Annotated in this window: 40 protein-coding genes (2 of these 40 cut by a window edge); 10 read left to right on the top strand and 30 right to left on the bottom strand. The window is 70.0% G+C overall.

The window, feature by feature from the left end:
* Positions 1-654, bottom strand: partial view of an ArsB/NhaD family transporter gene (locus tag CLV68_RS19800; protein ID WP_211346654.1) — the 5' portion only. It extends 558 nt beyond the left edge of the window; the window shows 654 of its 1,212 coding nt (coding positions 1-654); it begins with the start codon at positions 652-654; its stop codon lies beyond the left edge, outside the window.
* Between the two features lie 181 nt (positions 655-835).
* Between CLV68_RS19800 and CLV68_RS19795 the strand changes: the two genes are divergently transcribed.
* Positions 836-1,606: a hypothetical protein gene (locus CLV68_RS19795; RefSeq protein ID WP_121392269.1), complete on the top strand. Its 771-nt coding sequence runs from the start codon at positions 836-838 to the stop codon at positions 1,604-1,606.
* Positions 1,607-1,691: 85 nt separating this feature from the next.
* Positions 1,692-7,625 (top strand): WD40 domain-containing protein, encoded by a 5,934-nt coding sequence (locus tag CLV68_RS19790; protein ID WP_211346653.1) that lies wholly within the window; start codon positions 1,692-1,694, stop codon positions 7,623-7,625.
* A 16-nt stretch (positions 7,626-7,641) separates the two neighbouring features.
* Here CLV68_RS19790 and CLV68_RS19785 read toward each other — a convergent pair whose 3' ends face one another.
* A complete protein-coding gene (locus tag CLV68_RS19785) occupies positions 7,642-8,343 on the bottom strand; it encodes a class I SAM-dependent methyltransferase (RefSeq protein WP_211346651.1) in 702 nt (233 codons plus the stop codon).
* Between the two features lie 38 nt (positions 8,344-8,381).
* Between CLV68_RS19785 and CLV68_RS34055 the strand changes: the two genes are divergently transcribed.
* Positions 8,382-9,044 (top strand): HAD family hydrolase, encoded by a 663-nt coding sequence (locus CLV68_RS34055; RefSeq protein WP_170224373.1) that lies wholly within the window; start codon positions 8,382-8,384, stop codon positions 9,042-9,044.
* A gap of 733 nt (positions 9,045-9,777) precedes the next feature.
* Here the strand turns inward: CLV68_RS34055 and CLV68_RS19780 are convergent.
* Both CLV68_RS19780 and CLV68_RS19775 read right to left on the bottom strand, forming a co-directional pair.
* The gene (locus tag CLV68_RS19780) at positions 9,778-10,899 is read right to left on the bottom strand and encodes an NAD(P)/FAD-dependent oxidoreductase (protein ID WP_121392267.1); all 1,122 of its coding nucleotides are present in this window, start codon (positions 10,897-10,899) and stop codon (positions 9,778-9,780) included.
* Positions 10,900-10,998: 99 nt separating this feature from the next.
* A complete protein-coding gene (locus CLV68_RS19775; protein WP_121392266.1) occupies positions 10,999-11,775 on the bottom strand; it encodes a class I SAM-dependent methyltransferase in 777 nt (258 codons plus the stop codon).
* A gap of 174 nt (positions 11,776-11,949) precedes the next feature.
* Between CLV68_RS19775 and CLV68_RS19770 the strand changes: the two genes are divergently transcribed.
* Together CLV68_RS19770 and CLV68_RS19765 are read left to right on the top strand one after the other, a co-directional pair.
* Positions 11,950-12,480: an HD domain-containing protein gene (locus tag CLV68_RS19770; RefSeq protein WP_121392265.1), complete on the top strand. Its 531-nt coding sequence runs from the start codon at positions 11,950-11,952 to the stop codon at positions 12,478-12,480.
* Positions 12,481-12,650: 170 nt separating this feature from the next.
* On the top strand, positions 12,651-13,745 hold the full coding sequence (locus tag CLV68_RS19765; protein ID WP_342772787.1) for a macrolide family glycosyltransferase: 1,095 nt from the start codon (positions 12,651-12,653) through the stop codon (positions 13,743-13,745).
* 1 nt (position 13,746) lies between these two features.
* Here CLV68_RS19765 and CLV68_RS19760 read toward each other — a convergent pair whose 3' ends face one another.
* Positions 13,747-14,226, bottom strand: a complete 480-nt coding sequence (locus CLV68_RS19760) for a DUF4383 domain-containing protein (protein ID WP_121392427.1) — start codon at positions 14,224-14,226, stop codon at positions 13,747-13,749.
* Between the two features lie 124 nt (positions 14,227-14,350).
* Between CLV68_RS19760 and CLV68_RS19755 the strand changes: the two genes are divergently transcribed.
* Complete coding sequence (locus tag CLV68_RS19755) at positions 14,351-16,255, top strand: ATP-binding protein (RefSeq protein WP_170224455.1); 1,905 nt, start codon at positions 14,351-14,353, stop codon at positions 16,253-16,255.
* Between the two features lie 1,410 nt (positions 16,256-17,665).
* Here the strand turns inward: CLV68_RS19755 and CLV68_RS19750 are convergent.
* Positions 17,666-19,759 (bottom strand): GAF domain-containing sensor histidine kinase, encoded by a 2,094-nt coding sequence (locus tag CLV68_RS19750; RefSeq protein WP_170224454.1) that lies wholly within the window; start codon positions 19,757-19,759, stop codon positions 17,666-17,668.
* A gap of 229 nt (positions 19,760-19,988) precedes the next feature.
* Here CLV68_RS19750 and CLV68_RS19745 point away from each other — a divergent pair, with 229 nt between their 5' ends.
* Positions 19,989-21,326, top strand: coding sequence for an alpha/beta hydrolase (locus tag CLV68_RS19745; protein WP_121392261.1), 1,338 nt, complete (start codon positions 19,989-19,991; stop codon positions 21,324-21,326).
* A gap of 50 nt (positions 21,327-21,376) precedes the next feature.
* On the opposite strand, the gene CLV68_RS19740 is transcribed toward CLV68_RS19745, so the two are convergent.
* The 5 genes from CLV68_RS19740 to CLV68_RS19720 form a co-directional block, all read right to left on the bottom strand.
* Positions 21,377-21,637: a hypothetical protein gene (locus tag CLV68_RS19740; protein ID WP_147460072.1), complete on the bottom strand. Its 261-nt coding sequence runs from the start codon at positions 21,635-21,637 to the stop codon at positions 21,377-21,379.
* 33 nt (positions 21,638-21,670) lie between these two features.
* Entirely contained in the window at positions 21,671-22,432 is a 762-nt protein-coding gene (locus CLV68_RS19735) for a DUF2306 domain-containing protein (RefSeq protein WP_246009983.1), read from the bottom strand.
* Between the two features lie 72 nt (positions 22,433-22,504).
* On the bottom strand, positions 22,505-23,140 hold the full coding sequence (locus CLV68_RS19730; protein ID WP_121392258.1) for a response regulator: 636 nt from the start codon (positions 23,138-23,140) through the stop codon (positions 22,505-22,507).
* Positions 23,141-23,387: 247 nt separating this feature from the next.
* Positions 23,388-24,488 carry a sensor histidine kinase gene (locus CLV68_RS19725; protein ID WP_121392257.1) on the bottom strand — a complete coding sequence of 367 codons (1,101 nt, stop codon included), beginning with the start codon at positions 24,486-24,488 and terminating at the stop codon, positions 23,388-23,390.
* A 251-nt stretch (positions 24,489-24,739) separates the two neighbouring features.
* Positions 24,740-26,311, bottom strand: coding sequence for a S8 family serine peptidase (locus CLV68_RS19720; protein WP_121392256.1), 1,572 nt, complete (start codon positions 26,309-26,311; stop codon positions 24,740-24,742).
* A gap of 221 nt (positions 26,312-26,532) precedes the next feature.
* Here CLV68_RS19720 and CLV68_RS19715 point away from each other — a divergent pair, with 221 nt between their 5' ends.
* Positions 26,533-29,379 carry a helix-turn-helix transcriptional regulator gene (locus CLV68_RS19715; protein ID WP_170224453.1) on the top strand — a complete coding sequence of 949 codons (2,847 nt, stop codon included), beginning with the start codon at positions 26,533-26,535 and terminating at the stop codon, positions 29,377-29,379.
* 593 nt (positions 29,380-29,972) lie between these two features.
* Here CLV68_RS19715 and CLV68_RS19710 read toward each other — a convergent pair.
* Together CLV68_RS19710 and CLV68_RS19705 are read right to left on the bottom strand one after the other, a co-directional pair.
* Positions 29,973-31,790, bottom strand: coding sequence for a trypsin-like serine protease (locus CLV68_RS19710; protein ID WP_121392254.1), 1,818 nt, complete (start codon positions 31,788-31,790; stop codon positions 29,973-29,975).
* On the bottom strand, positions 31,787-33,361 hold the full coding sequence (locus CLV68_RS19705) for a S8 family peptidase (protein WP_121392253.1): 1,575 nt from the start codon (positions 33,359-33,361) through the stop codon (positions 31,787-31,789). The genes CLV68_RS19710 and CLV68_RS19705 overlap by 4 nt, the downstream gene beginning before the upstream one ends.
* A gap of 218 nt (positions 33,362-33,579) precedes the next feature.
* Between CLV68_RS19705 and CLV68_RS19700 the strand changes: the two genes are divergently transcribed.
* The gene (locus tag CLV68_RS19700; RefSeq protein ID WP_121392252.1) at positions 33,580-36,177 is read left to right on the top strand and encodes a helix-turn-helix transcriptional regulator; all 2,598 of its coding nucleotides are present in this window, start codon (positions 33,580-33,582) and stop codon (positions 36,175-36,177) included.
* Positions 36,178-36,447: 270 nt separating this feature from the next.
* Here the strand turns inward: CLV68_RS19700 and lexA are convergent, their stop codons facing one another.
* The 3 genes from lexA to CLV68_RS19685 all read right to left on the bottom strand — a co-directional run bounded on the left by lexA (position 36,448) and on the right by CLV68_RS19685 (position 39,996).
* Positions 36,448-37,092 (bottom strand): transcriptional repressor LexA, encoded by a 645-nt coding sequence (gene lexA / locus CLV68_RS19695; RefSeq protein ID WP_121392251.1) that lies wholly within the window; start codon positions 37,090-37,092, stop codon positions 36,448-36,450.
* A 21-nt stretch (positions 37,093-37,113) separates the two neighbouring features.
* Positions 37,114-38,952 (bottom strand): S8 family serine peptidase, encoded by a 1,839-nt coding sequence (locus CLV68_RS19690; RefSeq protein WP_246009982.1) that lies wholly within the window; start codon positions 38,950-38,952, stop codon positions 37,114-37,116.
* A 102-nt stretch (positions 38,953-39,054) separates the two neighbouring features.
* Positions 39,055-39,996 carry an Acg family FMN-binding oxidoreductase gene (locus CLV68_RS19685; protein ID WP_121392250.1) on the bottom strand — a complete coding sequence of 314 codons (942 nt, stop codon included), beginning with the start codon at positions 39,994-39,996 and terminating at the stop codon, positions 39,055-39,057.
* Positions 39,997-40,189: 193 nt separating this feature from the next.
* Between CLV68_RS19685 and CLV68_RS19680 the strand changes: the two genes are divergently transcribed.
* A complete protein-coding gene (locus CLV68_RS19680; RefSeq protein ID WP_121392249.1) occupies positions 40,190-40,789 on the top strand; it encodes a CBS domain-containing protein in 600 nt (199 codons plus the stop codon).
* Here the strand turns inward: CLV68_RS19680 and CLV68_RS36075 are convergent.
* From CLV68_RS36075 to CLV68_RS33440, 14 genes are all read right to left on the bottom strand, one after another.
* Positions 40,779-40,940, bottom strand: coding sequence for a flavin reductase family protein (locus tag CLV68_RS36075; protein ID WP_246009981.1), 162 nt, complete (start codon positions 40,938-40,940; stop codon positions 40,779-40,781). The genes CLV68_RS19680 and CLV68_RS36075 overlap by 11 nt on opposite strands.
* Positions 40,937-41,113, bottom strand: a complete 177-nt coding sequence (locus tag CLV68_RS36070; protein WP_483902891.1) for a flavin reductase — start codon at positions 41,111-41,113, stop codon at positions 40,937-40,939. The genes CLV68_RS36075 and CLV68_RS36070 overlap by 4 nt, the downstream gene beginning before the upstream one ends.
* A gap of 324 nt (positions 41,114-41,437) precedes the next feature.
* Positions 41,438-42,859, bottom strand: coding sequence for a SagB family peptide dehydrogenase (locus CLV68_RS19670; RefSeq protein WP_121392248.1), 1,422 nt, complete (start codon positions 42,857-42,859; stop codon positions 41,438-41,440).
* Positions 42,860-42,863: 4 nt separating this feature from the next.
* A complete protein-coding gene (locus CLV68_RS19665; protein ID WP_170224452.1) occupies positions 42,864-43,949 on the bottom strand; it encodes a thiopeptide maturation pyridine synthase in 1,086 nt (361 codons plus the stop codon).
* Complete coding sequence (locus CLV68_RS19660; RefSeq protein ID WP_121392247.1) at positions 43,946-44,923, bottom strand: lantibiotic dehydratase C-terminal domain-containing protein; 978 nt, start codon at positions 44,921-44,923, stop codon at positions 43,946-43,948. The genes CLV68_RS19665 and CLV68_RS19660 overlap by 4 nt, the downstream gene beginning before the upstream one ends.
* Positions 44,916-47,564, bottom strand: a complete 2,649-nt coding sequence (locus CLV68_RS19655) for a lantibiotic dehydratase (RefSeq protein ID WP_170224451.1) — start codon at positions 47,562-47,564, stop codon at positions 44,916-44,918. The genes CLV68_RS19660 and CLV68_RS19655 overlap by 8 nt, the downstream gene beginning before the upstream one ends.
* A 111-nt stretch (positions 47,565-47,675) precedes the next feature.
* A complete protein-coding gene (locus CLV68_RS19650) occupies positions 47,676-47,855 on the bottom strand; it encodes a thiomuracin/GE37468 family thiazolyl RiPP peptide (protein ID WP_121392245.1) in 180 nt (59 codons plus the stop codon).
* Positions 47,856-47,896: 41 nt separating this feature from the next.
* Complete coding sequence (locus CLV68_RS19645) at positions 47,897-48,946, bottom strand: ArsR/SmtB family transcription factor (protein WP_121392244.1); 1,050 nt, start codon at positions 48,944-48,946, stop codon at positions 47,897-47,899.
* A gap of 23 nt (positions 48,947-48,969) precedes the next feature.
* Positions 48,970-50,808 carry a TOMM precursor leader peptide-binding protein gene (locus CLV68_RS19640; RefSeq protein ID WP_121392243.1) on the bottom strand — a complete coding sequence of 613 codons (1,839 nt, stop codon included), beginning with the start codon at positions 50,806-50,808 and terminating at the stop codon, positions 48,970-48,972.
* Positions 50,805-51,617, bottom strand: a complete 813-nt coding sequence (locus CLV68_RS19635) for a cytochrome P450 (protein WP_342772786.1) — start codon at positions 51,615-51,617, stop codon at positions 50,805-50,807. Before CLV68_RS19635 ends, CLV68_RS19640 begins: the two co-directional genes overlap by 4 nt.
* Positions 51,618-51,994: 377 nt before the next feature.
* Positions 51,995-53,914, bottom strand: a complete 1,920-nt coding sequence (locus tag CLV68_RS19630; protein ID WP_121392241.1) for a TOMM precursor leader peptide-binding protein — start codon at positions 53,912-53,914, stop codon at positions 51,995-51,997.
* 22 nt (positions 53,915-53,936) lie between these two features.
* Complete coding sequence (locus CLV68_RS19625; protein ID WP_121392240.1) at positions 53,937-54,272, bottom strand: hypothetical protein; 336 nt, start codon at positions 54,270-54,272, stop codon at positions 53,937-53,939.
* A 7-nt stretch (positions 54,273-54,279) separates the two neighbouring features.
* Positions 54,280-56,235, bottom strand: coding sequence for a TOMM precursor leader peptide-binding protein (locus CLV68_RS19620; RefSeq protein ID WP_121392239.1), 1,956 nt, complete (start codon positions 56,233-56,235; stop codon positions 54,280-54,282).
* Positions 56,225-57,671, bottom strand: partial view of a YcaO-like family protein gene (locus CLV68_RS33440; protein WP_147460070.1) — the 3' portion only. The gene runs 458 nt beyond the window's last position; only the last 1,447 of its 1,905 coding nucleotides appear in the window; the start codon falls outside the window, past its right edge; its stop codon occupies positions 56,225-56,227. Before CLV68_RS33440 ends, CLV68_RS19620 begins: the two co-directional genes overlap by 11 nt.

The raw sequence follows: 57,671 nt of genomic DNA, 5'->3' as shown, positions 1-57,671 counted from the left end.
CCGGAACAGCACCCCGTCCCGAGGCTGGTGACGCTCCGGAACCGTGTAGCCCGAACGGTTTGCCGTGCCCCGCCAGTAGAACACCCACAGGAACACCGCTGTCACCACGATCGCGGCGAGTTGCGGTGCCCACATCCGGGCCGCGAACTCCGCGGGCGCCAACGCCACCCGGTCCGCGGCGAGCAGGTTGGTCAGGTTCGACACCGGCAGCAGCAGGCTCGCCGTGTTCGCCAGCCACACCGTCGTCATCGCCAGCGGCAGGGCCGCGACGCCCAGTTTCGCCGCCAGGGCCAGCAAGACCGGGGTCAGCAGGACCGCCGTCGTGTCGAGGTTGAGGCCCATGGTCGTCACGGCCGCGAGGGCGACGCACAGCAGGAACAGCAGCACGTACCGGCCGCGCGCCAGGATCGAGAGCCGGGTCGCCACCACGTCGAACACCTCGGCCACCGCCGTCAGCTCGGCCAGGATGATCACCGAGCCGAGGAACAGCAGCAACGGCACCAAACGGGTGACGGTCGCGCGGGCGTCGGCAGCCGGGAGGGCGCCGAGCAGCACGCACAGGCAGCCCGCCAGCAGCAGCCCGAGCGCGACCCAGTCGAGCACGTGGAGCTTGGGCAGCCGGCGCGTCGCGCCATCCAGCCGCTTGTCTGGCATGCGCGACATGCTGCCACACCGGCGGCCGGGTCCCCGGAATGGGCTATCCATTCCCCCGAACGCGGCAACAAAACGGGAAAACGGCGATGCGGACTTTTCCGGAACCGCTGTCGCCGCGCTCCCCGGCGGCACTACCCTGGCCGCGCGAAGCCCGCGATTCCCATTCGGAGGAGACCCGCCGATGGAGACGGTCGACATCGTGGCGGTTCTGCCACGGCACCTCGACGACACCGCCACGACCCTCAGCGACCGGCTCACCGCCCGGATGCGGGACGGCGGCAGCCCGTCCTGGTTCCGGCTCGGCGACCCGTTCGACCACGCCGGTCCGTGCGCCCCGCACGTGTCGCTGTTCATGCTCGCCGTCGAGCTGGCCGAGGTGCCCGGGGTGGTCACCGCGACCCGCGCGCTGGCCGCCGGGATGTCCGCGCTCGTCGCCGAGGGCGAGTTCTACCGCCACAACCCGGTCGGCGCGCCGGAGCTGTACTTCCGCAAGACCGCGGAGTGGATCGAGTTGCAGCGTGCCGTGGTCGAGGCCGTGGAACCGTTGCGGCGCGGCCGGTTGCGCGACACCGACCCGGCAGGCGAGAGCGTGGCGGGCATCATCGGCGACCCGGGCCAGGACCCGGTGCGCCGCGAGCAGCTGACCCGGTTCGGCTACGACGAGATCACCGAGGTGTGGGACGGCGGCGCGACCGACCGGTTCAACCCGCACGTGACCCTCGCCTGGCCGGTCGACCCCGGGTTCCGCATCGACCTGACCGACCTGCCGCCCGCCGCCGGGTTCAGCGGCGTGCTGCCCGGGCTCGCCGTTTACGGGATGAGCCGCTACGGCACCTGCACCACATTGTTCGGTGCCGCCCCTTTCGCCATGTCCCCGATCGGGGGATCCGGTGGCGGAAATACGACGGGTAGGCTCGATATCCATTCCGGGCGGCGGCCGAGCGGAGAATAACGGGCAGGGCGGCTGACGTCCTCGCCCGCCGTCCGGCCGAACCGGTGTCGGCCGGACGGGGTCCACCGAGCTGTGGGAGGCACGGGTGAGCCGAGTCGAGTCGGAGTTCGCCACGCGCGTCGCCGGGGCCAGGCGGCGGCGGGGCTGGTCGCCGGGCAGGCTGGCCGCCGAGTGCGCCGGGCTGGGGTCCGACGCGCTCGACGCCACCGCCATCACCGCGATCGAGACCGGCGCCAGGGGGGTCACCGCGGCCGAGGTGTCGCTGCTCGCGCTGGCGCTCGGCGTGCCGGTGGCGGACCTGGTGCCGACACCGCTGCCCGGTCCGCGACCGCCGGTGCGCGGCCCCCGCCCGCCCCGTTCGGGCCCGGTCGACTTCTTCATCAGCTACTCGCTGCTCGACGACGCGTGGGCCACCTGGATCGCCCACGAGCTCGAGTCGGCTGGCTACGAGGTGATGATCCAGGCGTGGGACTTCGTGCCGGGCACGCACTTCCTCGACTTCATCGACCGCGGCATCCGCGAGTCGTCCGCGGTCATCGCCGTGCTGTCGAGCAACTACCTCGCCTCCCAGTACGGCAGGCTGGAGTGGATGGCGGCCATGCAGGCCGCGCACGACCGGCCGGACCAGAAGTTGCTGCTGCCGGTGCGGATCCAGAACATCTTCCCCGACGGCCTGCTCGGCCAGGTCACCTTCGTCGACCTGGTCGGCATCGACGAGCCGGGCCTGGCCAGGGCACGCCTGCTCGACCGGCTCGAACACGCGCTGACCGGTCGCGCTAAGCCAGGTGAACACCCGCGCTTCCCCGGTGCCGCGGTCGTCAGGGAGAGCATCCCCGCCCCGCGCGCGAGCCAGAAGGACGAGCACGCCGCTGCCGAGTTCCCACCCACGACAAAACCGACCGGCAGCCCCCGTCACGAACTGGGGATCTTGCACGTACCCGGTCCGCGGTTCGGGAGGGACTCAGGTAGCCCTGTCGACCGGCTAGCCGCGTTGGACGCAGGTCTGGGCCGTCTGACGGAGGCAGGACTACCCACGCCCGAACTCGTTGTCGTCAGCGGCAGCCTCACCGACTCCGGTAGCCGCGAGCAGTTCGACCAAGTACGCAGCTTCCTCACCGGTTTGCGCTCACTGCTGGGTATCGACGCGGGCAGGCTGGTTGTCGTACCTGGCGGCGGCGACATCACCGCGGCCGCGTGCGAGGCGTACTTCGCGCACTGCCGCGCCGAGAGCCTCAACCCCGAACCGCCGTACTTCAGCAAGTGGTTGCACTACGAGCGCCTCCACCGCGAGCTCTACCCCAGCGGCAACGGCACGGTGTTCGACGCGAACCAGCCGTGGTCGCTGGTCGAGATCGCCGACCTGCGCGTGGTCGTGGCCGCGTTCAACTCCACGGTCCCGCACACCCACCAGAACCTCGACCAGCCCGGACGCCTCGGCGCAGACCAGCTCGCCTGGTTCGGCTCCGCGCTCGCGCCCTTCGTCGAGTCCGGGCACCTGCGGCTCGGCGTGGTCGGCCACACCCCCGGCGCCGAGGGCAGTGCCGCGCTCGCCGACGCCGCCGCGCTCGACACCGCGCTCGGCTCCCGGCTCAACCTCCTGCTCAGCGGCGACGGCCCCGGCTCGGCCGAGGTCGGCGCGCTGGCGGGCGGCCTCACCTTCGTCCCACCGGCTGGCGGGCCCCGGCTGCTGCACCTGACCCGCGACGGCGTGGACACCTGGTCCCTTGTGGACAGTCCGCGCCGCGTCGGTCGCGCCCGAGGACCCTGGCACGCCGCCGCGCAGACGTTCACCCCGCCCGCGGGCACCGGGCCCAGGGTGCGCCAGAACCGGGTCCGCCCGGCCGAGGAGGAGCCCTCCGAGCAGCCCGTCGACCAGCTGCTGCGCCGGATCACCGAGGTGCTGGCGGTCCGCCACCCCGGCGCCGCGGTGCGCAGGCTGCCCGGTAGGCCGCCGGTCCTGCGGGTCAGCTACCCCGACGGCGACCTGGTGCCCCAGTTCCTCATCGCCGCGCACATCGGCGAGCCGACCGCGGCTGATGTGGCGGCGTTGGCCACCGTGCGCAGGCGCAACGCCGAGGACCTGACCTCCGAGCTGGTCTACCAGGGCCCCAACCCCGGGGTGACCCTGCGCGCGGCCGCGCTGCGCGACGGGATCCGGCTGCGCAGCTTCATCGAGTTCCAGGGGCTGCTCGACCTGCGCGGCTACGTCAAGGCGCAGACCGAGCGGCTGCTGCAGGACCGCGTGTACCCGCCCGAGTTGTACGTCCCGCAACGGTTCCGCGAGACCGAGGGCGCCGCGGCGTCCGACGCGGGCGTGCGCGAGGACGTGGTCGGTGAGCTCGTCGACCTGCTCGCCGCCGACGAGGGCCGGTTCGTGCTGCTGATGGGCGACTTCGGCCGCGGCAAGACCTTCGCCATGCGCACCCTGGCGATGACGCTGCCCACCAGGCTGCCCGGCGTCTCGCCGATCCTGATCGAGCTGCACGCGCTGGACAAGGCGCACAACGTCGACGGCCTGGTCGCCGCGCACCTGGCCAACCACGGCGAGTCCCGCATCGACCTGCGCGCCTTCCGCTACCTGCTGCGCCAGGGCCGGGTCGTGCTGCTCTTCGACGGGTTCGACGAGCTGGCCAGCCGGGTCAGCTACGACCGCGCCGCCGAGCACCTCACCACCCTGCTCGCCGCGGCCGAGGACCGCGCCAAGATCGTCGTCACCAGCCGCACCCAGCACTTCCAGAACGACGACCAGGTCCGCACCGCGCTCGGCCAGCAGGTCGGGGCGCTGGCCCAGCGCCGCATCCTGCTGCTGGAGGACTTCACCGACCAGCAGGTCGACGCCTACGTGACCAACCGCTACGGCGCGGACGAGGAGGTGGCCAGGGAGCGCATCGAGCTGATCAACCGGGTCGACGACCTCGGCGGCCTCTCGCGCAACCCGCGGATGCTCAGCTTCGTCCTCGGTCTCGACGCCGAACGCCTCGCCGCCGTGGCCGCCCGCGACACCATCAGTGCCGCGAGCCTCTATGAAGAGATCCTGACGTCCTGGCTCACGCACGAGCACGACCGCGCTAACCCGCCCGGCTCACAGGCAGGGCTGACTCTCACCGAGATGTGGTCCGCGGTCACCACGCTCGCGTTGCGCGTGTGGGAGTCCAACGACGTGCTGCTGCGCCTCGACGACGTCGCCGAGGTCGCGGAGGCGTTGGCCGGGCTCGCCGAGGCACCGCTGTCGCCGCAGCAGGCCACGCACGCCGTCGGCGCGGGCAGCCTGCTGGTGCGCACCGAGGACGGCCTGTTCGGCTTCATCCACAGCTCGGTCGCCGAGTACCTGCTGGCCAGGGAGATCGCGGGCCAACTGGCCACCGGCGACGGTCGGCCCGCGCTGCTCGGCCGCCGCAAGCTCTCCCAGCCGACCGTGGACTTCCTGTGCGACCTGGCCGAACCGAGGCGGCTGCTGCTGTGGGCCGCGCGCCCCGGCGGCGACCCGGTCACCGCCGCCAACGCGCTCAAGATCAGCAAACGGCTCAGCGCCCCGGCCAAGACCGACATGCGCGAGGCCGTGCTGCGCGGCGAGGACCTGTCCCAGCGCGACCTGTCCGGCGTCGACCTCACCGGCGCGGACCTGACCGACGCGCTGCTCATCGGCACCAAGTTGTCCAGGGCCGTGCTGCGCGGCGCGCGGCTGCACCGCGCCCGGCTCGACCAGGCGGTGCTGCGCGACGCCGACCTGACCGACGCGGACCTGACCGGGGCGCGGCTGGTCGAGACCGACCTGCGCGGCGCCGTCGTCACCGGCAGCACCTGGGCCAGGGCCGCGTTGATCAACGTCGACGCCGACCGCGAGCTGTGGGCGGCGCCCGAGCTGCGGGCCGCGGCCGTGGCGCCGGGGCAGCCGGTGCTGACCGGGTTGCGGCCCGCCAGCGTCGGCGTCCAGTTCGGCTTCGAGGACGGCAGGCTGCCCAGCCCGCTGGCCTACAGCCCGGACGGGTCGCTGCTCGCGGTCGGCAGCGGCGACGGCGGGGTGCTGCTGTGCGACACCGAGAAGGGCCTGCCGCTGCGCACCCTCAACGGTCACCTCGACCGGGTCTACGCGGTCGACTTCGGCCCGCCTGGCAGCGCGCTGGTCACCGCGGCCGCCGACGGGACGGTGCGGTTCTGGGACCCGGCCACGGGGGAGCCGACCAAGGTCGTCGCCGACGGCGTCGAGCACACCGCGCCGATCTGGCCGCTGCTGATCTCACCGGACGGCGGGCTGGTCGCCTACGGGGACAACGCGGGCACCGTCGTGGTCCGCACCGTGCCCGCCGGTGATGTCGTGCACCGGCTCGGCGGGCACGTGGAACGGGTGTGGGCGCTGGCGTTCCACCCGACCGCACCGGTCCTGGCGACCGCGGACGAGTCCGGCGCGGTGCGGCTCTGGGACCTCGACACCGGCGCCGAGCGGCACGTCCTGGCCAGCCCGGGGTCGGCGGTGTACACGCTGTCGTTCAACGCCGACGGCAGGTTGCTCGCCGCCGCCGGTCAGCACGCGTACCTGCGTGTGTGGGACGTCGAGTCCGGCACCGAGGCGCACCGGCTCGACGGGCACACCGAGCACGTCTACGCGGCCGTGTTCCACCCCGAGCACGACGTGCTGGCCAGCGGCGACACCGCCGGGTCGGTGCGGCTGTGGACGGTGCCGCGGCACGGGCGGGTCACCGGGGTGGCGCTGCAGCACCGGCACGCCACCGCCGTCTACCACCTGGCGTTCAGCCCCGACGGCCGCACGCTGGCCAGCGGCGACAGCGACGGCACGCTGCGGGTGTGGGACACCGCCTCCGGGCAGGAGACCCACGAGGTGCTCGCGCACAGGGGAGCGGTGTGGCCGCTGGCGTTCCGCGCCGACTCCGCGCAACTGGCCACGACCGGGCGCGACGGCGCCATCCGGCTGTGGGACCCGGCCGCCGGCAGGCAGCGCCACGAGCTGCACGGCCACGGCAGGCGGGTCGTCCAGGTCCACTTCAACCGCGACGGCGACCTCCTCGCGGCTGCGGGCAACGACGGCGTCGTGCGGGTGTGGGACCCGAGCACCGGCAGGCAGTTGCGGGTGCTGACCGGCCGCGACGACCAGCTCACCGGCGCCGTGTTCAACCCGGTGCGGCCGCTGCTGGCCACCCCGAGCAACGACGGCGGCGTGCACCTGTGGCACCTGAGCACCTGGCGCGCCGACCAGGAGCTGGACGTGGAGACCGAGTACGTGTGGGCCAGCGCGTTCGCCCCGGACGGGGAGGTGCTGGCGACGGCGAACGACGACGACACGGTGCGGCTGTGGTGGCAGGCGACCGGCCGGGAGGTCCTGGCCCTGCTCGAGCACCGCGGCCGGGTCCGCTCGATCGTCTTCAGCCCGGACGGGTCCCTGGTGGCCACCGGCTGCGACGACACCAAGGTCCGCTTGTTCGACCGCGAGACCGGCGCCTGCCTGGCCACCCTCGACGGCCACACCGACCGCGTCTACGACGTCCGCTTCACCGCCGACGGCCGACTCCTCGCCAGCGCAGGCAACGACGGCACCGCGGTCCTGTGGCGCGTCGCCGACCACGCCCGCCTCTGCGTGCTGCCCGCCCAACGCGGCAAGCTCTGGTGCTGCGCCTTCAGCCCCGACGGCCGCGTCCTCGCCGCCGCCGGTGACGACGCCGCCATCTACCTGTGGGACACCGAGACCGGCGCCTCCCTGGCCAGGATGGCAGGCCACAGCCGCCGCGTCCTCTCCCTCGCCTTCAGCCCCGACGGCACCACCCTCGCCAGCGGCTCGGCCGACGGCACCACCCGCCTCTGGAACATCCCCCAGCGCGCGCTGCACCTCACGATGATCGGCCTCCCCGAGGCGTGGGCGTCGGTGACCCCGGACGGCCGCTACAAGGTGGACGGCCCCCCGAGCGGCGAGTTCTGGCACGCGGTCGGGTTGTGCCGGTTCGAGGTGGGGGAGTTGGACACGGTCCTGCGCGAGGTCCGCGCCGTACCCCTCACCGAACCCTTCTGACATGCCCGCACCAGGCTCAGCGGCCCCGGACGCCCGCGACGATGAGGGAGCCGCCGAGGGTGGGCCAGTGGCGGGCGGCCCAGGTGGAGCGGTACTCGCGGTGGCGGGTGCGCCAGACGACCTGGTTCGAGCGCGGCGGCGACGGGGTGAACCCGGCCTGGCGGAGTCCGGTGGCCAGCAGCGGGTAGGTGAACGGGCGGATGTGCAGGTGCAGGTACTCGTGGAACGGGTCCACCTGGCGGGGCGCGCGGCCGAGCAGGAAGCGCAGGCGGTCCTGCGCGGGGGCCAGGTTCGGCGTGGTCAGCACCAGGATCCCGCCGGGGCGCAGCACCCGGTGGCACTCGCGCAGCAGCAGCGCCGGGTCGTAGACGTGCTCGATGATCTCCCCGGCGAGCACCCCGTCGAGCGATCCGGAGCGCAACGGCAGCACCTCGCCGACGTCGAGCCGCACGGCAGGGCACCCGGCGGCCCGGCACGCGTCGTGGACGACGTCGCAGGCGATCGGGCGCAGACCGGCCCCGGCGATCAGCGCGGTGACCTCGCCGCCGCCCGCGCCGAGGTCGGCGACCAGGGCGCCGGGGTCGAGGTGGCCGGTGAGCAGGTCGAGCGCGTGGTCGAGGCGCAGCCGGTGGTAGGGGTCGCGCAGGTAGCCCGCGACCTCGTCCCCGGAGTAGCCGCGCTGGTTGGCCGCCGTTGCCCTCGACTGCGCTCGCCGCACCCCGCCATGATCGCAGACCGAGCGCGCGGAGGGCGGCCATGCGGGTAGACCACATCGTCTGGGACTGGAACGGAACCCTCTTCGACGACGGCGACGCCCTGGTACGGGCCACGATCGAGGCATTCTCCCGCAGCGGCCTCCCCGAGGTCACGGTCACGGGCTACCAGGAGCACTTCACCCGCCCTATCACCGCCTTCTACGACCGCCTGGCAGGCAAGGCCCTGACACCGCAAGAGCAAACCGACGTAGACAAACACTTCCAGTTCTCTTACGCCAACCTGATGGGCCAAGCCGCAGTGCACTCCCAGACGGTGACAGCGTTAACGGCTTGGCGCGACGCAGGTAGGACTCAGTCCCTGCTGTCGATGTACCCACACGACCAACTGGTTGACCTACCGCAGTTCCGCGCCATAGCCCACTTCTTCGACAGAGTGGACGGCCTCCGCTCCGACGAACAACACCACAAAGAACCCCACCTCCGCAGACACCTGAAAGCCGTGAGAGAGCCCAACGTCCTCGTAGTGGGCGACAGCGACGACGACGTCCACGCGGCCAAAGCCTGCGGAATCCCTTGCCTGCTCTACCACCCATCCAACGGCGCACTGGTGAGCCAAACCCGCGTAGCCGGCCTCCAAGTACCCGTAGTACGAGAACTCCCCGACGCAGTCCGCTGGGCTCTAGCCCCCACCGGCGGCAGATAGCACTCACCCGGATCCCGCCTCCCCACAGAACGCTCAACCCGACCGGCCTCGCGCTCCGCTCGGTCCGTTGTCCGGTCACGCAGGTTGTCGGTTTGCTTTCGGTTCGACTGGCCTTGCGCTCCGCTCGGTCCGCTGTTCGACCACGCCGCCTGTCGACCAGTCCCCGGTCCGACCGGCCCCGCGCCCCGCCTGGCCTCTTGTTCAACCACACCTGACTCAGCCCCGTCCACCAGTTCACTCCACACAAGTCACAGAGCCCGCGCCCACCCGCAGGCGCGCTCACCCGGCTTTCGACGTGGTCATCACCCAGCCACCAACCCACCTTGTCCCCAACCCCGCCAACCATCCACAGCCCTTTCCGCGCCCCTATTGACAACTCGCCGAACGCGATAGGTTCAGGAATGGGCCCCCGGCCCCCGGGAGGGAGGGCCCCGGGAGCGGAGTGGATCTTGGTCGCCGGAGGGTCGGGTGGCGGCTCGGGATGGTCGCGGGGCCCGGGTTCGCGTTGGGCGAACGCTGGTGTGGTGCCGGCACGGAGAGATCGGCGCGCTCCGGCCGGTCGTGCCCGCTCGACCTCGGCAGGCACGCCGGCGTGGTCACCGCCGTCGCGGCCAGCACCAGGCTCAACTGAGGCGTCGGCGCCGAGCCGTACTTGTCACCGCCGCGGGCAGGCACCGGCGCCAGGCCCACCTAGTCACCTCCGCGCGCTTGCCGACAACGCGCCGGTACCGAGTCAGGAAGCGCTGAGGGCGGGCAGGAACCGTTCGTAGCGGAAGGGGCCGAGGGTGTCGTCGTGGTTCTCGCCCAGGACCTCGGCGGCGACGAGGTCGCCCGCGTGGACGCTGAGGGTGGCGCCGCTGTGGGAGACGGCGAAGTGGAAGGCGGGGAGGTCGGCGACGCGGCCGAGGACCGGGAGGCCGTCGGCGGGGATGGGGCGCTCGCCGACGCGGACGCTCTCGACCGTGGCGTCGCGCAGGCCCGGGTACAGGTCGCGGCCCGCGGTCAGCACGGCGTCGACGGCGCCCTGGTCGACCTGCGTCCGCCCCCTGCTGACCGTCGCGGCCGCGTCGACCTCGCTGGTGTGCAGCAACAACCGGCCACCGCCGTCCGGCCGCAGGTGGACGTCCGGGGCGTGCACGACGCGCGAGACGCTCACCGGCACCGGCGAGGTGTAGATCAGCACACCGAGCGTGTTGCGCATCGGCAGGTCCAGCCCGGCCAGTGCGGCGATCCGGGTGGCGTGTGGCCCGGCGCAGTTGACCACCGCGTCGGCCGCCAGCCGCTTGCCGGAGGTGAGCCGAAGGGTTGCCGTCTGGTCGATGTCCAGGTCGACCACCGCGTCGTCGCGCAACAATCGGGCGCCCCGCGACAGCGCCGTCGCCAGCAGGTGCCCGACCAGCCGGGTCGGCTCGACCCAGCCCTCGCGCGGGAAGTACGCGACCTCGTCGGCGGGCAGCGCGGCCGGGTCGAGGTCCGGTTCGAGGGCGAGCACCTCGGCCCGCGTCAGCCAGCGCGCCGCGTACCCGTACTCCAGGACCGTGGCGACCTTGCGCCGCAACCGGTCCACGCCGCCCGCGGTCGCGGCCCACTCCAGGTTGCCGCCCTCGTGGTACCAATCGCCGTGCGGGACGCGGGCGGCCAGCCGCCGGTGCGCGAGCATGCCCGCGACGCTCAGGTCGTGGTAGCTGCGGGGTTGCTTGCCGCACGAGTTGGTCCACGAGAAGGTCGCGCTGGACGTGCCGCCCGCCGGTGCGCCCGCCTCGACAACGGTGACCAACGCGCCCCGACTGGCCAGCCCGGCGGCGACGGCGGCCCCGTAGACCCCGGCCCCGATGACGACCACGTGTCCGACCATGGCGATCTACCCCAACTGCGACGACAGCGGTGGAACACATTGGTACCGGCGCGGCCCGCCGGGGGTCAACCGCCAGCAGGGGGCGGCCCGCTCAGCCGATCAGGTGCCGGTGACCCTGCCGATGAGCGTTGTCACCCGGACCTCTTCCGTGAACGTGGCCTGGCCCTGGAATGCCCTATCGATCCTGCATTCGAGAAACTTGCGATTCTCCTGGGAAGGCAAGCGGTGCACGGGTAAGGCCGAGTAGATGCCGCCAACGATCTCAGGTAGCGTCAACTCGCCGGTATAGGTGACAGTGGACTTGTCGACGGTAAGCCCAGCCGCGGTCATTGCGGTCAGGTAGCGCTCTTGGCTGGCGTCGTCAGTCCCGCAGGTGGCGACCAGCCTGGTGGTGAACCACTGTTCGAGCACCTCGCGCAACGTCTGAGACCAGTCAGAGTCCTGTAACCACAACGGAGTGCCGTTAGTGACGATCGCGATGCCGCCTCCCACGCGGACCGTTGACGCTATCTCGCCGAAGAGAAGTTCGTGGTCCATCCAGTGCAGCGCCTGGCCGACCGTGACAGCCGCTACCGGGCCGGTAGCGGCGCGCAGGGCAGGTAAGTCGATGTCCTTGCCGACGACCCACGTGGCGTTCTTGGCACCGTGCGCGGCTGCGTGCGCCAACATGTCCGGCTCCGGGTCAACGCCGACGACAGCTTTGACCCTGGCGGCAAGGGGAACGGCGAGTTGGCCCGTACCGCAACCGAGGTCGACCACCACGTCATCACCGGTCAGCGCGAACGCGTCGACGACACCGTCGACCACCTCGGTCGGGTACCCGCGTCGGTACCGGTCGTAGAAGTCGGCTACCTCACCGCCAAATCCCAGCTCCATGCGGCCAGGTTGCCACCGCGGGAGTCGGGCCGACGTCGGATTTCGCTCAGGGCTTGGCCGACCGCCCGGTCAGGCGACAACGGCCCACTGACGTCACGCACGGTTCACGGGCGCGGCCACCGAGGTTCATGATCACGCTGCCGTGCGGTCCGGCGTGCTGGGCACTCTGGGGCCGTGCAGGCGCTGGTGGTCCACGCGGTCGAACTCGCCTCGACCCTGTTGTCCCCCTTGGGCGACCGCTGGAAGCACACCATCGGCGTCGCCCACCGCGCCGAGCAGTTGGCGACCACGGTGCCCGCCGCGGACCGGGAGACCCTGGTCGCCGCGGCCTGGCTGCACGACATCGGCTACGCGGTCATCGACACCGGCTTCCACCCCGTCGACGGCGCCCGCCACCTCGACGCCCACCACTGGCCACCCCGCCTCACCGCCTTGGTCGCCCACCACTCCGGCGCCCGCTTCACCGCGCAAGCTCTCGGTCTAGGGCACCTCGTGGACCCTTACCCGCACGAGGACACCCCTCTGTCCGACGCCCTCACCTACGCCGACCAAACCACGGACCCCCGCGGCACCCAGGTCTCCCTCTCCACCCGCCTCACCGAAATGCTATCCCGCCACGGCCCCGCCTCAGCCAACGCCAAAGCCCACCACCTCCGCGGCCCCTACCTCCACGCCACCGCTACCCGCGTCGAATCCCGCCTCTAGGAGCCGTCTTGGAACCGGATCTGGGCCGGAGTGGTGGATGCGGCTGGTAATCGGGTGGTCCGCGGTCGGCGGGTGGTCAAACATGGGGGTGCCGACGGAAGCTGTGGCGAACGGGCGGTTGGTTGTTGGGGTAGCAGGGGAAGCTGAGGGGGCTGGGGTTGTCGAGGCGCGTGTTGTTTGTGACGTTGTCGGGGGCTGGGCACATCAATCCGACGCTGGGGGTGGTGGCGGAGCTTCAGGCGCGTGGGCATCAGGTGCGGTACGCGTCGGGGGAGGACGTGGCTGGGGTTGAGCGGGTGGCGTTGCCGCAGTTGCCGCCGTTCGTGCCGCGTGTCGGGGAGTTCGTCGACATCCTCGGGGCCTGGTACCTGCACTACTTCGGCGCAACGGCCGCCGCGTACCCGGTGCTGCGCGCGCACATCGCAGCCGATCCGCCCGACATCGTGTGCTACGACGCGACCAACTGGCCTGCGAGGCTTATCGCCGCCGAGTTCGGTATCCCGGCAGTGCGCACTGTCCCGCACCTCGCCTCTAACGCCCACTACCAACTCGACCGCGGTCTGCCCGACGACCACCCAGCGGCGTTAGCGCTAGCGGACCAGTGCGCGCGCTTCGCGGCCGACAACGCCGTCGACCTCAACCCCGCCAGCCTGTTCGACGCGGTAGAGGACCTGAACCTTGTCTTCGTCCCACGTGAGTTCCAACCCGCGGGTGACACCTTCGACGACCGTTTCCGGTTCGTCGGCCCAACAGCGCGTCAGCCCCAGGAGTCGTGGGAGCCGCCCTCCGACAAGGTGCTCTATGTCGCTCTAGGGTCGATCCTGACCGATGTCTCCTTCTACCGCCGGTGCATCGCCGCGTTCGCGCACTCCGACTGGCACGTCGCCATGACCATCGGTGACGTAGACCCCGCCGAGCTCGGTGAGATCGCGCCCAACTTCGATATCCGCCCGCACTTCCCCCAGGTCGCCGTCCTCCGCCACGCCGCCGCGTTCCTCACCCACGCCGGCATGAACTCGACCATGGAGGCGCTCTACCAGGGCGTCCCCCTGATCACCTCGCCCCGCGTCCCGGAGCAAGCGGCCAACGCGGCCAGGATCCACGAACTCGGCCTCGGCATCCCCCTGCCCGATCAAGGGTTACGCGAGACGGTGGTCGCTTTTGCCGCCGACCCTGCGATCCGTGCGAACCTGGATCGCATGCAGCAGGTCATGCGCAACACCGGCGGCGCCGCCCAAGCCGCAGACGAGATCGAGGCCAGGTAGCTCAGGACATCGGCCCGAGCGGCGTCCGCTCTACCTTCACACCGAACAGCAGCGCCGTGGCAATCATCGCGACGCCAAGCCCAAGGTGCAGCCAGTTGTCGGCAGCGTTAACCGGCACGAAGTTCGCACGACTGTCGTAGTCGACAACCAACCCATAGGCCCACAGCACCAGATAGATGAGCCCACCGAGCAAGAGGAACTCCCGCGCCCCCTTACTGCTACGCGCCATGGCCATACCCGCGGCACCGAACGCCAAGTGGACGAGGTTGTGCAGCACTGAGACCTCGAACGCCCCCAACAGCATCGCCCCGGAGTGATGCCCCGCGAAGGTGATGTCGGAGAGGTCCCGCGTCACGCCCGGTACGAATCCCAACACGCCCGCGACCGCGAATACACCAGCCACGATGACCGCGGCTGAGCGAACCGGTTGCAACACGGTTGTATCGGATTGCCGGTGCGGCAAGTGATGTGCGGTCGACATGGTCGCCTCCTCCAAGTCCCACCGGATGGCTACCACGCGCGGTCGGCCGCAAACCCGGCGTCACGAACTCCACCCGGCTGTGCGACGGCCTCATCCGCCTGCGCGTCGTGTCGATAGCGAGGACGTGACCACGGATGGTTTGCAGGGTGCGGAGGACCGCTCGGGTCCCCGCGCGCCCTCAGCCAGGTGGTGGACGCTGGGGCGTCTGCTGGCCGTGGGACCCACGCTCGCCGTGCTCGTGCTGCTGGTTGTCGGCGCGGGAGCGGCGGCCCTGTTCGGGCCGACCGCCACCGTTGGTGTCGCCTGGGTGTGCCTGGTCGGGGTCGTCGTGGTGACCGTCGGTACCTGGTGGACGGTCCGCCAGGTCAGTACCGGTGTGCGCGCGGTGACCGAGGCCGCGGCCCGCATCGGCGCGGGTGACCCGGACGTCCGGGTGCCCGTCGTGGCCGTCCCCGCGGAACTGGCCAGGATGGCCGACGCGCTGGACGCGTCCGCGACCGCCCTGCGCACCTCCAGTGCCGCCAGGTCGACCTTCCTGGCCACGATGAGCCACGAGATCCGGACCCCGATGAACGCGGTGGTCGGCCTGACCGGCGTGCTGCTGGACACCGACCTGACCCACGAGCAACGCGACCTCGTGCAGACCGTGCGCGACAGCGGCGCCGACCTGCTGGGCGTAATCAACAACATCCTCGACTTCGCCAAGCTCGAGTCCGGGCAGTGGGGGCTAGAGCAGGTCAGCTTCGGACTACGGGACTTGGTCGATAGCGCTACCGAGCTGGTTGCCGACGAGGCTCGCCGCAAGGGCTTGAGTACGGACGTCGTGGTCACCGGCGGTGACCGGATGCGGTTGGTCGGCGACCTCGCCCGGTTGCGGCAGGTCCTCGTGAACCTGCTCGACAACGCCGTGAAGTTCACCGAGAGCGGCCGGATCCTCACGACCGTCGAACTGCGCCCGGCGCCTGGTGGGCGCACGTGGCTGCGGATCGCGGTGAACGACACCGGGTGCGGTGTCCCCGAGGACAAGATGGCCGTGCTGTTCGCGCCATTCCGCCAGGTCGACAGCTCCACCACGCGCACGCAGGGCGGCAGCGGCCTCGGTCTGGCCATCGGCAGGCGGCTCGCGGTCGCGATGGGCGGTGACCTCACGGTGCGCAGCACGCCGGGCACCGGGTCGACGTTCACCTTCAGCGCCCTGCTGGACGTGGCCGGTGACCAGGCCACCGACCCGCGCACGCCGCCGCTCACGCAGACCGGTCCGTTGCGGGTCCTGGTCGCCGAGGACAACCACATCAACCAGAAGGTCGCCCGCCTCATGCTTGCGGGCCTCGGCCACCACGTCGACACCGTTGCGAATGGACACGAGGCTGTGCAGGCGATGCACGCCGTGCCCTATGACGTTGTCCTGATGGACGTGCGCATGCCGGTCATGGACGGCCTCGACGCAACCCGCGCGATCCGTGCGCAACTGCCCGCGGAGCGCCAGCCGTTGATCGTCGCGTTGACGGCGAGCGCACTGGTGGAGGACCGGGCCGCGTGCCTGGCCGCGGGCATGGACGACCACCTGGCCAAGCCGGTGCGCGTGCCCGACCTGGTCGCCGCCCTCGCCGCGGCCACCGGTGCCTCGCCGCCGTCGGCGCCCGTCGCCGTGCTCGACCGGGAGTCGCTCGACCGCGAGTCCCGGATCCGGGCCCGCATGCTGGAGATCAGCGGCTCGAACCCGCCGCAGGAGGAGCTGGACTTCCTGGCCCACCTGCTCACCTCGTACACCACCAAGACCCCCGCCGCCCTCAACGCCCTGAAAGCGGCCATCGCGATCCGCGACACCCACTCGACCGTCGTCCAGGCCCACACCCTCAAGGGCTCCGCCGCCAACATCGGCGCGACCGCCCTGGCCGCCCTCTTCGCCACCATCGAGCAAGACGCGAAGACCGGCACCCTCCCCACCTCCCTCACCGACGTCCGCGCCGAGTTCGCCCACGTAACGACAGCCTGCACCGCCATAGCCACCAACTTCCTCCAGCGCTGACCTCGCTTGTATCCACTATGGACACTCAGCCTCTGTGATCACCCAATCCCGATCACTTCCCACACGACTTACCCCCGCTCAACACCCCAACCGCGCCGCCGCACTCCCGACCAGGCGTTCTCCTCGCCGCCAACCCTCGGCTTTCACCCGTTCCAGCGACAGAAGTTATCCACATCTGGATCTTGCGGACCCCTATTTCAAGATCGCCTGTCGGGGGGTGCCGATAGACTGGCACTGGGACGCCCCCCGGAGAGGGTGGGGGCTGGGGCAGGACTGGCGTGCGCGCGCGAAGCGGGTGGGGCGGCGTAAGAGTTCTGGTGCGGTGTAAGAGATCCGGTCTGGGTGCGAGGTTCAGCCTGGGCCAAGAGTGTCAGCCCGGGATAAGCGCTTTTGGCCGAGACTCTTGCGTCGGGTGGGAAGTCCGGCGGGCTGGCAACTGCACGTCGGCAGCTGGGCGCGGCGGCGATCCGAGTGTGGGAGCCTCGTAAGTGAGTCCATTGTGGACGCTTGGGCGGGTCTGCCGTCGCTCAACGATCACCTTTCGCCCGACTTGCCCCGAGCTGACGCTCCGATCGCGCCGTCACGCCTCTGACCAGGCATTCTTCTTGCCGCCAACGTTCGACTTTCACCTGTTCCAGCGACAGAAGTTATCCACATCCCGATCTTCAGCGCCCTGTATGAAGATCGACTGTCGGTGCCTCCCGATAGACTGGCACTGGGACGCCCCCCGGAGTGGGTGGGGGCTGGGGCAGGACTGGCGTGCGCGCGCGAGGCTGGCATTCCGGTGCCGGTCTGGCGGCCCTCCGTTGGCCGCGTAGCAGCACGCTTACGCCGGGCAGCACGAGTATCCGGGCAGCGTGAGCGCCTCCGGGCGCCTTGGGCTGCGCGAGCATCCTGGACAGTGCGAGCATCCTGGGACAGTGCGAACAACGTCCGGACAGCGCGAACATCCCGGACAGCGCGAACGTCCGGACAGCGCGAACCTCGCAGGCAATGCGAGCACCCGGACAGCGCGGCACCCCGGACGATGTGAGCTCCCGGATAGCGCAGGCACGCCGGATGGTGCAAGCACCCCGCACAGTGCGAGAACCCGCACCGAGCGAGCACCCCGGCTGGCGCGAGCAGCACGACAGCGGTGCCGGAGGCGGCAGGGCGGTGCAGCGGGGCGGGGCGGCAGGACAGCGCGGCAGGACAGCGGGGCAGGACAGCGGGGCAGGACAGCGGGGCAGGGCGGTGCAGCGGGGCGGGGCAGCGCGGCAGGACAGCGGGGCGGGGCAGCGCAGCGGGGCAGCGCAGCGGGGCGGGGCAGCGCGGCAGGGCGGTGCAGCAGGGCGGGGCGGGGGGCGGTAGGTGGTCAGTCCTGGTGGAGTCGCAGGTAGCAGCCCCCAGCAACAGAACGGACGAGGGTGCTCAGCGGTGGTGGGTCGCCTGGTCTGGGTGCCAAGTGTGGGAGTGGGAGTCGGTTCGTTGGGGTGGGGCGGTTTGGCCTACCAGGGGGATGGTGAAGCGGACCCGTGTCCCCCCGCCCACCCCAGGCTCGATCCAGATCGTCCCGCCGTGGCGTTCGACGATGCGGCGGCAGGTGCTCAGGCCGATGCCGGTGCCCTGGTAGCCGGAGCCGACCTCGGCGCGGTCGTAGAGGGTGAAGACGCGTTCGCGGGCGTCGGTGGGGATTCCGATGCCGTTGTCGGTGGTGGTGATGGTGACCGCGTGGTCGGTCCACTCGGCGTCGACGTGGACGCGGGGTTGGACGCCGGGGTCGACGTACTTGACGGCGTTGCCCAGGAGGTTGGCCATCACCTGGCGCAGCAGGGTCGGGTGGCCGGGGACGGCCGGGAGCGGGGCGCGGGTGATCTCGACGGGGCGGCTGCCCGCGCTGAGCTCGGTGGCGAGGTCGTCGACGATGCCGTCCAGGTCGACCTCGCGCAGGCCGAGGGGCTCGTGCGACGCGCGGGCGTGCGCCAGCAGGTCGTCGATCATGACGGCCATCCGGTCCGCGGCGCGGGAGATCGCCGACAGGGCCTGGTGGGCGCCGCGGTCGTGGACCATGTCGGTGACGACCTCGGTGTAGGCGGTGATCGCGGTCAGCGGGCTCTTCAGGTCGTGGGCGACGGTCGCGGTGAACCGGTCCAGTTCGTCGTTGGCGGCGGCGAGTTCGCTGTTGGCCAACGCCAGGCGCTCGCGGGCGGCCTCGCGCTCGGTGACGTCGCGCAGGAACGAGTGGAACCGCCGCTCGCCCTGCCAGGTGAACGACGCCAGGCTCAGCTCGACCAGCAGGCCGCTGCCGTCCCGACGGCGCGCCGGGACCTGCACGACCCCGTCGTGCAGCCGCGACTGCCCGGTGCGGGAACGGTCGGCGTAGCCGCGGTTGTGGGCGTCGGCCAGTCCCTTCGGGATGATCAGCTCGTCGAGCCTGCGCCCGATGGCCTGCGCGCCGGTCCAGCCGAACATCGCCTCGGCCGCCGGGTTCCACGCGGTGACCGCGCCGCGGGCGTCGGCGACGATGACCGCGTCCGGCGCGGTCTCCAGGATGGTGGCCAGCAGCCGCTCGCGGTCGGCGAGTTCCCGGCGCTGGGCGCGTTCGACGGTCACGTCCCGCATGGACACGACGGCGCCGAGCGGGGTCCCGTCGGCGCGGTGCAGCGCGCGACCGGCGCACACCACCCGGACCGGCTCCCGGCCCTCGGCGGCGATGACCATCTCCACGTCGGCGACCGAGCCGTCGCGCAGCGCGACCCGCAGCGGCACCTGCTCGGCGGCCAACGGGGTCACACCGTCCTCGGCGTAGAGCGAGTAGTGGGTCGGCCACTGCGCCGGGTCGAGGCCCGCGTCGGCCTCCATGCCGTGCCAGTCCCGGGCGGCGCGGTTGAACAGGGTGAGGCGGCCGTTCTCGTCGCACGCGACGATGGCCACGTCGATGGACTCGTGCACCGCGTTGGTCAGCTCCTGGCGGGCTTCCAGCTCGTTGGCGTAGTCCTCGGCCAGCGACCGCGCCGACTCCGCCTCGGCCGCCAGCGCCGCGGTGGCCCTGCCCTGCCTGCGCCGCTCGAACAGCGCCAGCACGACAACGGCGAGGTCCTCCAGCGCGGTGATCTGGGTCTCGGTGAACTGCTTGGGCTCGGTGTCGAACGCGCACAGCGTGCCGAGGACGTGGCCGTCGGGGGTGATGAGCGGCACGGAGGCGTAGGCGCGGACAGCGGCGAGCTCACCGGTCACCCACGGGCTGGCGGCGAACCGGGTGTCCCGGCTGGCGTCGGCGACGTGCACGGCGGCACCGGTGGCGACGACGACCTCGCACATCGAGTCCTCGCGCGCGGAATCGGCGCCCACGAAGCCGACCGTGGTCAGCTGGCACTGCCGGTGCTCGTCGAGCAGGTTGAGGGTGGCCGTGGGAACGCCCGCCACGTGCGCGGCCACGCGCACGACCGCGGCCAGTTCGGCGTCGGCGGGTGCGTCGAGGACGGCGTACTCGTGCAAGGCGGCCAACCGCGCGGTCTCGCTCACCGCCGTCCCTCCAGTCACCTAATCGGGGTTCGCTGCGGCCTTGTCATCGACCGAGAGTGACCCCCACCTGAAGGTAATCCGTGTCTCCCGACCGGCCGGGCGCGGCAACCCGACCGCACCCGAACCGGACCCGAATCCCACCTATACCGCGGTATCGGCGACCCCTAGTGCGGCGGATCATCCTGTGGACGGACGCCGGGTCACGCGGGCCGGACCCAGGATTCCCGCCATGTGGAGAAAATGGACGGTCGCGGTCATTCCCGTCGCGGTGGTCGGCGCGCTGCTGACGACGGGAACGGCTCAGGCCAAGGCAAAACCGATCGACTGGCGGACCTGCGGGACCGGCGCGGAGTGCGCCGACCTCGAGGTACCCCTGGACTGGGCCCGCCCCGGTGGGCCGAAGATCACCCTGGCGGTGACCAGGGTCAGGGCGACCGATCCGGCCAGGCGGGTCGGCGTCCTGTTGTTCAACCCGGGCGGACCCGGTGGTCCTGGCACGCCGGTCGTGCGCGACCACGCGGCCGAGGTGTTCCCGGCCGACCTGCGGGCCAGGTTCGACCTCATCGGGTTCGACCCGCGCGGTGTCGGCGAGAGCAGGCCCGCGATCACCTGCCCGGTACCGCCGACGGACCCGGCGGTGACCCAGTTTCCCAGCACCAGCGCGGAGTTCGACAAGCTGGTCGCCTACAACCGGCGCGTGGCAAGGGCTTGCCGGGAGGCGACCGGGCCGCTGATCGACCACGTGGACACGGTGAGCGCAGCGCGCGACATCGAGGTCCTGCGGCAGGCGCTCGGCGAGTCGCGGGTCAACTGGCTCGGGCTGTCGTACGGCACGCTGCTGGGGGCGACCTACGCGGGCATGTACCCGGACCGGGTCCGCGCCGCGGTGCTGGACGGTGCCATGGACCACACGATCGGGACCAGGCGACTGGCGTTCGACGAGATCAGGTCCACAGAGGACGTTTTCGACCACTTCGTCGCCTGGTGCGCGGCGGACACCTCGTGCGCGCTGCACGGCAGGGACGTCGCCGCGGAGTACCGGTTGCTTCTGGACAGCGGCGTGCCCGGGATGACCCCGGAACAGGTCGGGTTCGCCGCGTACACCTTCCTGAACCTGCAGGAGTACTGGCCGTACCTGGCCACCGCGATCCGCGACCGCGCCGGGTTCGAGGGCGAGTCGAGCTCCGCGGCCTACCGGGTCATCGGCTGCCACGACTTCCCCAGTGACGTCCGCACGTTCGGCGACCTGCGGTCCCGGATCACCGCCGCCCGCGCGATCGCCCCGAACACCAGGGGCTACGTCGAGGGCTGGGACATCCAGGCCGGGTGCGCCGGGTGGCCGATCCCGGCGGCGAACCCGTGGGGCCCGACCCCGGTCCGCGGCGCGCCGCCGATCCTGGTCGTCAGCGGCGAGCACGACCCGGCGACCCCGCACGTGTGGGGCATCGGTCTGGCCCGCCAGATCGCCTGCTCCCGCCTGCTCGCGTGGACGGGCGTCGGTCACACCGCGTTCCTCAACGACCCGCCGACCCGGCAGCGCGCGATCGACTACCTGATCTCCCCCTGATCGCCGGGGTACCCGCTCACCCGGCTCCGCGCCGGGTGAGCGGGTACCGCCTAGCGGATGTCCACGCGGTTCCAGAAGTACCAACCGGGTCCGCGACCCTGGTTGCCGGGATCGCCCGTGTAGTAGTAGCAGTCGTAGGAGTACCAGTAGGGCGGGTCCCAGAGGTTGTCCGAGTCCTCGTCGCAGACCGTCTGGCTGGTGTAGGCACCGATGTAGTACCTCGCCCAGTAGTCAGCGCTGGCCGGGGTCACCCCGGTCACCGCCGCGCCCAGGGCGATCACCGCGGCGGCCACCGCTGTCGCTTTCCTCATGCGCTCCTCCGTTCGGGTCGGATGAGCGAACGATCACACGTCCCCAGGTCGCGCGGAATCCCCGTCACCCCAACGAACCAGCGCGGTCCCGGGTGTCGTCGACCGCTCGGCCGCGCCCACTCGTGCGTCTGGTCGACCGTCCACAGTGCTCGCGCCGTCCGGTGTGGAACCGCGCCGCTGTGCCGGGCGCCGCCCAGGTGTCCGCCGTCCGGCCCATTCGGCGACGGCCAGGTTGATCACCCACGCCGACCCGAGCAGCAACGCCCTGGCGGTCCCGGTCGGTTCCCCGAACAGCACCACCCACGGCACCGTGACCACCACCTGCGTCCCCGCGGCGATCCCGATGGCGTAACCGCGGATAATCCAAATGCGATGCGCGCGGAAGTCCCGCCGCCGGATGGCGAGGTATCCGAGGACAAGGGCTGCCGCCATGAGTGACCCGAACAGCAGACGGAACGCGGCCAACAGGATGCCGTCGCCCGGCGGATCGGGGTAGCCGACGGTCATCCACAGCCCGGACACCGCCGCGACCAGTCCACAAGGGAGGGTTATCCGGCCCGAGATCCGGTGCCAGCTCCGCCGCCGGAGACCGGGGGAGAACTGGAGGGCGCCGAGCAGGCAGAAGACCGTCGCGCCGACGATGTGCAGGACGATCGGCACCGGCGCGGCGACGAACCGGGCGTTGTCGGCGGTCACCGGCGCGGCCAGCGTCGACACCCGGGCGGCACCCGCGATCACCGGGATGGCGCTGAGCAGGATCAGCGCGGCGGGCAGGCGCTTGGTTCTGAGGGACACCGGGCAATCGTGCTGGTCGGGACCCGGCACGCACATCAGGACCGGGTACGGTTCCCGGGTAGTACTTTCGGCTCAGCGGACCCGGTTCGTCTCGTACGCCCACATCGCGACCTCGACCCGGTTCCGCGCGCCCAGCTTGGCCATCAGACTGGCGATGTGGGACTTCACGGTGCTCAGCGTGATGTGGAACTCGGCCGCGATCTCGTTGTTGGTCCGCCCGCGCGCCACCGCGACCAGGACCTGCTCCTCGCGCTCGGTGAGCGGGTCCACCGGCTGCCCCGGCGTGGTGGGCCTGCCCGACGCGAAAGTGGACAGCAGGCGCGCGGTGACACTCGGCGCGATCAACGCGTCGCCCCGCGCCGCCGCGTGCACGGCTTGGGCGAGCATGTCGGCCCCCGCGTTCTTCAACAGGAACCCCCGCGCCCCCGCCCGCAGCGCGGCGTGCACGTACTCGTCGAGGTCGAACGTCGTGATCACCACCACCGCGACCTCGTCGGCCAACACCCGGGTCGCCTCGATCCCGTCCACCCCCGGCATCCGGATGTCCATCAGGCACACCTGCGGCCGAACCCGCCGCACCAACTCCACCGCCGCCGCCCCGTCCGCGGCGTCCCCGACCACCTCGATGCCCGGCTGCGCCCCGAGGATCATCGCCAACCCCGTCCGCACGATCTCCTGGTCGTCGACCACCACCACCCGAACACTCACCCCGCCACCCCGGTTCGCGCCGCCGCCTGCCGCCTGCCGAGCGGGTGCTGTCGGTCTCGGTCGTGCCCGGTCATACGCAGCCGGGGAACTGCCGGAGGCGGAGTTGTCCACAGGCGGCTGCTCGCTCCGGCCGTCTTGTCGGCCAATCCCGGTAGGCTGTGTATCGGGGGCTGCTCAGCGCGGTTTGATCTTGTGGAGCCGAGGCGGCCATCGGCATCGGGCTCACTGGCGCACCGGTTCCGGTCGTTCACCGCGCCGCTCCGGTCCTGGGCAGGTCGGCTGCCACCACCCAACCGCGTTCCGGGGCTGGACCCGCCGTGCAGGTGCCGCCGAGCAGCGCCGCGCGTTCGATCATGCCGGTGAGGCCGAGTCCGGGCGGTCTGGCCGGTGCCGGGTCGCCGTCGTCGGTCACTCGCAAGTGGACAGTCGTAGGGGTGACCTCCACGCGGACCTGGACCGTCGTCGCGTTCCTGGCGTGCTTGCGGGCGTTGGTGACGGCTTCCTGCGCGAGCCGGAACACCGTCGCACCGACCGGGGCTGGCACGTCGGCGGCGCTCCCGACCACCTCGACGTCGACCACGGGATGCCCGGTGGCGGCGAGTCGCGCCAGGTCGTCCACCCGGGGGCCGGGCCCCATCTCCACCTGCTCGCCAGCCCGCAGCACGCGGACCAGCGCGCGCATCTCGTCCAGCGCCAGCGCCGCCTCCTCGTCGATCACCCGCAACGCCGCCACCGCGGCCGCCGGGTCCGTCGGCGCCAGGGCGATGCCCGCCTGGGCGCGGATCGCCATCGCCGAGACGTGGTGGGCGACGGTGTCGTGCAGGTCGCGGGCCAGCAGCAGCCTGACCTGGTCGACCTCCCGCGCCCGGGCCCGCGAGCGGTACCGGACGGCCGCCCCCAGCGCCATGACCGCGACCAGCACGACGGCCCCCGCGAGGGCGTCCGACGCGGACTTCATCCCCAGCAGCGCCACCAACCCCACCTGCCCCGCCATCACCGCCGCCCCCAGCGCGGCCTCCCGCCCCGACCCCCACCGCAGCAGCGCGAACGGCAACAGCACCAGGTACACCATGACGTTCAGGTCCGGGAAGTCGTGCCCCACCAGCACCGACGCGACCGCGCACGCCCCGAACGCGCCCCCCACCGCCAGCAACGGCTCCGACCGCCGCAGCAGCAACACCGGCACCAACCCGACCGCCACGACGGTCGACAACGCCCCGCCCCGCACCACCCCCTCCACCAGCGCGACCGGCACCAGGACGCCGACCAGCACCCAGTCCCACCACCTCAGCGGCGGCGCGGGCAGCGGCCGGGGTTCCCGCCAGAGCGACCGGAGCAACTCGTGCACCGGGTCAGTCTAGGTCCCCGACCAGCGCGAACGACTCAGCCGAAAGTACAGTCACCGCTCACCCACCCGGCGTTGGTCCGCACCCACCGCGCAGCTCTGCGACTCCTGCCCGCGGACCGGTGCCGTGCTTGTCGGCGCCGTCCTCGGTGACCCCCACGACCCTTCGGGACCGCACCCGAGGGTCCACTTGCGTCGGAAAGGCGAACAGGCTCCGCCCCACGGAAAGAGGGCGGAGCCTGCTCGGGCGGGGATCAGACCGTGATCGACCAGGTGTCGATGGTGCCGGTGTCGAAGCGGTACACGTCGGTGACGCTCAGCTTCCAGGTACCGTTCTTGGCCTCGCTGGAGAGGTTGACGGTGTAGGTGGCGCGCACGTCGGCCGCCGGGTCGCCCGCGGAGGACGCCTTGAGCGGGTACGAGGTGCCGTCGGGGGCGATCAGGGAGACGGCGAGGTCGCCGCGGTACGGGTGGGCGATGCCGACCTCGACCGAGGCGGTCGAGGAGGCGTTGCCGGTGCAGCCGCTCAGGGTGATGGAGCTGGTGGCGGCGGCGCCCGCGTCCGGGATGGCGACGTCGTCGGCGTTGGTCTGCTTGGCGCAGGTGGGGTCCGGGCCGGGGCCGGGGGTGGCGGTGATCTCCTTGGTGTAGAGCAGCTTGTTCGGCGAGCCGGTGCCGGGGTCGGTGACCTTGTTCGGCGTGGCGAGCGAGGTCAAAGCGGTCGCGACGTCGGCGGGGCTGGCGTTCGGGTGGCCCTGCAGGTACAGCGCCGCCGCGCCCGCGACGTGCGGGGTGGCCATCGAGGTGCCGGAGTTGCCCGCGGTGCCGGTGTCACTGCTGTAGGACAGCGAGGTGATGTTGGCGCCCGGCGCGTAGATGTCCACGCAGGTGCCGATGTTGGAGAAGCTGGAGCGCCGGTCACCCTGGTCGATCGAGGCGACGGTGATCGCCTCGGGGACGCGGGCCGGGCTGTAGTTGCACGCGCTGGCACCGTTGTTGTTGCCAGCCGCCACCGCGTACACGAAGCCCGCGCGGATCGACGCCTGGATCTGCTCGTCGCCGATGCCGGTCTCGAACTGGCCGATGCTGATGTTGACCACCGCGGGCTTCACGCCGTTGGCGGTGATCCACTCGACGGCGTCCGACAGCAGCGAGTCCGGGCCGTTGTTGTCGCAGCCCAGCACCCGCAGCGCGACCAGCTTCGCCTTCTTGGCCACGCCGTAGGTCTTGCTGACCGCCGTGCCAGAGGTGTGCGTGCCGTGGCCGTTGCAGTCGGAGGCGTCGTTGTCCTTGTCCAGGAAGTCGTAGCCGGACCTGGCGCGGCCCTCGAAGTCCTGGTGGCTGATCCGCACGCCGCTGTCGACGCTGTAGACCGTGACGCCCTCACCGGTGGCGTTGTACTCGTACTTGCGGTCGAGCGTGGTGTCGCGCTGGTCGACCCGGTCCAGGCCCCAGGTGGGGTTGGTCTGGACGTCGTTGCCGCGCATCTTGCCGTCCTGGTACACGGTGCGCACGGCCGGGTCCGCCGCGAGCCGCTTGGCCTGCGCCTCGGTCATGCCGTGCACCGAGTAGCCGCGCGCGGTGAGCTTGTAGAGCGAGGCGATCGTGCCGCCGTAGGTGCTCACCAGCGACTGCGCGCTCGCCTCGACGGCGGCACCGGAGGCGGCGGCGTCGCGCAGGACGACGATGTACTGGCCCGCGTAGTGCTCCTTCGCCTGGACGACGGTGCCCACGGCGGGCGCCGCCCCGGCCGGGACGGCGATGGCCGCCACGGCGCAGGCGGCACCGAGCGCGAGCGCGGCCAGTCCTGCTTTCCGACTCAACATTGTAGGACTCCTCTGCGCGCGGTGAAAAGGGGCAGGGAAATGTCAGGGACACACCGCCGCGCCACCACAATGCGTCGCCCGCGCCCGGCCGTGAACTACTGAGTGGATTGATGGGTACCCCTATTCAAAGTCCCGGAATGGGAATGGGAACGGATCCGGCAATGGCGCGGGCGGCGGATCGGACATCGACCGGATACCGTCCCCGGAGGTACCGTGCGCTGGTGACCCAGCTCCCCCCGGTTCGACTGCCGACGTCGGTGTTCGTCGGTCGTGCGACCGAGCTCGCCGAGCTGGCCGGGTGCGTCCGCCGCCCGCCCGCGGTGGCGTTGCTGGAAGGGGAGGCGGGCGTCGGCAAGACCCGATTGGTCCGTGAGCTGTTGCGACTGCCGCAGGTCACGACTCGAACGGTGCTCGTCGGTGCGTGCCAGCCGATGCGGACACCGTTGCCGTACGGCCCCGTCGTCGACATCCTGCGCGAGACCGGCGACCTGCTTGCGGGCGTCGCCGACAAGTTGCCGCCGGTCACCGGGGCGTTGCGATCGTTGCTGCCCGAGTTGGCACCGTTGCTGCCGCCGGAGCTGGAACGGGGTGACGTCGCGGTCGAGCGGCACCGGGTGTTCCGCGCGGTCCGCGAACTGCTCGCCGCCTACGGCCCCACGCTGCTCGTCGTCGAGGACCTGCACTGGGCCGACGAGGGCACCCAGGACCTGCTGCGGTTCATCACCAGCCCACCGCCGCCCGAGCTGTCGGCCGTGTTCTCCTACCGCAAGGAGGAAGGCGCCGCGCTGCCCGGCTCCGGCTACCGGCTGCTCGCCGACGCCCGAAACTCGTTGCTGCGCCTGCGCCCGCTCGAACCCGGCCCGGTCGCCGCCCTCGCCGCGGACCTGCTCGGCACCGCCGAGGTCCCCGAGGACTTCGCGCTCGCCCTGCACCACCGCACCGCGGGCATCCCGTTCGTCATCGAGGAGGTGCTGCGCGAGGTCAGGGAGACCGGCGACACCGCGGCACCGCACCCGACCGTGCTCGACCTCGTCGACATCCCCGACCTGTTGCGCGACACCATGTCCGACCGCCTCGCCCGGCTCGGGCCGACCGTGTCCGCCGTCGTCCACGCCGCCGCGGTGCTCGACATGCCCGCCACCGAGCACGAGATCGGCACCGTCGCCGGGCTGCCCGCGCGCCGGGTCGGCAGCGCGCTGATCCGGGCGCTGGCCGCGGCGGTCCTGCACGAGACCGACACCGGCCGCTACGCGCTGCGCCACCCCCTGGCCAGGCAGGCCGCCTACATCTGCGTGCCCGGTCCGCAACGGCGCAGGCTGCACGCCAGGGCCGCCGAACTGCTCGCCGCCGCGCCCGACCCGCCGGTCGTCCGGCTCGCGCACCACCACCGGCGCGCGGGCGACCTGACGAACTGGGTGCGCAAGACCCTCGCCGCGGTCGACCAGGCCACCGAGGTCGGCGACACCGCGCTGGCGTTGCACCTGCTGGAAGAGGCCCTCGTCGACGACGCCCTGCCCAGCCGCGCCCGCAACACCCTGGCCGTGCGGCTGAGCCGGGTCGCGCTCAACGCCATCGCCCACAGCAGCACCGTTGAGCGCCTCGGCGCACTGTTGCGCGATGGCACCCTCGGCCGGTCGGCGCGCGGCGAGGTGCGGCTGAACCTGGGCAGGCTGCTGATGAACCAGGCGGGCCGGATGGAGCTGGGCCAGAACGAGATCGAGATGGCCATCCACGACCTGCGCGACCGCCCGCTGCTCGCCGCACGCGGGATGGCGGCGCTGTGCGTGCCCAGCTTCGGTGCCCGCCCGGTCGAGTTCCACCTGCGGTGGCTCAACGAAGCTGTCCTGGCTCTCGACGGTGCGCGCGACATGGAGCTGATCGCATCGGTGCGCGCCAACGAGGTCACCGCGCTCGCCCAGACCGGCGACCCGGCGATGTGGGCGGCCGCGGCGGACCTGCCGGAGTCGGCCAGGTCGTCGCGGGTGCGTCGGCAGCTGAGCCGGGCGTACAACAACCTGGCCGACGCGGCGGCGTGGCTCGGGCACTACAGCGCGGCGCGGGAATACCTGCGCACGGGTGGGGCCCTGCTCGTGGACGCTGACGTGCCGTTCCTGTCGATGTTGGCCACTGGCACGGGTTTGCGGCTCGATGTCGCCGCTGGGCGTTGGGACGGCCTACCCGCGGCGGCGGCCGCGTTGATCGAGCAGGCGGGGGAGATGGGGTACCTCGCGGCTGACGCCCGGCTCGCGCTGGCGTGGCTCTCACTGGCCCGCGACGACCGTGACCTGGCGTCTCGGCACCTCGACGACGCGCTGGTCGCCGCGCCGGAGAACGCGCCGGTGTCCCTCGCGGTCGCGACCGGGCGGGTGACGATCGCGCTGGCGCGAGGGGATGTCGCGGCGGCCGCGGTGGGTGCCGAACGGGCGGTGGGGGAGGCCCGGCACAAGGGGAACTGGGTGTGGGCGGCTGATCTGGTGCCGTGGGCGACCCGGGCGTACGTGCGGAGCGGCCGGGTCGATGAGGCCGCCGACCTGGTCGCGGAGTACGTGCGCGGGATCGATGGCCGGGACGCGCCGCTGGCCGTCGCGGGCGCCGAACTGGCCAGGGGAGTGCTCGCGTCCGCCCGCGGCCGCCACGAGGAAGCCGTCACCCACTACGCCTCCGCCGCCGACCACTACAGCGCCCTACCCCACCCCCACGCCGCCGCCTCGGCCCGCGAAGCCGCCGCCCGCTCTGCTCTTGATTGTGGCGACACCACCACCGCGACCCGCCACCTGACCACCGCCACCACCACCTTCACCGACCTGGGCGCCTCCCGTGACGAGGCCCGCTGCCGCCAGATAGCCCGCCGCTTCCGCCGGGGCACACCTCGGGGTAGACGCGGGTACGGGGACGACCTCTCACCCCGAGAACGCGAGGTAGTGGACCTAGTGGCCGCTGGCCGCACCAACCGCCAAATCGCCCAAGAGCTCTACCTGTCCCCACGCACCGTCGAACACCACGTGGCCAAAGCCATGCGCAAACTAGGTCTGACCTCCCGAGCCGCCTTCGAACCCGCCACCGACTGACCTCGCTCAGCCACCGGCCACGGGTCGCACTTCGCCCGCCAGCCAACCTGCCTGCCAACAGACACAGCCACCTCGGCCCCTCGGACGAGCACCCCAGCGGCCCGTGGCCAACTCCGGTCAGCCCTTACCCGCCAACCGCGCCCAGCCATCCCGCCCCTGCCAGCAGCCAACCCAACCGCCCCCACGGTCGCCGCCTGCCCCAGCGCCGCCACCCCCAGAGCCCCCACCCCAAGATCACCCACCGCGCCGCGACCGGCCGACGCCCAGCCCCCACCCACGCCGGGGGGCGTCCCCGAGGCCAGTCTATCGCAGGGGGGCGACGGTGGATCTTGGGCGGGGAAGTGGGGAGGGTCTTCTGTGGATAACTTGTGTCGCTGGAACGGGTGAATCTCGCGGCGACCACCGGGCATCCACCTGGGGAAACGCGATGTGGCGAGGTCGTGGGGAGCGCCTGAGGGGAAAGTCGTCAGAAGTGGATCAGCCGGGACGATCATGGCACCGGGGCGCGTGAGGCGAGAGGCGGACAAGAGTGGGGCCGGGTGGGAGGTCCTGCAGCCTCCCACCCGGCCCCGAGCGCGATCACCTAGCGACAGTTAGCGGATCGTCAGGGTGTAGTCCGCTGTGCCTGACTTGCCGCCGCCGGTTGCCGTGACCTTGATGGTGTAAGTGCCTGGGGCCGCGGAGAAGGAGGCGGTCAGGAACAGCATCGAGGTCTGGCTGCCGCTGATGGTCGCGGGGACCAGTTGCGCGGTGACGCCCGAGGGGACGCCGCTGGTGGTGAGGGTCACCGTGCCGGTGGCGCCGGTGACGCGGATGGACGGGAAGGCCGCGCCGCCGCGGGAGAGCGTGCCGGAGGACGGGGACAGGGTCACCGTGAGGCCGCCCGGTTGCTGGCCGCCGTCGCCGACGGTCAGGGTGAGGGTGGCCTGCTTGCTGACCGAGCCGGAGGTGCCGGTGATGGTGATCCGGTACTCGCCCTTCGGGGTGCTCGACGTGGTGGTGACGGTGAGCTTGCCGGTGCGGCCGGAGGTGATGGTCGTGGGCTGGAACACCGCCTCCGCGCCGGAGGGCAGGCCGCTGGCGGTCAGCGAGATCTGCGCCGGGTTGCCGCCGACGACCTCGCTGGTGATGTTCGTCGACGCCGACTTGCCCGGGTCGACCTTGAGCGCCGACGGGCTGACGCCGAGGCCGAACTCGCCGCCGGGACCGCCCTGGCCGATGGTCAGGGTCAGGTTCGCCGTCTTCGTGCCGGACGCGGTCTTGCCGGTGACGGTCAGCGTGTGCGTGCCGTCCGGGGTGCCGGAGGCGACGCTGAGCGACAGCTTCGCGCCCTCACCGGTCTTGATCGACGTCGGCTGGAAGGTCGCCGTCACGCCCGAGGGCTGGCCGGACACCGACAGCGCCACGTCCTCCGGGGTCGCCCCGGCCGTGGTGTTCACCGCGACCGACCCGCTCGCGCCCGCGTTGACCCGCACCGAGGACGGGTTCACCGCGACGCCGAACTCCGTGGTGGGCGGCGTGGTCGAGCCGACCTTCTCCTTGACCCAGTCGCCCATCTCGTTGTCGAGCCGGGCCCAGATGCCGTACCACTTGAAGTCCGACCGGCTCCACGACGCGACGCCGACGAGCCTGCCGTTGACCACCAGCGGACCGCCGCTGTCGCCGGGCAGGATGGTCGAGCGGCCGTCCGGGTACCCGGCGCAGATCATGTACGCCGACTTGAACCCGGCGCCGACGCCCTGGCAGACCGAGTCGCCGTTGACGATCGGGAAGTTCTGCTTGTCCAGCGAGACGTCGGCCGGGCTGTCGTCGTGGGTCTTCTTGCCGTAGCCGATGCTCAGCGCCGAGTCGCCGACCTTCCACACGTTCCCCGCGTCGGCGGAGGTGGCGAACTTGGCCCACTTGTCCGGCGAGAGCGGGATGTCCTCGTTGGTGGTCACCACGGCCACGTCGTAGCCCTGGTCGAAGTTGACGTACTTCGGGTGCTTCTCGTACGACTTGGTCGTCAGCGTGGTGCCGGTGCCCACGGCCAGGTCGTCGAGCCCGTAGAGGAACGTCTTGGTGCCCGCCAGGTCGTAGCAGTGCGCGGCGACCAGGATGCTGCGCTTGCCGACGACCGAGCCGGTGCAGGACTGGCCCTTGGGCCGCGACCCGCCCTCGCGCAGGGCGCCGATGACGGCCGGGTAGTCCGAGAGGGTGGCGTCGACGCCCTTGTAGATCTGGGCGGTGGCGTCGGGGGCCGGCACCGGGGTGTCGCCCTCGAAGTTGGCCGCCTTGGCGTTGGCCGGGGCGGCGCTGGCGACCGCGACGACCGCGAGCGCGCTCACCGCGACACCCACCGCCACCGCGCCGACGCGCACGGAGCGCTTGGATCTCAACATCGTCTTCTTCTCCAGGTCAGGCGCGGTCACGGGGTCAACGTCCACGAGGTGATGGAGCCGGTGTCGAAGCGGTAGACGTCGGTGACCCGCAGCTTCCAGGTCCCGTTCTTCTGCTCGCCCGAGGCGTTGACGGTGTAGGTGGTGTGGATGCCGTTCGCGTCGCCGAGGCCGCCGGAGGGCCGCAGGCTGAACACCGCGCCGGACGGGCCGACCAGGTCGACGGCGAGGTCGGCGGTGAAGGTGTGGTCGATGTCGACCTTCACGGTGGTCGACGCCGACGCGGTGCCGGTGCAGTTGGCCATGGTCACCGGGGAGTCAGCGGAGCTCGCGTCGGGGATGGCGACGGCGCCGGAGCTGGTCTGCGGGGCGCAGGTGCCCGGGTTCGGCGGCGTGCCGCCACCGAGCTCCTTGACGTAGAGCAGCTTGTTCGGCGAGCCCTTCGGGTCGCTGATCTTGTCCGGGGTGGCCGCGGCGACCAGCGCGCTGCTGACCTGCGACGGGGTGCTGCCCGGCTTGGCGGTCAGGTACAGCGCCGCGGCGCCCGCCACGTGCGGGGTGGCCATCGAGGTGCCCGACATCGTCCCGGACGAGCCGTTCTGCAGCGTCGAGAGGATGTTGGTGCCGGGGGCGAACAGGTCGACGCAGGTGCCGTAGTTCGAGCCCTGGCCGTTGGTCCACAGCGAGCGCTTGTCGGCGTTGTCGGACGCGCCGACGGTGATCGCGCTGGGGGTGCGGGCCGGGCTGGTCTGGCAGGCGTCGCCGTTGTTGTTGCCCGCGGCGATGGTCGAGGTGATGCCCTTCTGCACGACCTTGGCCACCGCGTCGTCCACCGAGGAGTTGGAGCTGCCGCCGAGGCTGGCGGTCATCACCGAGTTCGCGCCCGCGTTGGCCGCGACCCAGTCGAACCCGCCGATGATCTGCGACCACTGGCCCGAGCTCTGGCAGTCCAGCACCCGGACGGCGACGATCTTGACCTTCTTGGCCACGCCGTAGGTGGCGCTGCCGACGGTGCCCGCGACGTGCGTGCCGTGGCCGTGGCAGTCCGAGGCGTCGGCGTCGTTGTCGATGAAGTCGCGCCCGGAGGTGACGCGGCCGCCGAAGTCCGAGTGGCCGCGGTAGACGCCGGTGTCGACGACGTAGACGGTCGCGCCCTCGCCGTCGTTGGGGTAGGCGTACTTGTTGTCGGCGGGCAGCGAGCGCTGGTCGATCCGGTCCAGGCCCCAGGTCGGGTTCGGCTGCTCGCCGAAGCCGTGCGCGGTGCCGTCCTGCTCGACGTAGGCGACCTTCGGGTCGGCCGCCAGCCTGCGGGCCTGCTGCTCGGACATCGAGACCGAGAAACCGCTCAGCGCCGCCGAGTAGGTCAGCTTGCGCTGACCGCCGTACTTGCTCGTCAGGTCGGCCGAGACCGAGTTGACGGCCTGGGCGCCTGCGGTGTCCTTGAGCACGACGATGTAGCTGCCAGCGACGGAGCCGGGGACGCCCGCGCTGCGGATGGTGCCTTCGGCCGGGGCGGCGATGGCGGGGGCCACCGCGGCGACGAGCGCCGCGCCCGCCACCACGCCCGCCACGGCCAACGACCGCATCGAATACCTGTAATTCATCGAAACTCCCATTCACTGCACCGCGGGCGACGCCACTGCGGCGAGTGGTCGCGAGCAGGGTTGGAACGGGCGACCACTAGCGCCCAACCTTCCCCGAACGGGCCGGTAAGCCAATCCGCACGCCATTAAGTGGAGATACCCATTTATTCGCCGCGCCAGGTCCGGTGGCGCTACCTACGTAGGCTGGGAAAGGCACGAAATCGCGAAAGGGGAATGCGGTGACCGGTGTCCTGGTGCAGCGTCGCGCGGAGCTCGCCGCCGCGGTCGGGGCCGTCCGCGTGGCGGGTGCGCCGCTGCACGTCGTGGGGGACACCGGGCACGGCAAGTCCCGGTTCGTCGACGAGCTGCTGGCCGACCCGGCGGTGCGGGACCGGCGCGTGGTGCGCGGGGTGTGCCAGCCGCCGTCGGTGGGGACGTTCGCGTACGGGCCGGTGGTCGACGGGCTGCGGGTCGCGGTGGCCGAGATCGGCGCGGTGCGGTTGAACCCGGTGGTGGGCGCGTTGCGCTCGGTGCTCCCGGAGGTCGCGGAGTTGCTGCCGCCCGTGCCGGATCGCGTCGACGAGGCGGCCGGGCGGCACCTGGTGTTCCGCGCGGTGCGGGAGTTGCTCGTCGCGCTGGCGCCGGTGGTCCTGGTCGTCGAGGACGCGCACTGGGCCGACGAGGACACCAGGGCGTTGCTGCGGTTCCTCATCAGCACCGTTGCGAATCGGGTCGCGGTCGTGCTCACGTACCGGCCGGGGTGCGGCTCGTTGGGTGTTCCCGGCACGCGGGTGGATCTCGGGCCGTTCACCCGTGAGGACCTGGATCCGCTGGTCCCCGACGCCGACGCGCTGCTGGCGCATACCGGTGGCGTGCCCTATCTGGTGGCGGCAGGGTTCTCTGTACCCGCGGCGGCGTACGACGATGTCGCCACTCGGTTGGAGGGGGCGTGCGCGGACACGCGGGCGGTGGTCGTCGCCGCTGCCGTGGTGGACGTGCCGGTGTCGACGCAGGTCCTGGCGCGGATCGGTGGGGTGTCGGGCGGTCGCGACGCCGTGGTGGCCGCGCTGCGGACCGGGGTGCTCGTGGAGCACGCGCCGGACGCCTTCCGAGTGGCCAACGGGGTGTTCCGGCGGGTCGTGTACGACGAGTTGACCGGGCCGGAGCGGGTGGAGTCGCACCGGCGCGCGCTGCGGGCGTTGCGCGGGATGCCGGGGGTGGCGCCGCGGGTGTTGGCGGAGCACGCCCGGTTGGCTGGACGGTTGGGGGAGTGGGTCGAGCAGGTGGAGGCGGTCATCACGGCCACGCAGGATTCCACTGCACCTGCGCGTGATTCTGCTGCGGGTGCTTCTGTTGTGGTCGAGGCGATCGAGCCGTTGCTAGCGGAGCCAGCACTGTCTGCCGCTGACCTGTGCCGCCTGGCGGTGCGGTACGCGGGCGTTGTCGGCGTTGGTGGTCTACCGGTGTTGACCAAGCTGGTCGGCGACGCCCGGTTGACCGAGTCGGCGCGCGCCGAGGTGCGGCTCGGTCGGGGATTGTTGTTGGTGCGCGCCGGGGTCTACGAGGGTGTGGGGGAGGTGCGGCGGGCCGTCGCGGGCTTGCGGCCGGAGGTCGCCGCGCGGGGGATGGTCGTGCTGGCCGCGCCCACGCTCGGGTCGCGGCCGCTGGCGGAGAACCTGGAGTGGATGGACCGGAGCGAGCGGGTGCTGGCGCGGTACCCGGAGGGTCCAGGGCGGACGACGCTGCTCGCGGCCGTGGCGACCAACCGGCTGCACACCGCGGACCCGGTCGCCTGGGACATGCTCGCGATGGTGCCCGCCCACGCGGACACGGCCGACCACCGCGCCATCGCCGAGGCGGCGTGCTGGATCGGCCACCGTGACCTGGCGCGTGCCCACCTGCGCCGCGCGCCAGGCCCGGCCGCGTTGGTACTCGACTTCCACAGTGGACAGTGGACCGGCCTGGCGGAGCGGGCGGCGGCGTCCCGGTCGGCCGAGGGGGCGCTGGTCCTGGCCTGGCTGGCGTTGGCGACGGGCGACTGGGCGGGGGCTGAGCGGAACCTGGCCGCGATCTCGGCGGACGCGATCGTGCCGGTGCTGCTCGCCGCGCACGCCACAGCCATCCGCATGTGGCTGCACCGCGACCGGTCGGAGGAGGTCGAGGACGCCGTCAAGCTGGGCTTGGGGTTGTTGCGGGACAAGGGGAACTGGGCGTGGGCAGGCGAGGTCGTGCCCGCGGCGGTCGCCGCGCTCTGCAGGCTGGGTCGACTGGACGACGCGCGTCGCCTCGTCGCCGAGCTGCTGCGGTGCACGGCGTCGATGAACCTACCGTCCATAGTGGCCGATGAGTGTCGTGGCCTGGTAGCAGAGGCCGACGGTGATGTGGAAACCGCGGCCGCGCACTACACCTTGGCCCGCCAAGGCAGCCCCAGGTACACCGCGACCCGCCACGCCGAGTCCACCGCCCGCTGCCGCCTGCGCACCCACCGCACCGCCGCCACCGCCGACCTGCTCACCGTCGTCGACACCCTGGAACACCTGGGCGCGACCCTCGACGCCAACCGCTGCCGCCACCTCCTGCGCGACAACGGCTCCATCCCCCACCTCCGCCGAGGTCGCCGCAGCTACGGCGACCAACTCTCCCCCCGCGAACGCGACGTCGTCCGCCTCCTGGCCCAACACCGCTCCAACCAGGACATCGCCGACGTCCTCTTCCTCTCCCGCCGCACAGTCGAACAGCACGTCGCCAACGTCCTGCGCAAACTCCACCTCGACTCCCGCCACGAGGTCGCCAGGACCTTCCCCGACACCCTCACCGTCAGTCGCCCACCGGCGTGATCTCCAGGTCGCCGAGGTAGTTGTCGGACGCGCTCTGCGGCGCCGCCTTTGTGTGCGGGTAGGTATCTATCGGAAACGGGCCTACCGACACCGTGACCGTCTACGCCGAGTGGGTCGTCCCATGGAGTCTGTCTTCCCTCGTGCGGAAAGGGTTGATGATCCGCGACTAGGAGCGTGCTCCGGACGACGTTGGCAGGGCAGGCGGAGCCCGTGGGTAGGCGACCACTCCGCTGTCCGGTTCGGCGGTGTTCGCGGAGCGGAGGTCCGGTGTCAGATGGTGCGCAGGACCGACACCACGGTGCCGAGGATGACAGCGTTGTCGCCGTCGATCACGTCGTAGGCATCGTTGCGCGGTTCGAGGTACACGTGCCCGTTGCGGTGGCGGTAGACCTTCACCGTTGCCTCCTCGTCGATCATCGCGGCGACGACCTGGCCCGAGTGCGCCTCGGGGCCCTGGCGCACCACGACGATGTCGCCGTCGCAGATGGCCGCGTCCACCATCGAGTCGCCGCGCACCCGCAGGGCGAACACGGTGCCCCGGCCGGTCAGCTCGCGCGACAGGGTCAGGACGTCGTCGACGTGCTGGTCGGCGGTGATCGGCGCGCCTGCCGCGATGTCGCCGACGATCGGGACGCCCACCGAGTCCGCGGGCACCGACTCCTGGGTGCCGAGGAAGTCGCGCACGTCGATCGGCCGCGAGACCGACGCACCCCGGCGCAGGAAACCCTTGTCCTCCAGGCTCGCCAGGTGCCGCGACACCGCCGAGGCCGACCGCAGCCCCACCGCGTCGCCGATCTCGCGGGTGCTGGGGGAGTAGCCGTGGCGGACCACCCAGTCCTGGATCGCGAGCAGGATGCGCTGCTGCCGCTCGGGCAGGGTCGAGGCGTCCAGGCCCCCGAACAGGTCGGTAGTCACCGCGCGATCGTAGCGGTGCGGTCAGCGGAGGGTCACCGCGACGTCGTCGAGCACGAAGTCGGTGATGTTCGCCGTGTCGCCCCAGGTGGTGAACCAGATCCGGACCGTCTTGCCCGCGTGGCCCGACAGGTCCACTGTGTACTGCTGGTACCCGGCGGGCGCGGTCTTGCCCAGCACCGTTGCGAGTGTCTTGCCATCGATGCGCACGTGGAGCTTGTCCCAGTCGTCCTTCGCGCCCTGATGGGTGACCTTCACCCAGAAGGTGAGTGTCGACCACGCGCACTCCTGCGGGATGCGGACGTCCTCGGGGACCGCGTGGTTTCCCATGGAGGTCGTCGTGGGGATCTTCACCGCCCAGCTCCCGGTGCGCGGCGCGTTGACGCCCGTCCACCGGTCGACGTAGTACCCGCTGGTCCACCACACCGTGTCACCGCTCTCGAAGCCGGGGTTGGCCAGCTTCTGGCCGCCGGACGGGCAGGTCCACCCCGGTGGGACAACCGTGACCAGGAACCGGACCGTCGTGGTGCGGTTCGCGCTGTCCTTGGCCGAGACGGTCACCGGGCTGTTCACCAGCGTCTGCGTGGGCGTCCCGGAGATCAGACCGGTGCTCGCGCCGATGCTCGTCCCGGTGGGCAGCCCGGCCGCCGACCAGGTGTACGGGGCGGTGCCGCCGCTCGCCGCCACCTGGATGGTCATCGGCGTGCCGGTGCGTTGCGCGCGGTAGCCGGGGTTGGCCACGATCGGGTACCCGGGCCTGCTCCCGGTGCCGACGACCACCAGCCGGTTGGGGGAGCCCGGCCCGACATCGGTGATCTTGCCCGGCGTGGCGTCGAGCACCAGGTGCGCGGCGACCTGCGCCGGTGTCGTGGCAGGGTCGACCGCGAGCAACAGTGCGGCGGCGCCCGCCACGTGCGGTGCGGCCATCGACGTCCCGCTCAGGGTGTTGGTCGAGTCCGGGTAGCTCTTCCAGGCCGACGTGATGCTCTCGCCGGGTGCGAACAGGTCGACGCAGGTGCCGGTGTTGGAGAACGACGACCGGTCGTCGCCCTCGCTGGTCGACCCGACGGTGATCGCCTCCGCCGTCCTGGCCGGGGATTGCTGGCACGCGTCGGCGCCGCTGTTGCCCGCCGACACCGTCGTGGTGATCCCGTCCGCGATCAACCGCCGGATCGCCGCGTCGAGCACCGGGTCCGCCTCGCCGCCGAGGCTGAGGTTCGCCACGGCGGGCCCTGAGGTGTGGTGCGCGATCACCCAGTCGATGCCCGCCGCAACGGTCTCGGTCGTTCCGTTCCCGTTGCAGTCGAGGACCTTCACCGCGACAACGTTGATCCCCTTGGCGACACCGTGGCGCGCCCCGCCGATGGTGCCCGCGACGTGGGTCCCGTGGCCGTGGCAGTCGGCGTCCTTGCCGTCACCCGAGGTGTTCGTGCCCCAGGTCGCGCGGCCGCCGAAGTCGGTGTTCGCGGTGTAGACGCCGGTGTCGATCACGTAGGCGGTGACGTTCGACGCGGTGGTCGAATAGGTGTAGGCGTCGTCGAGGTCGCCGTCGCGCTGGTCGATCCGGTCCAGCCCCCAGGACGGCGGGTAGGTCTGCGTCGTGTCCGCGCGGACCCGCCTGTTCGGCTGGACGTACGCCACCGCCGGGTCAGCCGCCAACGCTTGCGCCTGCCGGGGCGTCAGGTCCGTGGAGAACCCGTTCACAGCGTGCCGGAAGGTCTGCCGCACGGCGTATTCGGCCGCGGGTGCCCGACCGTCCTTCAGGACGACCACGTAGCCGCTGCTCGCCTCCGCCGCGGCCGATGGCGTCACGCTGACCAACCCGACAACGACGGCCATCGACAACGAAAGTGCCTTGCCCACCCCGACCTCCCCGTTCGCGCTGCATCGCACGCTAGGAACGGCGGTGCGGGCGCGACCGGTGATCAGCGGGCCATCACCGGAATGCCGCGGCTCGTCACCCGTTCAGTCCAGGACGACCTCCGAGACCGGGCGCCGCGGGGTCGTCGTGCCCGAGTGGCCGTACCCGATCCGCAGCACCAGGTGCGCCGCCGCGCCGACGTGCGCGCTGAGGGCGTCCCGGGTCGCGGGCACCTCGATCGGTTGGGACAACGGCGATACGGCGAGTCCGGCCGCGCACGCCTGCAACAAGACCGCCTGGAGCGCTTGACCTGCCGCGAGGTGGTCGCTGTGGGTGTCGCCGACCGTGGTGAGGACGCCGAGCAGTGGCAGGCGCTCGAACGGAACGGCGGGAGCGGGCGAACCCAGCTCCCGCAACACGATGAGTGTGTCCGGTGTGGAGGGACGGCCGGACGCGGCGACCGGGACACCGTCCGACCGGCCCTGGCGGCCGATCCAGGCGTGTACTTCGTCGACGTGCGCCGAGTCCTGGCTGAGCACGTGGTCGGCGCGCCGAACCAGGTCCGCGACCGCGCCCACCTCGGCGGGCTGGTCCATCAGGTGCAGCTGCGCACCCTCGACCGTCGCCGCGCGCATCAACGCCGTCTTCGCCGGAGACGGGACCGGTCGGTCCAGGAAAGGTCTGCGGTTGGTGTGCCTGCGCCACACGGCTTCCGAGAGTGCGCGTTCGTGCGGCGTCGGCCGGTACTTCCCGTCGAGCAGCACGGTGGCCAGCAGGTCCGGCCGGGTTCTGTCGGGCAGCACGTGAACCTCGGTGCGGTGGCCGGACACGGCCAGGGCCAGCCGCAGCGTGTGCAGCGCGGCACCGCAACCGACCCGGGCCTCGTGCGCGTCGGGATCGGTCACGGTCATCACCCGGGACCGGTCGAGCCACAGGTCCACCCGGTCCGGGTGAGCGGCGAACAGCCAGGGCTGGGTGTTGAACGGCGACGGCGCCCGCACGGCGGCCGAGATGGCGGCGTGCACGGTCGAAACGGTGGTGGACATGACTTCCCTCCCGTGTCACCACCACCCTGCCGCGCCCGACCACCGCGCGGTACCGGCCGCTGGCCCTGTGACCGCGGGACCTTGGTCCCGTGCGCCGGGTCCGATGTGGACGCCAATCCCGGGACCAACGGTGGTGCTGCCGGGCAGGCCAGGACGCCTAGCCTGGGGATCACGCCGAACGAGGAGGTCCGCCATGCGCGCCCGCGACGTCATGACCAGCCCGGTGGTCACGGTGACCCCGACGACGACCGTGAAGCACGCCGCCGAACTGCTGGATTCCCACGGTTTCACCACCCTGCCGGTGGTTTCCGCCGACGGCGGACTCCTCGGCGTCGTCACCGAGGCTGACATCGTCCGCGACCGCTTCCCCCGCGATCCCCGCTTCCGCCACCTGCACCCCGCCGCGGTACCACCCCCGAACACCGTCGCCGGGATCATGACCACCCCGGCTCCCCGCGCCGCCGCGGGCACCGACATCGCCGACCTGGTCACCACGATGCGCGACAACGCCCTGCGCGCCCTGCCCATCGTCACCGGCGATCGCCTGGTGGGCATCACAACCCGCGCCGACCTGCTCCACCTGCTGACCCGCGACGACAGGGCCCTCGCCACCGCTCTGCGCCACCGCCTGACCCTCTACGGCGACCCCGCCCGCTGGACCATCGACGTGACCGACGGCACCGCCACGATCACCGACACCCACGACGACCCCACCGACCACCACGTCGCCGAGGTCCTGGCCACCTCGATCCCCGGCATAACCTCGGCCAGGGTCACCCGCGTCACCGGTTGAGACCGAACCGACTCCGGTGGAAGACCAACGGCAGCGGGTGCTCCACGTGCGCCACCGCGTGCAGTCGCAAGAGGACGATCGTGTGATCCCCAGCCTCGATGTGCCGCTCGATCGTCGTGTCGAACCAGGCCACCCCCTCGGTGAGCGTCACCGCACCGCCAGGCCCCGAGGTCTGATCGAGAACGACACCAACGGCGGCTCGAACGACACGGAGGTGAACGAACTGGCCACCAACCCCACCACCCGCCCCCCGACCCGAGCCACCACCGCCACAACCCCACTGGGAAACGCCCCGAACGCCGCCCGCAACCGCCCAGGCCCCACCCCCACCCCCAAAGCCCCACGCGCCCCCAGCACCCAAACCTGCGGCGAGTCAGTCACCCACCCACCCTCACCCACCACCCACAACCAAGTCCAACAACGTTTCCCGATCACCACCCATGACAACTCGTGATGGTTCCCCGGCAGGGTGATACAGAGCAGCGGATATTGCCGTGATCGCTTGAGTGCACTGAAGACGACTGGCTTCTGGTTCGTTACTGCGAGTCGACATCTGTGGGCCGCGCTGAAGCGGGCCGATACGGCCCGAGCTGTCCGATGCCGTCTCGCGGAGGGGAGGGCTAGGTCTGTCTGTTCGGACCTCGGTCATCACTCAGCGGGCTCGTGAGCAGAGGTGTCTCTGTACTCGTCCCCGGGCGGACGGCTGCCGAGCATGAACTCGCCCACGCTTGCTTCCATCAGGGGGTCGGCACCGATGGCGGCGGTGAAGGCGGCAGCGTCTCCGCCGCCGAGCCCGCAGGGGGCAAGCCCCATCGCTGTGGCGACGAGGTACATGGTCTGGTAGAGCACGCCCACGTGCTTGAGCACGATCGAGTAGGGCATCTCTTCGTAGGTTCGCATCAGCCTGCCGAAGCGGGCCGAGATGACTATGAGCACCTGGGGCCTTGTCTGCACGACCGCAGTGTGCGCCGCGGTGCGCAACAAGCGGGTGACCTCGTGACCGGGTCCTCGGGCCATCCGGAGCTGGTGGGCGTGGGAGTCGTAGTGGTACATCCCCGGGGCTAGTCCCTCGACCTGTCGCACGACCGGGTACAGCTCCAGCTCGGCGACGCCTCCGCCGGAGGGCAGTGGGCGGCTCGCGTACTCGATTCCGTCGGCCACGAACGTACCGCGAACCCGAGCGCACCGGAACAGGAACTCGCCGAGTTGGTCGGCGGTCATCGGGCTGGTGTCGTCGTGCACCCGCACCGATCTGCGCTCTTCCACCGCAGTGGTCAAAGTCGTGTCCTCCAGGCGAAGCGCCGCCAACTCGGGTCGATAGAGTTCGATGGCGGGGGCGGAGAAGGACGTCCTGCGAGCGGGCAACAGATCCATCGCACCATGCGCCCACTGGGTGCGGCCATACCCGGCGCCGAAGTACCCTCCATTGCCCCTCCTGCTCCGCTGGTGGAACCACAGCTCATGGGAGCGCCACTGGCTGCTGGCCGGATTGGTTTCCTCACTCCCCGCCGGTACGAGCAGCCCACTCAGGCGTAGGTCCTTCTCGAACCTGGTGCGAACACCCGAGGCAGACCCCCCATCCGCGCCCATCAAGATCGCGGCCAGCTGCGGGTCGTGGATGTGCATCTGAGCCCAGGCGACAGGTGACTCCACTACCAGGCCATCGCCTTCGCGCCGCATCACGGCGAACCTGGACAACACCAGCTCGCACTCCGAGGTGACCGTCTCGGCGGGGGGCGGGTCGAGCGGTAGGACCGTGTACAGAGCGCGGTCACCCTCGTACACGATTGTGGTCAGCCAGCCGCCTGCCCGCAACGCCCGCACCAGGGGCGCGGGCTCGTCCACGCCCTGGCTGAGGTCCATAGCGGAGCACGGACCTGCGGCCAACCGCTCGAGGGCTCTAGCCTGGTCCTCGGAGAGCTTGCCGAACGACTCGTCGTGCTGCCAGAGCTGCCACCGCACGAGGTGGACCTCCTCGGTCGCCGACCTCGCGCTGAACACCCCAGGGCGTAGCTGGAACATCTCGGTGTACTCGCTGGTCGTGGCAACGTTCACAGGGCTCGATCGCATGGTGTCACCTGGTTTCGGGCAGGGGGGCGTTGACGCCGTACGTCATCATGCTGAGCGCCGAGACACCGTGGAGATCCTCGACTGCACTAGCGGCGAGGTGGCATAGCTGAAACCGCTCCACGGGCGCCACGCCCAGCCTGCTCAGGTGCAGGTAGGTGTAGTTGATCATGAGTCGGTAGAGCAGGAAGCCTGCCGACTCGCGTACCTCCAGCCACCGCGGGTTGGCGAATCCTGCCTGGTGCAGTGGACTTCTCCGGGCCAGGTCGAGTTCTGACCTAGCGTCGCCTTGGGGCATGGCAAACAGTCCTTGGTCCATCAGCCGCGTTGCCCGGCCCTGGTAATCGTTGAGGACCTCGACCCAGGCGGTGATGGGTGACTCCGCCGCTCCGCCGTTGCCCAATCCGGCTGTCACGTTTCGCAGGCGGGCGAGTAGAGCACTCGAGTGCAGCCGGTAGTGGTCGTCCCATGCGGGACGCAGTCCGGTGCCTTCGGGGAAGGTGCATAGGAATGCCTCCGCGTGCGAACGGTACGACAGGCACCCTCCGGTGATGCCCACTCCGGACAATGCGTGCGCGACCGCGACCATCAGGTCGAACCCCAAGGCCAGGCGCGCGCTGCCCCGCGGTACTCGTTGGGTTGTCTGCAGGGCTAGTTCCGTCGTGTCGGAGTAGAAGTCGTCCAGTAAGTCCGCCATGGCGAGCCCGCCGTGCACCTCCACTCGCGGGGTCTGGTCAGCGACGTGGAACGAGTTGTCGGGATGCCAGGGCACCAAAGCGCCAGGTTCTTGTTCCAGATCCGCCAAGCGTTGGTGTGCCGTCAAGAACGAGTCAGGGTCCAGCTCGCTCGTGGAGGGACGAGCGGCCAGGAAACCGCCGATCACGTCCTCGACCGCAGGGCGCACAGCCCGTGCGAAGGCCCGCTCCGTGCAGCGAAAACGCAACCGCAGGTGTGGCCCGAGGCGCCAGTGCCTCGTGTAGTACATCCCGGTCACCACTCCGGCGAGCCGTTGGAACAGCGGGCGTATGCCACCGATGATCAAGGGATCCGGATCGTCGTGGTAGTGGATGTGCACCGCGTGCCACTGAGTCACGTCACGTCCTCCATGGAAAGAGTCTCGAGCGCGTTGAGCAGGCGTACCCGGATAACGGCTTCCTCGGCGATGGAGACGCCGAGCCGGTTGCACAGGAGATGGGCGCAGATGTCGATAACAGGAAGCACGCGTAACCGCGGCTCGATGGTCGAGGCCGCCTCGGAGCCCTCCCAGCCGCGGCTCGGTGGGGAGAAGGCCCCGCTCGCCACCTCTGCTGCGAGCTCGTCCACCAGAGTGGCCGCGGATCGTGCCCAACGCACGAGCAGGCCATCATTGCGCAGTCCCGGTGCGTGAGCGGAGAGGGCGAACATATGCCGGGCCAACCGGACGACCTGGCCGTGGCCGCGTTGGACCAGGTCCTTCTCCTTACCCAACAGGGTATCGGTGTACCTCGACACAGTGATCGCCCGCCGTAGCCGACCAGGGTCTGGCTCAACGCTGAACCAAGCCAGCATGATCATCGACGCTGCCGCGGTCGTGCGCTCATCCGGTGATAGCCCCCGGGCCAGCATGGCTAGCGCGATCCTGCTGGAGTCGCCGAAATGCCGTTCAGCTGCAGCCAGCGAGGCGCCGCGTCCATACCTCTCATGCTCGGGTTGATAGGGGATCAGCGCAACGGAGTTGTTGGGGTACAGCTGCTCGACGTGCGATGGGACCCCTTCCCACTCGGCCAGTGACGCGGCCAGAGCGCCATACTCCTCCTGCGACATGGTGTGGTTCGCAGGCGACCTGGCGAAGAACTCGCTGAACCGGCTGGTGATGAGATCCTCGACCAGGCGGCGCTCGGTATCCGGGCCGGGGCGTACCCGGAGTCGCAGGTGCGTGCCACCATCCCAGTAGCGCAGGAAGAAGAAGTCGTCCACGAGCCGCCTGCCACGCAGGTCATCGAGGATGCCCGGGAGCCCTTGCACGATGAGTGTGTCCAAGTCGCCTTGGTAGAACGCGTGTGCGCTGACGTATCCGGTGTCATGCATCGTGGTCGACCTGCCCGGTGAGCTCGACGAGGAACTCCGTTGCTCGTCGATCGTCCTGACCGGTGGCGGATGCTCCCGCGTGTGAGGGCAGAACTTCCTCGAACACCACGGCTTGAGCCGAGTCACGCAGCATCTTGTCGAAGGCCATCACCAGGTACCAGTTGGCGAAGTCCACGTAGACAGGTTTGCGCGACTTGTCGAAGACCCAGTTCTCCCACCCGTTCGGCCCGAGTTCGTGACTCGTCGACAGGCCGGTCCACACCCGGACGAAGCACTGCGCCGGGATGGACGTGGTGTGCAGCCAGTCGACCAACCGGAGCAGGTGGGAGTCTGCGCTCTCTCCCTTTTCCCGAACGGGCACCTCGGTGATCGGCACGACCCATCGCTCACGTTGCACGACAACCCGACCGACCGTGATCCGGGGATGGTGCACGATCCCCGCCGGGGTGGTGAGATCGCTGTGGGTCGCCACCAAAGGGATGCTCGGGTGCACGTAGTGGGTGGCACCGAATGCCTGTGTCAGCAGCCGAGCGACCGGGGGGAGCAAGAAGTCCGACATCATCCCCACGTGCAGGGATCGGACGTCTCGGCCGAGCGCGGGGGAGAACAGGCGGACCAGTTGTGACTCGGGGTCGTGCACCACGAGCAGTTCACCCAGCGTGATCCGTTCCTCGGCCGGGCGGCCGCTGACCGCCAGCGGATAGTCGATCTCGTACGGCAGGCTCGCTACGCGCCGGTTGAGCGCCGAGACCGCCAGGCCACCTAGCTCAGCGTCCACAGGTGTCCCGACCGCGTTGTGCTCGATGGCGAGCGGAGGTGTGGTTCCGCCCGCATCTTTGATCAACTGCAATGACCTGCTGCGGCCACGGCCATGCCCGGTGTGGGCCGAGTTGAGGACGAGGCCCATCTCCTCCCCGGGAAGGAGTTGCACATAGCAGGCCAACGACCTGGGTGCTGCGATCCACAGTGGCCACGTCGCGATCATCTCGCTCAACAACACGGGATCGACCTGCGTGGCAGTGGGTGCCCGCGTACCGCTCAGCAGCGCGCCACGAGCCTGTGCACGTACTCGATTGAGCTGCCGGAGCCGGGCAACCGGGCTGTGGGCATCCCCTGTCATCTGATCGAGCGGCGAGCTGCTGAGAAATCGCACGATCTCCTGCTCGGCGTCGCTCATGCTCGATGACGGGCCCGCTGCCACCGATTCCTGGACGGCCCGGTGGACCGCCAAGAGGGGGACTCGCGCACCCTGGCCGAACCGCTCTCCGACGAAGGTGCCGAGAACGATCCGAAGGGGTAGCGCCAAGTCAAAGGGTGCCATCCACCTGCGAACCACATCGAGGTCGTCCAATGCGGGTTGCCAGTGGGCCGTGGAGCACTCGACCACCGGACTGGTGAACACGGCGTTCTCACGGAACATGAAGCTGCCCTGCCTCTGGGTGTGGTCCAGTGGCAGGCCCAACCCGGTACCAAGGTCGATCACAGCCTGCTTGAGCTCGTTCTGGCGGGCGACCTGCGCCTCGACGTCCGGTACCGGCACCGACGCCCGTAGTGCCCTTCGGACGCGTTGGAGCAAGGACACGATGTGGGTGAAGTCGTCTCCGCCAACGGTCGTAGTCCAGTCGCACAGCACCTCGAGCGGGTCCAGTTCCTGGTCGGTGAAGGGGAGCTGGCGCTCCAGCAGACCCGCGTCCAGCAACGCCCCGAGAAACAGCCGTACCACGGCCGGGTCCGCGCCGTCCGACAGACGTTCGTGCAGTTCGGTGAACGACGTGGGCGGGTGTTCGGACAAGATCTCAAGGCACGCGCGCACGGCGGCATTCACGGGCATGGTGACTATCGGCTCCCGCGGCGATGGCCCGGTGAACGTCACCCGGTTGTCGCTGACCGTGGCGCTTGGATTGACCCGAACCGTCAGGAACGGGGCTAGCCTGGGGTCTTCACACAGCAGACCGCTCAGCTGGCGTAGGAGAAAACCGTCCAACTCAACCACACCGGCGACGGACGCGTTCGTGAAGTGCGCGGCGGCACCCGCCTCCGTCCACGTCCCGGCGCCGGTCACGGTGAACGTGCTGTAGGGGCTGGTCTTCATCGCAGCCCGGGACATGTACTTGACCAGCCGGACCATCACCTGCTCACGAGGCCGGTGTTGCGGGTCGGCCAGCCACTTGTCGAGCTCGGCGTACAACGTCGCGCTCGCTTGCGACAAGGCCCGGCGAAAGCCATGTTGTGCGCTCTCGTAGCGCAGCACCTCCTGCTTCTCGCACCGCTCTGCGGCCAAGACATCGGCGAGGCCAGCACGTTCCCGTTCGTGGCGCCGCAGGTCGGTGACCCATGCCGATACCCTGGCGGCGATCTCCGACGGGAGCGCTGAGCACGTGGTGTCGTTCCACTCCTTGGCGGCAGGTGGTCTCATGCTGTGCAGAGCTCGCCGCAATCCGACCAGCCCTGGCTTTCCGGCAGCGTCCGCCAGCTCACCGATCACCGAGTACAGCGCGTCCGCCAGTGTGGTGCCTTCCGCGACGAGACGATCACGCGATCGGACGATCTCGGTGGCCGCGGCGAAACTCTGCTCGAACCGCAGGCGGTCCAACGAGTTCAAGGGCAGTCCACCACGGCGGACGATCAGCGGGTTGGCCACCCGGGTCCCGTTGTGCAAGGTCGGTAGCGTGCTCATTCCGTCTCGATTCCCCGTGTCCGGCGGTGACGACCCGGTCGGGTCGGTGAAGATCACCGACCCGACCGGCTCTTCTCAGCTGCTACTGCACGAGATGGTCGACGTGCTGCAGACGCTAGGGCAAGGCACGGAAGCGCCGTTCTCCACCATGCCGTGGCCGGAGGTCAGCGACTCGATCGTCAGGCCGTTCTGGCCCAGGTCGAAAACGTCCATGGGGAGGTTCTCGAGATCGAAGTCGAGGTTGGGTACGCTCATTAAAGGCACTCCTCTCGTTCATGGCGGTGAAACCGCCGAGATCATTTTTGCACGTCTCCAGATGGCACAGACCGTCGTTTTCCCTCTGGCGACGATATTCGTGAGGATCTGTTGAGCAGTGCCGCGCCGAGTCGAGTCAGGCGGTGGGTGACATGGCGTCCGCTTTGGGTGCTGATGATGAGTCCGGCGTGCCGGAGGACAGCGGTGTGCTTGCTGACAGTCGCCGGGGTCATCGCCACGATTCTGGCCAGCTCACCCGTGAAGCGGTCACGGGCGACCAGGTGTTCCAGAATCGTGGCCCTGGTCGACCCCAGCAGCGCCCGCACGTCTCGCTGGTCGGCGTCGAGCTTGTCCTCGTGCCATGACCAGCCGGTTCCGAGGTCGATCGGGTACACCAGTACCCGGGGTAGACCTTCGTCGACCGGCATCACAGGTTTTCCCTGGCAGAACAGGGATGGCACCAGTTGGAGCCCGCTTCCGCCCAGGTCCAGCACCCGGTCGACGGGGCTGTCCACCTCCAGGCGGGGAGGGTGCCACCGCACACCGTCGAGACCTGCCAGCACCTGCTCGGCGCCCTGGTCCGCGACCGTTCGGGCTCGCTGTGCGCGGTCCGCGTCGACCAGCGCCTGGACTCGGCCCCAGTGTGGGGCGATCACCGCGTCGTGGTAAGTGCCCAGCGCCCAACCGAGCCTCTTCATCGTGCCGAGATCACCACTGGCCAGTTCGTGGACGTGCCGGGGTACCGGTCCAGACCTCACCAGCATCGCAAGCTCGGACTTGACTCGACTGGGTGGTGTCTCCAGAACGGCATCAATTCCTGCTCGTACGCCACGATTGCCTGCGGTTGGCGTCAAGAAGTCCGGGACGTAGCCCTCGACCGGGACAAGCGGGGTGAGAAACCGCAAGGCTGATCGCACCAACTGATCCCGCGAGAGTGTTGTGTTGATACCCCGACGCCAAGCGTCGATGTGGATTCCGCAGACGGGCCTGCGCAAGGCTTGCAGGCTCAGCCGGGTCTCCCAAAGCGGGTCCGCGCTCGGTGCCATCCGTATGCGGAGCGCATCGTCGAAGGTCAAGAGCAATCGCAACATGGGAGGGTTCCTCGGGTTCGATCTCAGCCGTACGGGTGGGGAACGCGATGCGGTTCGCCGTCAGCTGGGGCGTCCCTCGCGAGGTTGGTCCGCTGGAGCGCGTTGCGTAGGCGGGGCATGTTCAACGCGCGTTGCTTGCGCCATCCGAAGTCGATCGGGAGTAGCCCCGGGGCGACCACGCGTACCGCGCGCAGGCCGATCGCTCGGTGTTCCGGCCGGGTCTGGTCCACGACCACGACGTCGTGTCCGGCTCGCGCTACCTGGCCGATGCAGTAGTCCAGGTCGTCGAGCAGGTCTAGACCGCGCGGGTCGACATCCGCGTAGAGCTCGCGCACCGGCAGCTTTCGGTTGGGTGCCAGCAGGAAGTCCGAATGCGTGGCCATCGCGGGTAGCCCGTGCACCAGTGAGTGGTCCATCAGGTCCACCACGTTTCCGAAGTCCGCTGCCATCCGCTCGACTGCTGGCAGTCGAGCGAGCACCCGGCCTGCCAGGTCCGGGGCGTAGGAGGCGACTTCGAACAGAGCGGACCGGATGGCGCCCACGGGGTCGAGGTCCGCGCCGGAGGCGAAGGTCCGCGCACCGGGCCCTCCATCGAGGCGAATCGCGACCGCGATGACCACGGGGATGGCCAGGTCGCTCCTGGCGTCGAACAGCCGGACGTCGAATCCGGCCAGCCGCACCTGTTCGACGGTCAACCGGATCTGTAGGTCGTCGCAGCTGGCCGGGTCGATCTCGGGCAATGGACCGCCGCCGTACCAGGCCAGCAGTGCTGAGTCCCGCTCGACCAGCTCGAGCAGCCCGTGCAGGGCTGCCTCCTCCAGATTCGCACCGATGGCACAACCGTTCGACGATCCGTCGGCGAACACCTGTCCGGTGGCGGCCTCGCCGAAGTACGCGATCTGCCGAGGAACCAGCACGGTTCGACCGTCGCGCACCGAATGGCCGTCGACCCACGAGATCGGCCGCTCCGGGTCGAAGGGCTTGTAGGCACCGGAATCGTGGTAGAACCCGTCGGCGTAGAGCCCGCAGTCGCGCGGGTCGACCGCGGGCTCGCCGACATCGACCAACCGCTCGATGATCTCCGAGCTGCTCGCTCGGTGGCGCACACCGGCATAGCGTTCCAGCCCTTCGAGCAGGGCCGCTGTCCGACTGTCGTCGAACCGGTTGGTCTGGCCCATCCACAGTATGTCGTGTACGCCGCCGCGGGCCTGCGTAGTGAACGAACCGAAGGCTGGAGCCGTGGTCGGCGAGGGGAGACCTAGCTCTACCTTCGCCCCGATGAGCCCGCACACCGAGTTGACCAGCGCCGAAACCGGTAAGTCGACGTCGGCGAGTGCGCTGGCCCGGAAGGTGTCCACGGCGTGCTTCTCGCGGGTTACCAGCCGGAAGTCGATCGGTGGATCGTGTGCGGGGGGTCCGCAAACCGAACAGGACGGGTCCGCAAGCAAGGCCATTCGCTCGACTCGCCCGGACGGCAGGTCGACGCGGTAAAGCGGCGCGGTCCCGGTCCCGGTCCCGGGCTTGGGACGACGGGCCCGCAAGCACAACCAGAGCTGCAGGACCGCCTCCATCATGAAGGGCGTGAGGTGGGGTGACCTCGCGATCCGGACCGACTCTCGTGGCTGGTCTGCCCCAGCTCGCTGCTCCCAGCGCAGGCGCAGACACTCGGCGCAGGGGCCAGTACCTCCTGGCGCGCGGATAGGCCCGAGGACCACGAGCCCCTCATCCAGGTGGATCGGCACCACCTCGTCGAGCGCGCTGGGGCGCGGTGAACCGAGAACACCGATGGCCGGAGCGATCACCTCTGATCTGACCAGTCGATCTCGGAAGTAGTCGGTGATGGCTGCGGCATCCTGGATCATCTTTGCCCCCAGGTCACCGGCAGGCTCTGCACCCCGTACACGGCGATGTTGCCTCGCACCGGCACGTCCTCGGCCGGAACCGCGAGTCGCAGGTCGGGAAATCGGCGCAGCAGGCGACCCAGTCCCACCCGCAGCTCGACTCGCGCCAGCTGTTGCCCGAGGCACTGGTGGATGCCGTGACCGAACGCGAGGTGCCGGTTGTGGTCGCGCCCGACGTCGAGTTCGTCCGGGTTGGTGAACTCCGACGGATCGCGGTTGGCCGCAGGCAGCGAGATGGCAACGGTGTCCCCCCGCTTGACCAGTTGTCCGGCGACCAAGACATCGGCGAGTGCACTGCGGGCCGGACCGATGTGGAAGATGCTGAGGTACCGCAGCAGCTCCTCGACTGCCTTGTCCACCAGTGGGGGGTCGGCACGGATCCGCGCGAGTTGTTCGGGGTGCCGCAGTAGGGCGAAGATCCCGTGGGCGATCATGGTGGCCGACGTCTCGTGTCCTGCCGCGAGGAGCACTATCGCCACCATGACCACCTCCTGCTCGGTCAGGTCTCCTCCGCCGACCAGCTCGCTGATCACGTCGTCGGTCGGCCGCAGCCGCTTCTCCCTGGCCAGCGCACTGAGCAGCCCTCCCAGCGACGACCACGCGGCATTCACTCGATCAGGCTGGGAGTCGAGGTCGAACAGCACCGCGGTGTCGCGCTGGAACCGTTCGCGCTGGGCATAGGGAACGCCGAGGAGCTCGCAGATGAGTATGGACGGGATCGGCAGGGCGAACGCGTGGACCAAGTCGGTAGGCGGGCCGTGCGCTGCCATCCGGTCCAGATGGTCGTCAGTGATTCGCTCGATTCGCGAAGCCAGCTCCCGCGTCCTGCGCACTGTGAACCACCGGGTCAGCAGCTTGCGTATCCGGGTGTGATCAGGCGGGTCCATTCGGGAGAACATGCCCGGAGGGGCTGTGGTCCCCACGCCGGTACCGCCGGGGACGGAGACTATCGACCTGGTCAGCTCCGGCCGATTGCTGAACAGTGGACTCGCTAGGATCTCTCGGGCCGCCGCGTGTCCAGTGACCAGCCATCCTCGATGGCCGTCGGGGAACCTCATCGGGACGACCGGTCCCTCATCGCGTGCCGATGCGAGCCCGGCGGGCGGGTCGAACGGATTCTCCCGGTCCATCGGCAGGTGCGGCAGCGTCATGTCTTCCTCCGCACGGGCCTAGGTCGATGTACTCTGTCTAATCGGCGCAGCAGGACTCGCACCGTGACCAATCCCAACTGGGCTACATCGGATGGCGTGGTGACCACCGCCAAGGCGTCCAGTCCGCGAGCGATCAGGTTCTCGTACAGTCCTGCCGGGTCATCATCTGCCGACAGTGCGCAGGCGGCGTAGATGGAGCAGGTGGGATGGGATAGGAGGGGATTGCCCGCGTCGAACGGCACACCTTCCCGCGCCAACTGGATGCGGCCGAGGAGATCTCGTAGCGCCGACACGGTTGCGGCTCTGGTGGACAGTGCCGCGCCGATACTCGTCAAGCCTGAATCACTGCTCCGAGCCCGCACTACTCGGTGTGCCATTCCTGGAGCCAGGTCGGTCAAGGTCGCTGTGACACCGAGAACAGCCAGTGTCCGCAGCAGGAAATCGATCTCCGGATCGAGATCGGCCTGCCGGAGGTGGATCTCCTCATGGGTGCCGCCGAGACTGTGATGAGCGAACGCGGTCAACAGTCCGCGTAGGGTGGCCTCGGCCGTGGTGGGACCGATTCCGTCACCTGCACCGGTGCGGACGAAGGAGCCACTGTTGTTGTGGACAGTCACCGGATGGACGGCCGCGGCGGGAACGAAGTGCGATGTCCGGGATAGCAAGGAGGTCATGGGCAACCAAAGGGAGAAGCGAGTGGAGGTCTGACCGGACCAGAGGAGAAGCTCGTTCGGGGGCACTGGTGCTGCCGGTTCTGCGACTCCGCCGCTGGTGAACCTGCTCGCGTGGACCAGTAGTGCGGCGTGGACGGCTCGCTGTCGGGCAACCGGTAGATGATGCGGGTCGAACGCGGTGATGGTCCGTCCGCACCTGGTCCTGACTTGCCCTACCTTGAGCGGTGACTGGGTTACCGAGGTGTCGTGGAACCCCGTCAACAGTCCCGTTGTGGGTGAGGTCGACCGGTCGAGTTCGCCAACGAGGGCACGGAGCATTAAACGGCTTGGTGCGCGAAACTGTGCGGCGGGCTCTTGCACGGCTCGCGCCGGTACGACGGGCACCGGTTCGGCTCTGGTGCAGAACGCACACGATGGGTGGCGCAACACTCGCTCGTGCGTGCATTCCAACGTGTCCAAATCGATCACCACCACGCCGCCGTCCGTCGGTGTGGGGATCCCTGTGAGCTTTCGGAACAGCTCGGTCCCCAGTGCGTTGCCGACGTAATCTGCCTGCGGCTGTCGCAACGGGGTGTCGCTTTCGCTCACCTCCAGTGTCAGCAGCAGGCAGTTCCAGCAGGACTCACCGCCTGGTCGAGTCGCCGGACCGAGCAACGCCTTGCCCGCGTGGGTGAGTACGGGCAGTACCAGCGGTGCGGGCGCGGTCTCCAAGGGGATGGCCGATCCGCACACGGCGTCAGCTGGCAATGGTTCAACCGGTGTCGTGATGACGGTGACGTTGCGAGCACCGTTGCGCATCAGGCTGTTCGCTGTGGCCCGATCTACCGCCCCGGCTCCGGCGACCTGGATGGTTGCGTTCTGGAACGCGAGGAACGCCTCTTCCGCGTCATCCCGGTAGTGTTCGATGAGGTCGATCTGCGTCGCGTACGAGGTGTTGCGCGGCCCTGATCGGGGCGACCGTGTGTCCCGGGCGAAACCGTGTTCGAGCAAGGTCTCCACGAACGCCGCCACCAACCTGCTCTTGTCGTCAGGCAGTGACGAGCACAGTTCGGCGACCGTCCATGCACCGGTGAGATGGGGGGCGAGCCTTGCGGCGAACGGGTAGGCGGCGGGGCCCTTGACCACGAGGTGCCCGTCGGGTGTCCGGATCAGCACCCCGTCGCCCGTGTCCGCGAGCACGACGTCATGACGAAGTCTGGGCCGTGCTTCGCCCGCGATGGCATTGTCCGCACCTGGTCTCATCGACTGCGTCCCCCCGCTGCTTCTAGTTTTCCAATGCCAGGCCAAGACCCACGATCACGTCGTGCCGACTTCGGCCACGTGAGATCGCTTCGACCGGGAACACGCTCACCGAGGTCGGTGGGTAGCCGATCAGGTCCACGACTCGGGTGACGGTTGTGATGCCATGTGCGTGTTCCAATGAGTCCCAGAGGTAGACAGCGCCCCACACTTGCTTCTCCGGGTTGCCGAACCAAACTTTCATCGCCATCCCGTCCAGCGTCGAATACGCGTCGACGGCATAGTCCTTGAGGTAGCCCCTGAGGCCTTCTACGGTGGCTTGCGAACGAGACAGGTCCCAAGCAACGATCTGGAGGTACATGTGATCCTCATGGGAAAGGGTGGGGATGGGGGTTCACGTCCTGCCGCCGTAGTCGTCTGCCGAGTCGGCTGGGGATGTCATACAACCTGGGCAAACCATCCACCCTGCGGAGGTCGTGCCCGAAGGTCATCGGCAGTGTGCCGGGGATGATGACCTTTACGCAGGAGAAGTCACCCGCGCGGTGCTCGGGAGTCGTCTGGTCCACCACGATCACGTCCAGACCGGTGTTCAGGTAGCGCCGCACGAGCTCGTCCAAGTCGTCCTCGAGGTCGTCGTTGCGGAACGCGGTGGGCTGAGCCATCGCCGAGATAGGTATGGAGGGTCCCGAGCTCGCTAGGAAGTCCAAGCGGGAGAACACCTCCGGATTGGCGTAGAGCAGCGAGTGGTCTGCCATCTCCACCACGAGTCCCGGGTCCGTCGCCAAGCTCCTTGCGCGCTCACGGTCGAACCGGTGACGGCGGATGAGGTCGGCCACGATAGGGCCAAGCTCGTTCAGCGCGTTCTCGATCGCGTGCTCGGGGTCGAGGTGGGCTCCAGCGGCGCAGACCGCCTTCGGGCGTTCACCGTCGCCCACCGGGTCGACGGCCATCACCCACACACAGGGGATGCCCTGCTCCGTCGTCGTGTCGAAGGCCATCACCTCGTAGCCGGTCTCCGCCCGCAGGGCATTGGCGGTCAGCGGGATGGCCTTGTCAACGGCCGAGTCGAGATCGATTCGTGGAACAGGTAGTCGCGCATACCATGCCATCAAGAAGGCATCGCGCTCGGCGATCTCGAGCACCCCGTGCAGAATCGCCTCTGCCGCACAGCTCCCCAGCGCACATCCGTTGGACGTCTCGAAGACGAATGGGATATCGGCTTCTGGCAGCCGAGAGACGCCGTAGTAGGCATAGGTCTCTGGCACGAGGATCGAATCCTGGCGCGCGAACGAATACCCCCACACCCAGCGATAGGGCTGCGTCTCGCTGAACGGCTGGAACCGGAAGCCTGGCGCCAGGTAACGATCAGCGGGGTAGAGTCCGAGAGTCCTCGGGTTGACGGCGTTGTCGCGTACCTCGGCATAGCTCGCGCGTACCGAGGTCCGTTTGCCGCCGGGCCGAACGCCGCCATAGCGTTCCAGCGCCTCGAGGATGGCCGTCACCTGGCTGTCGCGATAGTTTCGGCTGCGCCCGAACCCGAACTCGCGTGCCTCGATCCGAAGCCCGACCGGGGCTGCGGCGATCACCACGCCGCCGTCTTGGTCCTTCGACACCGACCTGATGAGTCCGCACTCGGAGTCGACGTAGAGTCCCATCAGGGCGGGCAGCTCATCAGCCACCGAGCGAATCCGGTAGTGGTCGGGGGCGGGCTTGGGTTGCCTGGTCCGGCGGATGTGTGCGAGCACGGGGCTGTCGTCGGGTAGGTATCCGCAGTTTGGGCAAAGAGGGTCAGGAAGGAACTCGTGCCTTCGAACAACCAAGCTCGCCAAGTCGATGTCTAGATACCCGCACGCGGCTCTCGGCTCGTCCTGCTTGCTGGTCAGGCGGTCGGCTTCCCGTAGGACGAGTGACGTGGCGACGTCCGCGGCCAGCGTGGTCAGCCAGGAAGAGGACCGGGTCGCCAGCACAGTACCGTGTGCGCGGTGGACGGCCTCGACGCCGTCGTTGGTCGCGCTGATCTGCGCACGGCGACGCTCGACGCAGATGCCGCAGCCTGGTACGCCGGGTTGCTCGACTGGGCCGATGACGATCCTGCCCAGTTCGGTTCGGACGGGTAGCCACGGCCGGCCGAATCGGGCAGCGACCGCTCGAACCGAGTGGTAGGCGCTGTCATCCCAGCCGTCGGTGGCGACAACGATCATCCGGCATCCGGCATCCACCTCGGCGACTGAAGTGGCCTGATGGACGCCTGGTCGCTTGATCAGGGCGTTGGCCAGCAGTCCGTTACCGAGAATCGCTATCGGCGTTGCGTGTTCAGCGGCCATCACTCAGCACCACCCGAACCAGGTAAGGCATGATCGCGGCTACCTCTGGATCATGGTCGAGTGGCACCACCAATGGTGTATGGCCGCTTCGGTGCAAGGTCTGGATGACGGAGTCCACGGTCCTTGGTCGGTCGACCGGAAAAGGTAGCCGAGATCTGCTTGCCTGCGGTGCGGTCGGCGCGGTCGGCGGAGCGTACTCAGGTTGCTGGTTCGCTGATGCTTGGTAGCTCAATAGCGCCTCTTCCATCGCAGCGGTCACCGCGTCCAGGTAAGAGAGACCACTTCCGCTGCCAAGGTGAACACCCTTGAGAAGACATATGACTGTTGGTACCTCTAGAGAGCCGGTAATGTCGCGAACAACCACCGGGCCGATTTTCGAGAGAATTACCCGGTAGTGTTCAAGTTGCGAATTGGGTGGGATGTTCGTAATATCGAGTTCCGGTGCAGACCCAGTTTGTTCGAGCAGCGTCATCCTATGGCATTGCGAGATGAGCGCAGCGGAGATAGCGGCTTTCCAGCTGTAGGCGGCTGCCGCGCTGCCCAAGTGTGAACCCTCATCCGTGTTGGGAAACGCGCGCACTGCATCGAGCAGCATCGGTCTGGAGGTAGCTAAGTTGTAGGCCCAGACAAATCCGGCGAGGCGACCGCTTTGTAGGTCCTCGGTAATGAGATCAAGGCCCTCTGCGCGCTGTACGAGCGGTTGCTCGTTGATATCAAGCATCTGTCGAGGGTCGAATATGGTTGATCCGTAGCTCGCGAACGCACGCAAAGAGGCTTGGTACCGGGCGGCCGCGAAGTCGAGGCCCGCGCCGGTGACGTGGGAAGTGCTGCCGCCTGTCGTGGCTGAAACTTCGATCTGGCAGACGCATAGTGGCGTTTGGGCGAACTCGCGTTCAGTCGGTAGTCCGAAGACTCCGGTCCACTCTCCAGTACACGAAACTGCGTGTCGGGAGAACGCCTCTTCGTCTAGTTCGGGACTAGCGGCGAGGGTGGCGATTCGATGAGCGAACTGCGTGGCGGTGCGTGGCTGAGCGGGCAGCGTGTAAGGGTGCCGCAAGTAAGATATCGGTTCGCTTGCCAGCGTCGCCTGATCAACGCGGTTGACGCCACCACGTGCTGCTGATGGCGTGGTAATCAGTCGGAAAGCGTTGTGCACGAGCTGGGCAGCCAACACTCGTACCGCGTGGTCGTCTGGTCTGCCCTCGGGAGATGCCCGCGGGGCCTGCGCGGGTGCCCGTCTGGCGGCAAGTCTCTGCGTGACGGATGCCCACACGGCTTCGTCTGCCTTGCCTATGCAGCAGAACCAGGCTTCTCCGATTGTCGTCGCGTGGACCAACACCCCGTCGTGGTCGCAGCTGAGTTCCTCCTCGACCTTGGAGTGGTAGTCCGGTTCGCCGCCAACGACGAAGATCACGTCGTCCATCGCGGCGCTGTCC

The organism is Actinokineospora cianjurensis, assembly GCF_003663795.1.
Taxonomy (GTDB): Bacteria; Actinomycetota; Actinomycetes; order Mycobacteriales; family Pseudonocardiaceae; genus Actinokineospora; species Actinokineospora terrae.
The sequence above is the reverse complement of the archived record's forward strand: the minus strand, read 5'-3'. Positions and strand labels throughout refer to the sequence as shown.

Excerpts from the sequence above, each read along its gene's own strand:
- CLV68_RS19795 (WP_121392269.1), top strand. The coding sequence starts at position 836 with ATGGAGACGGTCGACATCGTGGCGGTTCTGCCACGGCACCTCGACGAC.
- CLV68_RS34055 (WP_170224373.1), top strand. The coding sequence starts at position 8,382 with ATGCGGGTAGACCACATCGTCTGGGACTGGAACGGAACCCTCTTCGAC.
- CLV68_RS19780 (WP_121392267.1), bottom strand. The coding sequence starts at position 10,899 with ATGGTCGGACACGTGGTCGTCATCGGGGCCGGGGTCTACGGGGCCGCC.
- CLV68_RS19775 (WP_121392266.1), bottom strand. The coding sequence starts at position 11,775 with ATGGAGCTGGGATTTGGCGGTGAGGTAGCCGACTTCTACGACCGGTAC.
- CLV68_RS19760 (WP_121392427.1), bottom strand. The coding sequence starts at position 14,226 with ATGTCGACCGCACATCACTTGCCGCACCGGCAATCCGATACAACCGTG.
- CLV68_RS19745 (WP_121392261.1), top strand. The coding sequence starts at position 19,989 with ATGTGGAGAAAATGGACGGTCGCGGTCATTCCCGTCGCGGTGGTCGGC.
- CLV68_RS19740 (WP_147460072.1), bottom strand. The coding sequence starts at position 21,637 with ATGAGGAAAGCGACAGCGGTGGCCGCCGCGGTGATCGCCCTGGGCGCG.
- CLV68_RS19720 (WP_121392256.1), bottom strand. The coding sequence starts at position 26,311 with ATGTTGAGTCGGAAAGCAGGACTGGCCGCGCTCGCGCTCGGTGCCGCC.
- CLV68_RS19705 (WP_121392253.1), bottom strand. The coding sequence starts at position 33,361 with ATGAATTACAGGTATTCGATGCGGTCGTTGGCCGTGGCGGGCGTGGTG.
- CLV68_RS19685 (WP_121392250.1), bottom strand. The coding sequence starts at position 39,996 with ATGTCCACCACCGTTTCGACCGTGCACGCCGCCATCTCGGCCGCCGTG.
- CLV68_RS19680 (WP_121392249.1), top strand. The coding sequence starts at position 40,190 with ATGCGCGCCCGCGACGTCATGACCAGCCCGGTGGTCACGGTGACCCCG.
- CLV68_RS19670 (WP_121392248.1), bottom strand. The coding sequence starts at position 42,859 with ATGCGATCGAGCCCTGTGAACGTTGCCACGACCAGCGAGTACACCGAG.
- CLV68_RS19660 (WP_121392247.1), bottom strand. The coding sequence starts at position 44,923 with ATGCATGACACCGGATACGTCAGCGCACACGCGTTCTACCAAGGCGAC.
- CLV68_RS19650 (WP_121392245.1), bottom strand. The coding sequence starts at position 47,855 with ATGAGCGTACCCAACCTCGACTTCGATCTCGAGAACCTCCCCATGGAC.
- CLV68_RS19645 (WP_121392244.1), bottom strand. The coding sequence starts at position 48,946 with ATGTTGCGATTGCTCTTGACCTTCGACGATGCGCTCCGCATACGGATG.
- CLV68_RS19640 (WP_121392243.1), bottom strand. The coding sequence starts at position 50,808 with ATGATCCAGGATGCCGCAGCCATCACCGACTACTTCCGAGATCGACTG.
- CLV68_RS19635 (WP_342772786.1), bottom strand. The coding sequence starts at position 51,617 with ATGGCAGCGCACGGCCCGCCTACCGACTTGGTCCACGCGTTCGCCCTG.
- CLV68_RS19630 (WP_121392241.1), bottom strand. The coding sequence starts at position 53,914 with ATGAGACCAGGTGCGGACAATGCCATCGCGGGCGAAGCACGGCCCAGA.
- CLV68_RS19625 (WP_121392240.1), bottom strand. The coding sequence starts at position 54,272 with ATGTACCTCCAGATCGTTGCTTGGGACCTGTCTCGTTCGCAAGCCACC.
- CLV68_RS19620 (WP_121392239.1), bottom strand. The coding sequence starts at position 56,235 with ATGGCCGCTGAACACGCAACGCCGATAGCGATTCTCGGTAACGGACTG.